This is a genomic window from Phytohabitans flavus (genome assembly GCF_011764545.1).
Classification (GTDB): Bacteria; Actinomycetota; Actinomycetes; order Mycobacteriales; family Micromonosporaceae; genus Phytohabitans; species Phytohabitans flavus.
The window spans coordinates 4,054,928-4,112,598 of sequence record NZ_AP022870.1; the positions used below are offsets into that span (position 1 = coordinate 4,054,928).

Annotated in this window: 45 protein-coding genes and 5 pseudogenes (2 of these 50 running past the window's edge); 21 read left to right on the top strand and 29 right to left on the bottom strand. The window is 71.5% G+C overall.

Annotation, left to right across the window (positions count from 1 at the left end):
* The 4 genes from Pflav_RS17650 to Pflav_RS17665 all read right to left on the bottom strand — a co-directional run.
* Positions 1 to 2,516 carry the 5' portion of a glycosyltransferase family protein gene (locus Pflav_RS17650; protein WP_173037141.1) on the bottom strand. Its footprint begins 370 nt before the window's first position, so the window shows 2,516 of its 2,886 coding nt (coding positions 1–2,516); the start codon lies at positions 2,514 to 2,516; the stop codon falls past the left edge of the window.
* A 7-nt stretch (positions 2,517 to 2,523) separates the two neighbouring features.
* On the bottom strand, positions 2,524 to 4,245 hold the full coding sequence (gene treZ, locus Pflav_RS17655; RefSeq protein ID WP_173037142.1) for a malto-oligosyltrehalose trehalohydrolase: 1,722 nt from the start codon (positions 4,243 to 4,245) through the stop codon (positions 2,524 to 2,526).
* Positions 4,246 to 4,324: 79 nt separating this feature from the next.
* On the bottom strand, positions 4,325 to 6,169 hold the full coding sequence (glgB, locus tag Pflav_RS17660; RefSeq protein ID WP_173037143.1) for a 1,4-alpha-glucan branching protein GlgB: 1,845 nt from the start codon (positions 6,167 to 6,169) through the stop codon (positions 4,325 to 4,327).
* The gene (locus tag Pflav_RS17665) at positions 6,169 to 7,431 is read right to left on the bottom strand and encodes a glycosyltransferase family 4 protein (protein ID WP_173042484.1); all 1,263 of its coding nucleotides are present in this window, start codon (positions 7,429 to 7,431) and stop codon (positions 6,169 to 6,171) included. The genes glgB and Pflav_RS17665 overlap by 1 nt, the downstream gene beginning before the upstream one ends.
* Positions 7,432 to 7,849: 418 nt before the next feature.
* On the opposite strand from Pflav_RS17665, the gene Pflav_RS17670 reads away from it, so the two are divergent.
* The 7 genes from Pflav_RS17670 (at position 7,850) to Pflav_RS17700 (ending at position 16,374) form a co-directional block, all read left to right on the top strand.
* A complete protein-coding gene (locus Pflav_RS17670; protein WP_173037144.1) occupies positions 7,850 to 8,746 on the top strand; it encodes a hypothetical protein in 897 nt (298 codons plus the stop codon).
* Positions 8,747 to 8,956: 210 nt separating this feature from the next.
* Entirely contained in the window at positions 8,957 to 9,571 is a 615-nt protein-coding gene (locus Pflav_RS17675) for a TetR/AcrR family transcriptional regulator (RefSeq protein ID WP_173037145.1), read from the top strand.
* A gap of 20 nt (positions 9,572 to 9,591) precedes the next feature.
* Complete coding sequence (locus Pflav_RS17680; protein WP_173037146.1) at positions 9,592 to 10,398, top strand: ferritin-like domain-containing protein; 807 nt, start codon at positions 9,592 to 9,594, stop codon at positions 10,396 to 10,398.
* A 2-nt stretch (positions 10,399 to 10,400) separates the two neighbouring features.
* On the top strand, positions 10,401 to 12,665 hold the full coding sequence (locus Pflav_RS17685; protein ID WP_197938608.1) for an HAD-IB family hydrolase: 2,265 nt from the start codon (positions 10,401 to 10,403) through the stop codon (positions 12,663 to 12,665).
* Positions 12,662 to 13,855, top strand: a complete 1,194-nt coding sequence (locus tag Pflav_RS17690) for a zinc-dependent alcohol dehydrogenase (protein ID WP_173037148.1) — start codon at positions 12,662 to 12,664, stop codon at positions 13,853 to 13,855. Before Pflav_RS17685 ends, Pflav_RS17690 begins: the two co-directional genes overlap by 4 nt.
* Before the next feature lie 13 nt (positions 13,856 to 13,868).
* Entirely contained in the window at positions 13,869 to 15,446 is a 1,578-nt protein-coding gene (gene larAH, locus Pflav_RS17695) for an NPN-dependent hydroxyacid isomerase, LarAH14/15/16 family (RefSeq protein WP_173037149.1), read from the top strand.
* Between the two features lie 22 nt (positions 15,447 to 15,468).
* Positions 15,469 to 16,374, top strand: coding sequence for a lysophospholipid acyltransferase family protein (locus tag Pflav_RS17700; protein ID WP_197938609.1), 906 nt, complete (start codon positions 15,469 to 15,471; stop codon positions 16,372 to 16,374).
* Positions 16,375 to 17,559: 1,185 nt separating this feature from the next.
* Here Pflav_RS17700 and Pflav_RS17705 read toward each other — a convergent pair.
* The 6 genes from Pflav_RS17705 to larE all read right to left on the bottom strand — a co-directional run bounded on the left by Pflav_RS17705 (position 17,560) and on the right by larE (position 26,175).
* Positions 17,560 to 17,973: a hypothetical protein gene (locus Pflav_RS17705; RefSeq protein WP_197938610.1), complete on the bottom strand. Its 414-nt coding sequence runs from the start codon at positions 17,971 to 17,973 to the stop codon at positions 17,560 to 17,562.
* Positions 17,974 to 18,209: 236 nt separating this feature from the next.
* A complete protein-coding gene (locus tag Pflav_RS17710; RefSeq protein WP_232071544.1) occupies positions 18,210 to 20,183 on the bottom strand; it encodes an ABC1 kinase family protein in 1,974 nt (657 codons plus the stop codon).
* A gap of 20 nt (positions 20,184 to 20,203) precedes the next feature.
* The gene (locus Pflav_RS17715; RefSeq protein WP_173037151.1) at positions 20,204 to 20,908 is read right to left on the bottom strand and encodes an RraA family protein; all 705 of its coding nucleotides are present in this window, start codon (positions 20,906 to 20,908) and stop codon (positions 20,204 to 20,206) included.
* The gene (locus tag Pflav_RS45745; protein WP_415624388.1) at positions 20,898 to 23,537 is read right to left on the bottom strand and encodes a YfhO family protein; all 2,640 of its coding nucleotides are present in this window, start codon (positions 23,535 to 23,537) and stop codon (positions 20,898 to 20,900) included. Before Pflav_RS45745 ends, Pflav_RS17715 begins: the two co-directional genes overlap by 11 nt.
* A gap of 50 nt (positions 23,538 to 23,587) precedes the next feature.
* Positions 23,588 to 25,264, bottom strand: coding sequence for a serine/threonine-protein kinase (locus Pflav_RS17720; RefSeq protein ID WP_173037152.1), 1,677 nt, complete (start codon positions 25,262 to 25,264; stop codon positions 23,588 to 23,590).
* A gap of 71 nt (positions 25,265 to 25,335) precedes the next feature.
* Positions 25,336 to 26,175, bottom strand: coding sequence for an ATP-dependent sacrificial sulfur transferase LarE (larE, locus tag Pflav_RS17725; RefSeq protein WP_173037153.1), 840 nt, complete (start codon positions 26,173 to 26,175; stop codon positions 25,336 to 25,338).
* Between larE and larB the strand changes: the two genes are divergently transcribed.
* On the top strand, positions 26,174 to 26,869 hold the full coding sequence (gene larB, locus Pflav_RS17730; RefSeq protein ID WP_173037154.1) for a nickel pincer cofactor biosynthesis protein LarB: 696 nt from the start codon (positions 26,174 to 26,176) through the stop codon (positions 26,867 to 26,869). The genes larE and larB overlap by 2 nt on opposite strands.
* A 14-nt stretch (positions 26,870 to 26,883) precedes the next feature.
* A complete protein-coding gene (larC, locus tag Pflav_RS17735) occupies positions 26,884 to 28,092 on the top strand; it encodes a nickel pincer cofactor biosynthesis protein LarC (protein WP_197938611.1) in 1,209 nt (402 codons plus the stop codon).
* 114 nt (positions 28,093 to 28,206) lie between these two features.
* Here the strand turns inward: larC and Pflav_RS17740 are convergent, their stop codons facing one another.
* A complete protein-coding gene (locus Pflav_RS17740) occupies positions 28,207 to 29,394 on the bottom strand; it encodes a cellulose-binding domain-containing protein (RefSeq protein ID WP_232071548.1) in 1,188 nt (395 codons plus the stop codon).
* 106 nt (positions 29,395 to 29,500) lie between these two features.
* Here Pflav_RS17740 and Pflav_RS17745 point away from each other — a divergent pair, with 106 nt between their 5' ends.
* The gene (locus Pflav_RS17745) at positions 29,501 to 30,997 is read left to right on the top strand and encodes a PQQ-dependent sugar dehydrogenase (protein WP_173037156.1); all 1,497 of its coding nucleotides are present in this window, start codon (positions 29,501 to 29,503) and stop codon (positions 30,995 to 30,997) included.
* Positions 30,998 to 31,051: 54 nt separating this feature from the next.
* Here the strand turns inward: Pflav_RS17745 and Pflav_RS17750 are convergent, their stop codons facing one another.
* The 8 genes from Pflav_RS17750 to Pflav_RS17780 all read right to left on the bottom strand — a co-directional run bounded on the left by Pflav_RS17750 (position 31,052) and on the right by Pflav_RS17780 (position 38,854).
* Positions 31,052 to 32,050: an aldo/keto reductase gene (locus Pflav_RS17750; protein ID WP_173037157.1), complete on the bottom strand. Its 999-nt coding sequence runs from the start codon at positions 32,048 to 32,050 to the stop codon at positions 31,052 to 31,054.
* Between the two features lie 1,633 nt (positions 32,051 to 33,683).
* Positions 33,684 to 34,355, bottom strand: a complete 672-nt coding sequence (locus tag Pflav_RS17755; RefSeq protein WP_173037158.1) for a FadR/GntR family transcriptional regulator — start codon at positions 34,353 to 34,355, stop codon at positions 33,684 to 33,686.
* Between the two features lie 225 nt (positions 34,356 to 34,580).
* Positions 34,581 to 35,381 carry an amidohydrolase family protein gene (locus Pflav_RS17760; protein WP_332107765.1) on the bottom strand — a complete coding sequence of 267 codons (801 nt, stop codon included), beginning with the start codon at positions 35,379 to 35,381 and terminating at the stop codon, positions 34,581 to 34,583.
* A 46-nt stretch (positions 35,382 to 35,427) separates the two neighbouring features.
* On the bottom strand, positions 35,428 to 36,096 hold the full coding sequence (locus Pflav_RS45750; RefSeq protein WP_269474516.1) for an aldo/keto reductase: 669 nt from the start codon (positions 36,094 to 36,096) through the stop codon (positions 35,428 to 35,430).
* Positions 36,012 to 36,404 (bottom strand): aldo/keto reductase, encoded by a 393-nt coding sequence (locus Pflav_RS47475; RefSeq protein WP_173032634.1) that lies wholly within the window; start codon positions 36,402 to 36,404, stop codon positions 36,012 to 36,014. Before Pflav_RS47475 ends, Pflav_RS45750 begins: the two co-directional genes overlap by 85 nt.
* Complete coding sequence (locus tag Pflav_RS17770; RefSeq protein WP_197938612.1) at positions 36,401 to 36,769, bottom strand: L-rhamnose mutarotase; 369 nt, start codon at positions 36,767 to 36,769, stop codon at positions 36,401 to 36,403. Before Pflav_RS17770 ends, Pflav_RS47475 begins: the two co-directional genes overlap by 4 nt.
* 25 nt (positions 36,770 to 36,794) lie before the next feature.
* Positions 36,795 to 37,544 carry an SDR family NAD(P)-dependent oxidoreductase gene (locus tag Pflav_RS17775; protein ID WP_173037160.1) on the bottom strand — a complete coding sequence of 250 codons (750 nt, stop codon included), beginning with the start codon at positions 37,542 to 37,544 and terminating at the stop codon, positions 36,795 to 36,797.
* Positions 37,541 to 38,854 (bottom strand): L-fuconate dehydratase, encoded by a 1,314-nt coding sequence (locus Pflav_RS17780; protein WP_173037161.1) that lies wholly within the window; start codon positions 38,852 to 38,854, stop codon positions 37,541 to 37,543. The genes Pflav_RS17775 and Pflav_RS17780 overlap by 4 nt, the downstream gene beginning before the upstream one ends.
* Positions 38,855 to 38,920: 66 nt before the next feature.
* Between Pflav_RS17780 and Pflav_RS17785 the strand changes: the two genes are divergently transcribed.
* Both Pflav_RS17785 and Pflav_RS17790 read left to right on the top strand, forming a co-directional pair.
* Positions 38,921 to 39,367, top strand: coding sequence for a GNAT family N-acetyltransferase (locus Pflav_RS17785; protein WP_173037162.1), 447 nt, complete (start codon positions 38,921 to 38,923; stop codon positions 39,365 to 39,367).
* A 737-nt stretch (positions 39,368 to 40,104) separates the two neighbouring features.
* Entirely contained in the window at positions 40,105 to 41,292 is a 1,188-nt protein-coding gene (locus Pflav_RS17790) for a low temperature requirement protein A (RefSeq protein WP_232071552.1), read from the top strand.
* 15 nt (positions 41,293 to 41,307) lie between these two features.
* Here the strand turns inward: Pflav_RS17790 and Pflav_RS17795 are convergent, their stop codons facing one another.
* Entirely contained in the window at positions 41,308 to 41,547 is a 240-nt protein-coding gene (locus Pflav_RS17795) for a hypothetical protein (protein WP_173037163.1), read from the bottom strand.
* 130 nt (positions 41,548 to 41,677) lie between these two features.
* Between Pflav_RS17795 and Pflav_RS17800 the strand changes: the two genes are divergently transcribed.
* The 3 genes from Pflav_RS17800 to Pflav_RS17810 all read left to right on the top strand — a co-directional run bounded on the left by Pflav_RS17800 (position 41,678) and on the right by Pflav_RS17810 (position 43,194).
* Positions 41,678 to 42,058: a hypothetical protein gene (locus Pflav_RS17800; RefSeq protein WP_173037164.1), complete on the top strand. Its 381-nt coding sequence runs from the start codon at positions 41,678 to 41,680 to the stop codon at positions 42,056 to 42,058.
* 231 nt (positions 42,059 to 42,289) lie between these two features.
* Positions 42,290 to 42,697, top strand: a complete 408-nt coding sequence (locus Pflav_RS17805; RefSeq protein ID WP_173037165.1) for a four-helix bundle copper-binding protein — start codon at positions 42,290 to 42,292, stop codon at positions 42,695 to 42,697.
* Positions 42,698 to 42,750: 53 nt separating this feature from the next.
* Positions 42,751 to 43,194, top strand: coding sequence for an Lrp/AsnC family transcriptional regulator (locus Pflav_RS17810; RefSeq protein WP_173037166.1), 444 nt, complete (start codon positions 42,751 to 42,753; stop codon positions 43,192 to 43,194).
* A 128-nt stretch (positions 43,195 to 43,322) separates the two neighbouring features.
* Here the strand turns inward: Pflav_RS17810 and Pflav_RS17815 are convergent.
* A pseudogene (locus Pflav_RS17815) lies at positions 43,323 to 44,344 on the bottom strand (aspartate-semialdehyde dehydrogenase).
* A gap of 145 nt (positions 44,345 to 44,489) precedes the next feature.
* Between Pflav_RS17815 and Pflav_RS17820 the strand changes: the two are divergent.
* Positions 44,490 to 45,439: pseudogene (locus Pflav_RS17820) on the top strand (ATP-binding cassette domain-containing protein).
* Positions 45,436 to 46,257: an ABC transporter permease gene (locus Pflav_RS17825; protein WP_232071554.1), complete on the top strand. Its 822-nt coding sequence runs from the start codon at positions 45,436 to 45,438 to the stop codon at positions 46,255 to 46,257. The pseudogene Pflav_RS17820 and the gene Pflav_RS17825 overlap by 4 nt, the downstream one beginning before the upstream one ends.
* 1,117 nt (positions 46,258 to 47,374) lie before the next feature.
* On the opposite strand, the pseudogene Pflav_RS45755 reads toward Pflav_RS17825, so the two are convergent.
* Both Pflav_RS45755 and Pflav_RS17835 read right to left on the bottom strand, forming a co-directional pair.
* A pseudogene (locus Pflav_RS45755) lies at positions 47,375 to 48,532 on the bottom strand (D-alanyl-D-alanine carboxypeptidase family protein); the annotation flags it as partial.
* Positions 48,533 to 48,749: 217 nt separating this feature from the next.
* Entirely contained in the window at positions 48,750 to 49,154 is a 405-nt protein-coding gene (locus Pflav_RS17835; RefSeq protein ID WP_173037167.1) for an SsgA family sporulation/cell division regulator, read from the bottom strand.
* Between the two features lie 581 nt (positions 49,155 to 49,735).
* Here Pflav_RS17835 and Pflav_RS45760 point away from each other — a divergent pair.
* From Pflav_RS45760 to Pflav_RS45765, 3 genes are all read left to right on the top strand, one after another.
* On the top strand, positions 49,736 to 50,578 hold the full coding sequence (locus tag Pflav_RS45760) for a hypothetical protein (RefSeq protein ID WP_232071556.1): 843 nt from the start codon (positions 49,736 to 49,738) through the stop codon (positions 50,576 to 50,578).
* A 43-nt stretch (positions 50,579 to 50,621) separates the two neighbouring features.
* A complete protein-coding gene (locus Pflav_RS17845; RefSeq protein WP_197938613.1) occupies positions 50,622 to 51,254 on the top strand; it encodes a ThuA domain-containing protein in 633 nt (210 codons plus the stop codon).
* Positions 51,255 to 51,914: 660 nt separating this feature from the next.
* Complete coding sequence (locus Pflav_RS45765) at positions 51,915 to 52,781, top strand: M28 family peptidase (protein WP_232071558.1); 867 nt, start codon at positions 51,915 to 51,917, stop codon at positions 52,779 to 52,781.
* A 49-nt stretch (positions 52,782 to 52,830) separates the two neighbouring features.
* Here Pflav_RS45765 and Pflav_RS49305 read toward each other — a convergent pair.
* From Pflav_RS49305 to Pflav_RS17870, 6 genes and pseudogenes are all read right to left on the bottom strand, one after another.
* Positions 52,831 to 53,217 (bottom strand): annotated as a pseudogene (locus Pflav_RS49305) (ABC transporter permease); the annotation flags it as partial.
* Positions 53,218 to 53,319: 102 nt separating this feature from the next.
* Positions 53,320 to 54,456: pseudogene (locus Pflav_RS17855) on the bottom strand (ABC transporter permease); the annotation flags it as partial.
* A complete protein-coding gene (locus tag Pflav_RS47985; RefSeq protein ID WP_332107766.1) occupies positions 54,453 to 54,566 on the bottom strand; it encodes an FtsX-like permease family protein in 114 nt (37 codons plus the stop codon). The gene Pflav_RS47985 and the pseudogene Pflav_RS17855, both read right to left, overlap by 4 nt.
* Positions 54,539 to 55,396 carry an ABC transporter permease gene (locus tag Pflav_RS17860; RefSeq protein WP_173037171.1) on the bottom strand — a complete coding sequence of 286 codons (858 nt, stop codon included), beginning with the start codon at positions 55,394 to 55,396 and terminating at the stop codon, positions 54,539 to 54,541. Before Pflav_RS17860 ends, Pflav_RS47985 begins: the two co-directional genes overlap by 28 nt.
* On the bottom strand, positions 55,396 to 56,196 hold the full coding sequence (locus Pflav_RS17865; protein ID WP_173037172.1) for an ABC transporter ATP-binding protein: 801 nt from the start codon (positions 56,194 to 56,196) through the stop codon (positions 55,396 to 55,398). Before Pflav_RS17865 ends, Pflav_RS17860 begins: the two co-directional genes overlap by 1 nt.
* Before the next feature lie 63 nt (positions 56,197 to 56,259).
* A complete protein-coding gene (locus Pflav_RS17870) occupies positions 56,260 to 57,156 on the bottom strand; it encodes an LLM class F420-dependent oxidoreductase (RefSeq protein ID WP_173037173.1) in 897 nt (298 codons plus the stop codon).
* 40 nt (positions 57,157 to 57,196) lie between these two features.
* Here Pflav_RS17870 and Pflav_RS17875 point away from each other — a divergent pair, with 40 nt between their 5' ends.
* Positions 57,197 to 57,671, top strand: the beginning of a protein-coding gene (locus Pflav_RS17875) for a sensor histidine kinase (protein ID WP_173037174.1). The gene runs 662 nt beyond the window's last position; only the first 475 of its 1,137 coding nucleotides appear in the window; it begins with the start codon at positions 57,197 to 57,199; its stop codon lies off the right edge, out of view.

Below are 57,671 nucleotides of genomic sequence, written 5' to 3' on the forward strand. Positions count from 1 at the left end.
GGCCCGGGCGTGTCGAGCACGACCTGGTCGGCGCGGAGCGTGCCGCTCGTTTCGAGGTCGACCCGGGACGGGCCGTCGGGCTGGACGATCGCGTCGCTCGCCCAGCGGATCCGCGGCGCCGCGTTCAGCCGCTCGTACACCACGGCGGGGCTGGACCGCACGAGCCGCAGCCCGTCGCCGGTCGAGGTGACCGTACCGACCGCGACCCGCCCGAAGGTGCCCTCGGCGCTGAGCGGCCCGCCGAACCCTGTGGTGTTGAAGTCGACGGTCAGCTCGGTACCCACCGGTATGTCCTCGCCCACCACGGGTACCTCGAACGCCTTACCCGCGCCCATCGCCCGGGCCAGCCGCTGGGACCGGGCCACCTCCCGGCCGTCGGGGTCCTTGAGCACCACCTCGACCGTCGCATCCGGGGTGCGCGGCGGCAGCGGGCCGACCGGCGTGATGACCACCGCCCGCAGCGGCTCTTCGACGATGAAGTGCGGCAGGGCCGGCGTACCCGGTACGACGGTGATCGGCGAGCCACCCGACTGGGGCGGCGTGCGGCGGCCGAACACCCGGTCGGACGGGCTGGTGACGAAGTAGCGGACGCCGAGCCGGTCGAGCACGGGGCTTGTCGCCACGTCGGCCCGCGCGGGATTGTCGAGCCAGGTGGGCGAGCCGAACTGCTCGGTCGGCAGCCCCTGGACAAGCTCGGCGAAGCGCTCGTGGACGAACTGGTGCCCGCTCAGCGCCCGCAGCTGGAGCTGGGAGTCGGCGCCGGCGTACATGGCCGTCCAGGTGCCGGCGAACCGCTCGTGGCCCAGGTGCTCCCTGAGGTACCGGTGGGTCTCGGTGATCGGGTAGAAGGTCTCCTTGCCGACCCGGGGCAGGTACGGGACGGTCAGCGTGAGCGCCTGCACGGCCGCGAGCACGGGCAGAATGGCGGCCGCGCCCACGCGCACCCCGCCCCACAGCCGCCCCGGCCGGCCGCCCGACCACCACGCCAGGGCGACGGCACCCGCTGCTACGGCGAGGAAGGCGAGGCCGATCAGTACCTCGCGGTCGAGCTGCCCCACCCGCTCGGCCCGCCGCGCGGGGTCACCGCCCGCGATCCGCCGCGCCTGCCAGAAGATCAGTACGCCGAAGAGGGCGATGGCGCCCGTGACGCTGGCGGCGTACCGGAAGCGGAGGCGGCGCACGTCCTCGGCGACGGGCGCCTCCGGCCGGCGGCGCAGGATGACCTCCAGGCCGATCGCCGCGAGCGCCGCGACGAGCAGCCACACGACGCTGCGCGCGCGCCCGACGAAGTTGGTGGAGAACACCGGCAGGTGGTGGATGACGCCGACGCCCGGCGCCGTATAGATGACGACCAGCCAGACGCCCAGTGCCGCGACGAGGAACGTCCAGATGCCCCTGGGCAGGAAGGCGCGGGCGGCCCACGGCATCGCCACGGCGAGCACGACGAGCACGAGCCCGGCCGCGCCGACGTAGGACATCGACTCGACGAGGTTTTCCGGCAGGTACCACTGCGGCGGTCTGGAGGGGGTGACCGTGCCGAGCGCCCACGGGGCAAGCGAGGTGAGCAGGCTGGAGGCGGCGAGGTGCTCGCTCGCCTCCTGCTCCCGCCCGGCGATCAACACCTGCGACATCTCCCGGATGAACGGCAGCAGCTGGAACGCGAGCAGCGCCACCCCGCCGGCCAGCCCCAGGGTGGCGCCGGCGACCACCCAGATCGGCCGGCGGATCTGCCCGGGGTACGCGGCGACGGCGCGGAGCACCAGGTAGGGCGCCGCCGTGAACAGCGTGAACGCGGTGACCGCCGGGAAGCCGCCGGCGAGCATGCCGCCGACCGCGAGGCTGATCAGGGCGGCGTCGCGCACCCGCCGCTCCTGTACGAACCGCTCCAACGTCCAGAAGACCGCCGGGATGAACGCCGCCGTGCGGGTGTGTGGCCAGTTGGTCCAGACGATCATGAAGGCGCTGCTCGCGAAGACGAGCCCGCCCAGTACCGCCGCGGGCCGGCCCAGCCGCAGCCGCCGCAGGAACAGGAACGTCACGACCCCGCAGAAGACGGTCTCCAGCAGCTTCACGTAGCCGGGCGCGAGCGTGTCGGGCAGCAGGTAGTACGGCAGGGTGAGCGGGTTGGCGAGGCCGAGCGTGGGGATCGCGCCGAGCGGGACGCCGCCGACGACGTACGGGTTCCACGCCGCGAGGTGTCCGCGCCTGAGCTGCTTGGAGAAGAGCAGCGTGTCCGGCATGACCGCGTCGAACGTGTCGTCCATGTAGTCGTTCTGTATCGGGATGCCGGCCAGCCCCGCGTCCTGGTACGGGCTGCGCACTTGCAGCTCGTCGGTGGCGGCGAGCACTGAGCCGCCCCACAGCGGCGAGCCGATAGTGCCGAGCGTGAAGAGGACGAAGGCCAGCACCCCGACCGTGGTGAGCACGTCGGGTCGCCACCACCGCCGGCGCGGGCCGGGCGGCCCGTCGTCCTCCGGCGCCGGCGCGGACGGCAGCGTGGTGTGCTGTATCGCCATCGCCTTCCTAGATCGCCACTATTGCCGCAGACTCCGCGGGGAGATCGGCCACCTCGCCGCGTACCTCCACACCGGGGTCGGTGACCAGCAGTGTCGAGCGGGCGAGGGCTGGCAGGGCGAGCCGCTGGGGGTGCGGCGCGAGGTTGGCGGCGACGGCCGTGGCGCCACGCCGGACCACCAGCGACAGGTCCCCCGGCCGGGCCTCCACCCGGTCCAGGCGAGGGTCGGTGAGGTCAGGGCGGTCGCGGCGCAGGGCGATCAGCGCGCGGTGGAAGTCGTACAGCTCGCGGTGGGCCGGCTTGTCCCGCTCGACCCAGTCGAGGTGGGAGCGGGCGAACGTCGCCGGGTCCTGCGGGTCGGGCACCTCGTCGCCGTCCCACCCGTGCGCGGCGAACTCCCGGCGCCGTCCGCCGGCCACGGCCGCGGCCAGCTCGGGCTCGGGGTGGCTGGTGAAGAACTGCCAGGGGGTACGCGCGCCCCACTCCTCGCCCATGAAGAGCATCGGCGTGAACGGGGCGGTGAAGAGCAGCACCGCGCCGACTTTCAGCAGGCCAGGGCTCAGCGCGTCGCTGATCCGGTCACCTGTCGCCCGGTTTCCGACCTGGTCGTGGTTTTGCAGGTACGCGACGAAGCGGTGCCCCGGCGTCCGTTCCCGGTCGACCGGGCGGCCGTGTACGCGCCGCCGGAAGCCGGACCAGGTGCCGGCGTGGAAGAAGGCGCCCGCGAGGACCGTGGCCAGGCAGTCCGTGGAGCCGAAGTCGCCGTAGTAGCCCTGCCGCTCCCCGGTCAGCAAGGCGTGCAGCGCGTGGTGGACGTCGTCGTCCCACTGCGCGTGCAGGCCGTACCCGCCGGCCTCCCGGGACGCGACGAGACGCGGGTCATTGAGGTCGGACTCCGCGATCAGCGTGAGTGGGCGGCCCAGGTGCGCGGCGAGGGCGTCCACCTCGGCGGCCAGCTCCTCCAGCAGGTGTACCGCCCGGTGGTCAACAAGCGCGTGCACCGCGTCCAGCCGCAGCCCGTCGGCGTGGTAGTCGCGCAGCCACATGAGTGCGCTGTCTATCACGTACCGGCGTACGCCGTCGGAGAGCGGGCCGTCGAGGTTGAGCGAGCGCCCCCAGGTGTTGGCGCCCTCGGCGAGGTAGGGCGCGAACAGGGGGGCGTACGCGCCGGAGGGGCCGAAGTGGTTGTACACCGCGTCGACGACGACGGCCAGCCCGCGCGCGTGGCAGGCGTCGACGAGGCGCTTGAGCCCGTCCGGCCCGCCGTACGGCTCGTGCGGTGCGTACCAGCAGACCCCGTCGTAGCCCCAGTTGTGGGTGCCGTTGAACGCGTTCACCGGGAGCAGCTCGACCGTGGTGACGCCGAGGTCGACGAGGTGGTCGAGGCGGGTGATGGCCGCGTCGAACGTGCCCTCCGGGGTGAACGTGCCGACGTGCAGCTCGTACAGCACGCTGCCGGGCAGGGCGCGGCCGGTCCAGCCGGCGTCGGTCCACCGGAACGCGGAGTGGTCGTAGATCCGGCTGGGCCCGTGCACCCCGTACGGCTGCCAGGGCGAGCGCGGGTCGGGCAGCGGCTCGTCCCCGTCGTCCAGCAGGAAGGCGTAATCGGTGGCGGGCGCCGTTGCCCGCCACCAACCGTCCTCACCCAGGGTGAGGTCCTGGTCCCGCCCGCCGTCCAGGCGCACACGTACCCGGGACCGCTCCGGCGCCCACACGGCGAACTCGGCCATGGCCCCTATCCTGCCCGTTGCGACAGCTTTTATCCGGGTTTACGGCCTCACGCTGTCCGGCGACGCAGCGTTTACGGCCTCACGCTGTCCGGCGACGCAGCCACACCGCGCTGAACGGGCCGACGTGCACCTTCGCCGACTGCGGGTGGCCGTCCGCCGGGGCGCCGTCCGCGTCGACGCCGCCGAGGTTGCCCACGCCGGATCCGCCGTACGCGTGCGCGTCGGTGTTGACGACCTCTTCCCAGCGACCGCCCTCGGGCAGCCCGACCTGGTACCCGGTCCGTGCCACCCCGGAGAAGTTGACCACGCAGGCGAGCGTCTCCCCCTCGGCGTACCGCAGGAACGACACGACGTTGGCTGCGCGGTCGTCGTGCCGGATCCAGCCGAACCCTTCTCCGAGGGTGTCCTTTGCCCACAGGGCGGGCGACTCCCGGTACACCCGGTTGAGGTCACGCAGCAGTGCGGGCGTGCCCTCGCCGGTCAGCGACCAGTCCAGCCCGCGGGCCTCGCTCCACTCCCGGTCGTCGGCCAGCTCGCAGCCCATGAAGAGCAGCTGCTTGCCGGGGAACGCCCACATGTACGCCAGGAACCCGCGCAGCCCGGCCAGCTTCTGCCAGCGGTCGCCAGGCATCTTACCGATGAGCGAGCCCTTGCCGTGCACCACCTCGTCGTGGCTGATCGGCAGCAGGAACTGCTCGTCGAACGCGTACACGCTCGGCCAGGTCACCTCGTCGTGGTGGAAGGTGCGGTGCACCGGGTCGCGGGCGATGTACGCGAGGGTGTCGTGCATCCAGCCCATGTTCCACTTCAGGCCGAAGCCGAGGCCGCCCCAGTCGACCGGCCGCGAGACGCCGGGCCACGCGGTCGACTCCTCCGCGATCATCACGACGCCGGGGTGCTTGCGGTACACCGTGGCGTTCAGCTCGCGGAGCATGTCGATGGCCTCGAGGTGCTCCCGCCCGCCGTACGCGTTCGGCTCCCACTGGCCGTAGCCGCGCGAGTAGTCGAGGTACAGCATCGAGGCGACCGCGTCCACCCGCAGCCCGTCGATGTGAAACTCCTCGAGCCAGTACAGCGCGTTGGCGACGAGGAAGTTGCGCACCTCCCACCGGCCGTAGTTGAACACCAGCGAGCCCCAGTCGGGGTGCTCGCCCCGCCGCGGGTCCGGGTGCTCGTACAGGCAGGTGCCGTCGAACCGGGCCAGCGCCCAGTCGTCCTTCGGGAAATGCGCCGGCACCCAGTCCAGCAGCACGCCGATGCCGGCCTGGTGCAGGCGGTCGACGAGGTAGCGGAACTCGTCCGGCGTCCCGAACCGGGCCGTCGGCGCGTAGTAGCCGGTCACCTGGTAGCCCCACGAGCCGCCGTACGGGTGCTCGGCCACGGGCAGCAGCTCGACGTGTGTGAAGCCGAGGTCGGTCACGTACCCCACGAGCTGGTCGGCCAGCTCCACGTAGGACAGACCGGGGCGCCACGAGCCGAGGTGCACCTCGTACACGGACATCGGCCGCGCGTGGTGGTCGGTGTGGCGGGCGTCCACCCAGGCCGCGTCGCCCCACTCGTACACCGAACGCTCGATCACCGACGCGGTCAGGGGTGGCACCTCGGTCGCCCGCGCGAGCGGGTCGGCCTTGTCCACCCAGCGGCCGTCGGCGCCGTGGATCCGGTACTTGTACCGGTGACCGGGCGCGGCGCCGTCGACGTGCCCGGACCACACACCGCTTTCGCCGAGCCGCTCGAGCGGCACGCCCGACCAGCCGGTGAAGTCGCCGATCACCTGGACCTCACGCGCGTTGGGTGCCCAGACCGCGAACCGCGTCCCGGCATCCTCGACGTGCGCGCCGAGTACTTCCCAAAGCCGCTCGTGCCGGCCCTGGCCGATGAGGAAAAGATCGAAGTCACTGATCCGGGAGAGAGTACTCAGCATCAGGCGACCGCCAACAGGTTGCCCTCGCGGATGTTCAGGGTCGGACGGCCCTGCGCCATCCGGGCCTCGGCCTGCGCCGCGTTGAACGCCGGCGCCTGCGCGATCGCCGCGGAGTAGACGGCCGACGTGTGGGCCGCGATCGAGGCCCAGCCGTACCGCTCGTGCACCATCGCACGGGCGCGGCCGGCCATCTCGCGAGCCTGATCGGCGTCGGACAGCAGCGTGCCGATCGCGTCGGCCAGCGCGTCCGGGTCCTTGGCCGGGAACGTCATGCCGTTGATACCCGGCGTGACGAACTCGGCCAGCCCGCCGGTCGAGGCGACCGCGAGCGGCGCGCCGGCCGCCGCGCCCTCGAGCGCGACCATGCCGAACGGCTCGTAGATGCTCGGCACCGCGAAGCAGTCCGAGGCGGCGATCACGGCGGGCAGGTCGGTGCCGCCGAGGAAGCCGGGGAACGTGACCGTCTGGCCCAGGCCGAGGCGGTGGATGTCCGCCTCGAGCTCCGGCCTGTACGGGCCGTCGCCAGCGATCACCAGGCGTAGGCCGGGGTGCCGGTCACGCAGCTTGGGCAGGCTGGCGATCAGGTCCTGCACGCCCTTCTCGTACACAAGGCGGCCGGCGAAGGTGAGCAGCGGGCCGTCACCGGCGAACCGCCGGCGGGCCGAGGCGACGGCGTCCGCCGGCACCTGCCAGCGGTCGGTCTCCACGCCGTTAGCCACCACGTCGAGGCGCTGGGTGGGCAGGTCGAACAGGCGGTTGACCTCCCACTTCATGTACTCGGAGCAGACGATGACGCGGGCCGCCTCCTGGCCGAGCCACCACTCGACGGAGTGGATGGCCTTGTTCATCTCGTCGGGCAGCCAGCCCTGGTGGCGGCCGGCCTCGGTGGCGTGGATGGTCGCCACGAGCGGCAGGTCCAGGTGCTCCTTGAGCGTGATCGCGGTGTGCGTGACAAGCCAGTCGTGGGCGTGGATCACGTCGTAGTCGCCGGACTCCGCGGCGCGCAGCGCGGCCCGGGTCAGCGTGTGGTTGAACGCCATCGTCCAGGCCAGCAGCGAGGGCGTGGCCAGCGGGAAGACCGGCGGGTCCTCGGGGGCGCGGACGATGCGCACACCCTCGGCGTACTCCTCCAGGGGAGCGCCGGGCGCGTGCCGGGTGACGACGGTGACCTCGTGGCCGGCGGCGGCCAGGGTGGTCGAGAGGTGGTGCACGTGCCGCCCGAGGCCACCCACCAGGACCGGCGGGTACTCCCAGGAGAGCATCAGGATGCGGCGGCGCCCGTCGGGCGCGCTGCCGTGGTGGCTCGGGGTCTGCGGGAACGTCGGGGCGGTCGGGGAGGGACGGAAGGCGCCGTCGGTGGGCTCGACCCGCAGGGTCACACTCTTCTCCTTCTTCGCGAAACAGGCATGGACGTACGCCAGCCGGCGCCTGTGGCGGCAGTGCGTGAAAATTTATGGCCGAGCGGCCACGTATAGGAAAAGCCATCCGTGTTTCGCCCGCATTCCGGGGGCGTGTAAAGGTGAGCGACGACACGCCGCACTCGCCCCGATTAGGCCCCAGTGCAGCCTGAGTGTGCTCCAGCGCACCTTCACAAGCCACTTGCGCCCCCACTAACACACCCACCCAGCGACCCTACGCGCGGGGCAGCGCGACACCGCCCCGACGGGCGAGCCTGAAGGGATGCCCCTACCTCCCCGGCGCCCCGCCGCGCTGGCCGGCAAGATCTTCCTGGCGCGCGACGCGCTGGCGCGGAAGTTGTTGACCCCCGCCGAACTGCGCAGCGCCGCCTGGCGACCGCTGTTTCGCGGGGTCTACGCGGACGCCTCGCTCACGATCAGCCACCGGCATCGGTGCCTCGCGGTGTGCCGGTACCTGCTGCCGTCCGGCGGCGCGGTCGCGGGCCGGTCAGCGGCCGCGCTGTACGGCGCCGGCACCGCCACGACCGACGAACCGGTACAGGTCGTGGTACCCCGCAAGATCCGCTTCGGCCCGTTCAGCGGCCTGGACGTGCACGGTGCCGACCTGATCGACGGCGACGTGCGGGATCTGGCGGGCGTGCGGGTGACCACCCCGGTCCGTACCTGCTGGGACCTCGCCCAGTGGCTCGACCTGGTCGAGGCCGTGGTCATCGTCGACATCCTCGTCCAACGCCGGCTCGTGACCGTGGCCGACCTCGAGGCGTACGCCACCACCCGCCGGGGAGCCCGCGGCTGGCGCCGACTGCTGCGCGCGGCCACCCTCGCCGACCCCGGCGCCGAGTCGCCACAGGAAAGCCGCCTACGGGTACGACTCGTACTGGCCGGCGTACCCGCCCCGGTCACCCAGTACGTCATCGAGCGCGACGGCCGCTTCCTGGCCCGCGTCGACCTCGCCTGGCCCGACCAGAAAGTAGCCGTGGAATACGACGGCCTCTGGCACGCCGCCCACGACCAGATCCACCGCGACCGCCAACGCCTCAACCGCCTCCTCGGCGCCGACTGGCTAGTCCTCCACGTCACCTCCAAGCGCCTGGCCGAAGACTTCGACACCTTCGCCGCAGAGCTCCGAGCCGCCCTCCGCCGCCGCACCCGCGCATGATCCAAACAATATCCCTGTTTTTGCTGCCTCCCGGTGCCGTTGAGGCAGCAAAAACAGGGATTTTGTTGCCGTGACCGGTTCGGTACGCGTGTGACGGGGGTCGCTCTTGATGTGGGCCAGGTGACATGACAGCATGAGCCGAAATCAAACTGAACAGTTTGGTTTGGCTAGCCGGTCCAGGCGAGCCGCACGGGGGCATTGGGGGGTGTCGTGGAGCTCGACTCGCGGCGGGCCCAGGCGAAGCGGGAGCAGATCCGCCAGGGCGCGCTCGCGGCGTTCCTCGAGTCCGGTGTCTCCGGCACGAGCATGGACCACGTGGCGGCCTGCGCAGGCGTGTCCAAGCAGACGCTGTATGTGTACTTCCGCAGCAAAGAAGATCTGCTCGTCGACGTGCTGGGCGGCATCGTCGCCTCGCTCGACGAGCGGGCGCCGCTGCTGGCCGACCGCACCGTGACCGACCGCGAGCACCTGCGGGAGGTGCTCTCCGAGGTGGCCTGGGTGATGGTCAGGCACCTCATGAGCGACGAATACCTGGCCCTGTTCCGCATCTTCATCGCGGAGATGGCCACCACGCCAGGGCTCCTGGCGATCTGGAGGGAGACCGTTCCGGCCCGTTTCCTCGCCCGCGTAGAGGCCGTGCTACAGCGGGCCCGGGAGGCGGGAGTGATCCGCGACGTCGACCTCGACCTCGCGACCCGGCTTTTCATCGGGCCGATGATGACCTTCGTGTTTCTCGATGGGCTGGCCCGTCCGGGCGAGGTCCTCGTTCCGAATCGCAAGCGGCTCGACCAGATCGTCGAGCTCTACCTGCGCGCCGTAACTTGAGCCCCCGGAGGTCGGCCGACATGTCCTTCGATCTTGATCACTACAAACAGACCGCCAAGGCCGTCGACGTCGACGACATCGACTTCGATGACTTCCGTGACCAGCCCCTCTCCGACGACGCCATCCGCTGCCTGCACTACATGACCGACGTCGAGACGCACACCGTCTGCTACCTGCGCGACCTGCTGGTCACCCCCTCCCACCAGAACCCCCGGATCACCGCGTTCCTTACTATGTGGAACTTCGAGGAGTACTGGCACGGCGACGTCATCGACCGGATCCTGGCGGTGCACCACGAGGTCAACGGGCTGCCCCGGCACCGCTCGGTGCGCCTGTCACAGGGCTTCAAGGGAAACGTGGTCACGCCCATCACGCAATGCCTCGCCGCGGCCGTCGTCGGCGAGGATTTCATCGCCACGCACATGACATTCGGCGCGGTCAACGAGTGGTCGGCGCACGCCGCGTACGGCAGGTTGATCGAGCTTGAACGGCATGCGACGCTGACGAAGATTCTGCAGCGAATTCAGCAACAGGAGAGCCGACACTTGGCGTTTTACATGTCCGAGGCCCGGGAGCGGCTGGAGAAAAGCCGCAAGGCCCAGCGGGTGACCCGCTTCGCACTGAGGCGGCTGTGGGCCCCGGTCGGCTCTAGCATCTCGCCGAAGCCGGAGACCCGGTTCGTCCTCAACCACCTGCTCGGTGGCGAAGGTGGAGGCAAGATCGTGAAGATGCTCGACTCCAAGGTCGACAAGCTGCCCGGCCAGGAAGGGCTGAGCGTTGTCGCCAAGGCCATGAAGGCGTTCGGCGTCCGGGTCGCGGCAGCGTGAGCGTGAGCGATCATCTGCGCGGGCAGCACATCCTCCTGACCGGGGGCACCGGGTTCCTCGGTCAGGCGCTGCTGGAGAAGCTGCTGTCGACGTACCCGGAGACGCGGGTGACGCTGCTGGTCCGGCGGCGCGGCAGCTCGTCCGGTACCGACCGGCTGGCCACGCTGCTCAAGCGGCCGGTCTTCGCCAAGTGGCGGGAGGCGGTCGGGCCGGAGGCGGCCGCGGCCATCGTCGCCGAGCGGGTCAGTGTCATCGACGCCGAGCTGGGCAACACGGACGTGCGCCTGCCCAGCGACATCGACGCGGTGATCCACGCGGCCTCGACCGTCTCCTTCGACCCGCCGATCGACGACGCCTTCCGCACCAACGTGCAGGGCGTGGTCGACCTCTACGAGGCGGTGAAGGCGAGCGGCGCCACCCCGCACGTCGTGCACGTGTCCACGGCGTATGTGGCGGGGGCGCGCAAGGGTGTCGTACCCGAGCGATCGCTGGACCACGACGCGGACTGGCGGATCGAGCTGGCCGCCGCCCGCGCGGCCCGGGAGAGCGTGGAGTGGGACTCGCGCCGGCCCGCGGTGCTCAAGCGGGCCATCGCGGAGGCCCGCAAGGTCCACGGCAAGTCCGGGCCGCAGAGCACCGCGACCGCCGCCGAGGAGCGGCGGGTCGAGTGGGTGGAGAAGCAGCTCGTCGAGTACGGGCGGCTGCGCGCGCAGAGCGTCGGGTGGCCGGACGTGTACACGTTCACCAAGGCGCTCGGCGAGCGGGTGGCCGAGGAGACGCTGACCGGCGCGATGCCGCTGTCCGTGGTGCGGCCGGCGATCGTGGAGAGCGCGCTGCGGTACCCGTTCCCCGGCTGGATCGACGGCTTCAAGATGGCCGACCCGCTGGTCCTGGCGTTCGGCCGGGGCATCCTGCCGGAGTTCCCCGGCCTGCCCGACGGCGTGCTCGACGTGATCCCGGTGGACATCGTGGTCAACGCGACCCTCGCCGTGGCCGCCGCTCCCCCGCCCCCGGAGACGCCGGCGTACTACCACGTCGGCTCCGGCGCCCGTAATCCGCTGACGTTCCGGGCGATGTACGACAGCGTGAAGGAGTACTTCACCGACCACCCGATGCCCGACGGCGGCCGTGGCCAGATCAAGGTGCCGGACTGGACGTTCCCGGGCGCGCGGCGGGTCGAGCGGCAGCTGCGCACCGGCGAGCGGGTGATGTCGGTGGCGCAGAAGGCGCTGCTGTCCGCCCCGGCCAACAAGCGCACCCGCCGCTGGCAGGACGACCTCACCCGGCAGCAGGACCAGCTCGACTTCCTGCGCAAGTACGCCGACCTGTACGGCGTCTACACCGAGGCCGAGGTCATCTACACCGACACGAAGCTGCTCGCGCTGCACCGCTCGCTGCCCGGCGACCGGGTCGAGGCGCACGGCTTCGACGCGGCGACCATCGACTGGTACCACTACCTCCAGGAAGTGCACTACCCGGCGATCACCGCCACGATGCGCAAGGCGACCGCCGGGCGGCGCACCAGCAGCAACGCGCTGCCGCCGCTGCGCCAGTCGCCCAACGGCGGCGACGTGGTGGCGGTGTTCGACCTGGAGGGCACGCTCGTCGCGTCCAACGTGATCGAGACGTACCTGCTGGCCCGCCTCTGCGACCTGCCCCGCTCCGGCTGGCCGGGCGAGATCGCCGACCTGGTCCGCAAGCTGCCCCGCTACATGGCGGCCGAGCGGCGCGACCGGGGCGAGTTCCTGCGCACGTTCATGCGTCGGTACGCCGGCGCCGACGAGGCCGGCCTGGCCCGCATCGTCGCCGAGCGGCTCGGCGACGCGCTGCTGCGCCGCTCCCACCCGGAGGCGATCCGCCAGGTACGCAAGCACCGCGCGGCCGGGCACCGCACGATCCTCATCACCGGTACGGTCGACGTGCTCGTCCAGCCGATCGCCGGGCTCTTCGACGAGGTGGTGGCGAGCCGGCTGCACATGCGCGACGGCCGCTACTCCGGCTTCCTGGAGGCGCCGCCGCTGGTCGGCGAGGCCCGGGCGGCCTGGCTGCGGCGGTACGCGGAGAATGCCGGCGCCGACCTGCCGGCCAGCTACGCGTATGGCGACAGCTACTCGGACCGGCCGCTGCTGGAGGCCGTCGGCAACCCGGTGGCGGTCAACCCCGACCCGCACCTGTACCGGCACGCCAAGTCCCGCCGCTGGGCGGTGGCGCAGTGGAAGGCGTACACCCTGCCGGCCGGTGACGTCTTCCTGGAGACAGTTCCGTGAACCTGAATCTCGAGTACCACCGTTCGCCGATCCGCTACATCACCTCGCGGACCGCGACCGGCACCATCGCGACCGGCCGCGCCGCCGGCTGGTGGGCGGCGAACATGTCGCCGGTCCGGCTGGTCAACCGCCCCGACCCGCGCCTGCCCGGTCCCGGGTGGACGCGGGTCAAGCCGCTGCTGTCCGGCATCTGCGGCTCCGACCTGGGGCTGCTGACCGGCCGCAACTCGCCGTACCTCAGCGCCTTGATCTCCTTGCCCTTCACCCCGGGGCACGAGGTGGTCGGCGAGACCCTAGACGCGCTGCCCGACCTGCCGAAGGGCAGCCGCGTCGTGCTCGACCCGGTGCTCGGCTGCGTCCCCCGGGCCGTCAAGCTCTGCCCAGCGTGCGAGGCGGACCAGCACAGCCGCTGCGACCACATCACCTCCGGCATGGTCTCGGCCGCGCTGCAAACCGGCTTCTGCGCGGACACCGGCGGCGGCTGGAGCCGGATGTTCGTGGCGCACGGCAGCCAGCTGCACAAGGTGCCGGACGAGATCGACGACGAGCGGGCCGTACTCGTCGAGCCGCTCGCCTGCGCGATCCACTCGGTGCGCCGCATCCCGATCCCGGACGGCGCGAGCGTGCTCGTCGTCGGCGCCGGTACGGTTGGGCTCTTCACCACGCTGGCGCTGCGCGAGTACACGAAGGCCGGCCCGATCTACGTGATCGCCCGGTACGGCCACCAGCGCGAGCGGGCCCGCGAGATGGGCGCCACCGAGGTGCTCTCCTCCGACCGGGCGGCGCGCGCGTTGCGCCGCGCGACCGGGGGCTTCCTGGCCCGGCCCGAGCAGGGCGCCGAGTTCCTGCTGGGCGGCACCGACATCGCGTTCGACTGCACGTCCGGCTCCGGTCTGGACACCGCGCTGCGGGTGGTACGCGCCGGCGGTACCGTGCTGTTGTCGGGAATGCCCAACGCCAGCGTCGACCTGACGCCGGCCTGGTTCCGGGAGCTCAACCTCGTCGGGGCGTATGCCTCTGGCGGTGGCGACTTTCCAGACGCGATGGCGCTCGCGAAGTCCGCGCCGCTGACCGGCTACGTCGATGCCACATACCCGCTCTCGCGCTGGCGGGACGCGATCGGCCACGCCAGCTCCTCGGGGCGGCTGGGGTCGATCAAGGTGGCGTTCGACCCGACCAAGGATCAATAGGGAGACACCCGAGATGAGTAGGCCAGGATTCGTCCTCGAAGTGGACGAACGCACTCCAGCGCTGCTGATGCACGAAGGCGAGGGTTTCCGCCTGGAGAAGCTGCCGCTCGGCAGCCGGGTGATCTACCCGCCGGAGTCGCTGCCCGGCATGCGCGACGTCGACGGCGAGATCCGCCGCGCGCTGGACAACCCGCTGGGCCGCGAGCCGCTGCGCGAGCTGCTCTACCCGGGCATGCGGCTGACGATCGTCTTCGACGACCTGTCGATCCCGCTGCCGCCGATGCGCACGCCGGACATCCGCCAGCGGGTGATCGAGCAGGTGCTGGAGCTGGCCGCGGCCAAGGGTGTCGACGACGTCGAGCTGATCGCCGGTAACGCGCTGCACCGCCGGATGACGCCGGCCGAGCTCAAGCGCACGGTCGGCGAGCGGGTGTACCGCTCGTTCTTCCCCCGCCACCTGCGCAACCACGACGCCGAGGACAAGGCCAACCTCACCGAGATCGGCCACACGAAGCACGGCGAGGTCGTCGAGATCAACCGGCGTGCCGCCGAGAGCGACCTCATCGTGTACGTCAACATCTCGCTCACCGCGATGAGTGGCGGACCCAAGTCGGTGTCGGTGGGGCTCGCCTCGTACCGCAGCCTCAAGCACCACCACAACGTGCACACGCTGCGGCACTCGCGCTCGTTCAACGACCCGGCGAACTCGGCGATGCACCACTCGTACGACCGCATGGCCGGCCTGCTCGGCGACAGCCTCAAGATCTTCCAGATCGAGACGACGGTCAACAACGACACGTTCCCCACGCAGCTCGGCTTCCTGAACAAGCGCGAGTGGGAGTGGTCGCTGAAGGACCAGGCCGCGTACCTGGCGGTGAAGCGGGCCAACGACCTCGCCCCGCCGAAGCGGCGCCGGCAGATCTGGCACAAGACCGCCTCGCCGTACGGCATCACCTCGGTCACCGCGGGCGACCCGATCCAGGTGCACGAGGTCACGATGCGCCACGTGCTGCGGCAGCAGCTGACCGAAGTGGACGGTCCGGCGGACATCGGCATCTGGGGCCTGCCGTACATCTGCCCGTACAACGTCAACTCGATCATGAACCCGATCCTGGTGATGTCGCTCGGGCTCGGCTACTTCTTCAACCTGTACCGCAACCAGCCGATCGTCCGCCCCGGCGGCGTGGCGATCTACTACCACCCGGTGCGCAACGAGTTTCACCCGGTGCACCACCCCAGCTACATCGACTTCTTCGAAGAGGTGCTCGCCGAGACCACCGACCCGGTGGCGATCGAGACGAAGTACGAGGAGCAGTTCGCCACCGACCCGTGGTACACCCACCTGTACCGCAACAGCTACGCCTACCACGGCGTGCACCCGCTCTACATGTGGTACTGGGGCGCGCACGCGCTGGAGCACCTCGGCGAGGTCATCTTCGTCGGCGGCGACCGCAAGACCACGGCCCGCATGGGCTTCCGCTCGGCGTCCACATTGAACGACGCGCTGGAGATGGCGCGGGAGCGGGTGGGCGGCTCGCCGACCATCAACTACCAGCACGCGCCGCCGCTGACGATGGCGGACGTACGGTGAGGGGTTCCTTTCCATGGGCTTGATGAAGGACATCCGGATCCTCACCGGTGGCCGTGACTGGCGCGGGCGTTCGCGTACGCCCCGCTCGGCGGCCGCGCACGAGCCGCCGGAGCCGCCCCGCGAGTTCCCGACCGGCTGGGCCCGCACGCCGATGGCGCAGAACGCGCGGCGGATGATCCAGCGCGGCGTGCTGACCCCGTTGACGTGGAGCCAGACCCGCCCGGAGATCCAGGGGCGGGACGGTCTCGCCGGCCTCAAAGGCCCGGTCGTGTTCGTGGCCAACCACAGCAGCCACCTGGACACGCCGCTGATCCTCGGCTCGCTCCCCCGCCACCTGGGCGAGCGCGTCGCGGTCGGCGCGGCGGCGGACTACTTCTTCGACGCCCGCGTGCGCGCGGTCGTGACGGCGCTGGTGTTCAACGCGTTCCCGGTCGAGCGGCACCGCTCCCGCCGGCTGCGCAGCCTGGCGCCGTTCCTGCTGGCCCGAGGGTGGAGCCTGCTGCTCTTCCCGGAGGGTACCCGCAGCGAGGACGGCTGGATGTCCCCGCTCCGGCTCGGCGCGGCCCACCTGTGCGTGACGCAGGGCGTGCCGATGGTGCCGATCGGGCTGCGCGGGACCTACGCCGCCATGCCGCGCGGCCGCAACTGGCCGGTGCCCGGCCGCGCCCGCGTGGTCGTCCGGTTCGGCCACCCGCTGCACCCGCAGGCCGGCGAGGGCGCCCGCGCCTTCAACGCCCGGATGGCCGACTCGCTCGCACAGCTGTGGGCCGAGGAGGAGCTGGGCTGGTACGGCTCACTGCGCGCCCAGGCCAAGGGCGAACTCGCCCTCCCAAGCGGCCAGCAGTTCCCAACCGGCTCGTGGCGCCGCACCTGGGAGTCAACCCGCCCGCTCGGCGCCAGCGCCCCCCGCCCCACCTGGGACGACTAGCGCCTCTGTCCACAATGGGTGGCCGCCGGGACCGGTCCAGGACAAAGAGATTTGAGCTACCGCGACGTCCGCGGTGGTCCAGACCGCTGCTCCCGCGGCCTCACCCTCCGCGGTCCACAATCCACCCCCGGCCGGCACAGCCCGGGGGCGGCGGCGCTATCCGCCCCAGCAAGACGCACAGAGCGGGGCCGCCCGAACGTCGAACGCCGCCCGGCCCAAGGGGCCGCCACCGGCCGCGCCATGTGTCGCGGTTCGCAGATGGTGGCGCCCCTTCCGCTTGGGGTTGGGGTTGGGGTCGGGGCTTGTCCACAGTGGCGCTTGAGCGGGACTACTTCGCCGATTTGTCCGCATTGCCCAGCCCCACAACCAGGTGATACCGGCCCACGACAACCACGCAGACCTGGTTCCCTTGATCAGCGCGTTGCGGCCGGAGCGAGCCAGCGATCGTGGTACTCAGCTGTCGTTATGGGGACAGCGAAATACCACGATCTGCTCGGTGGCGCCGACTGTAGCGCCGATCAAGGAAAACGAGCGACCGAGAGTCCGTTGTTGCCGCCAGCGCAACGGGCAATGCACCCAAACGGGCGCTGAGCGCTCAAGACTCGGCGCAGGCCACACACACCCCCTCTCGGTGCCGTCCCGTCGGCCCTCGACCCGCTAGTTCTTGGAGCAGGCCAACGCCCGGAGCGCCACCACATGCAAACCAGAACAAACAGCACAAACGCTGGCGCCCCGGGCGTTGGCCTGCTCTGCTCATAACGGGTCGAGGACCGACGGGACGGCACTACCCCCATCCCGGAGGCCGGAGATCCCCGCCGGAGGCAAAAAACGGGGTAACCACAACCCCGAACGACACAGAACGACCGCACCAACCCTGACACCGAAGTGGCTCAGGGCTTTCAGGGCCGAAGCCCCAGACCCGCACCGACGAGACCGAACCTCCACGCAAAGACGCCGATCATGGCCGATGGCCGCGGACTTCCCTCGATCGACGCACCAGCGTCGTATCGCGCAGCGACCGTGGCGAGATCGCGCGCGCCTGGTGGGCTGCGGCCTTGCCGCCGGCCTTGCCGGCCGGGGTTGTTTGTGGACCGCGGAGGGTGAGGCCGCGGGAGCAGCGGTCCGGACCACTGCGGACATCGCGGTAGCCCAAGTCTGTCTCTTGGAACAGATCGTGGACCAGAGCTAGCGGGACAGCAGCTGGACGATCCGCTCGGCCTGGGGTGTGCGGAGCCGCACGTCCACGTGGCCGGACGCGGCGGTGTTGGTCGCGCCGGCGTCGTATGTGAAGCGCACCCGGCCGGGGCGCTCGGCCCGGACCTCAATGGTGGCCCAGATCGGGTGGGCGAGCGGCACATCGATGTGCCGCATGTGGTTGGCCCACACCACCAGGCGGTTTGGTGCGAGGGCGATCGCGCCGGCCGCGGGCTCGCGGCTCCAGGATGTGTACTCGCGCGCCGATCGGTATCGGCGGTAGGTAACTGTCCCGAGCAGCTCTTCCTCGAGCACCAGGAGGTCGGTCGCGGCCAGCTCGGCGCGGAGCTGGTCGGGCAGGCGCCCTGAGCGGCCACCGGCTAACGCGCGCAGGAACCAGTCCACCCGCCGGACGCTAGCGGAGCCCTACAAGCTCTCAGGCCAGCGTCAGCGTGAGGGTCGCCGCGTACGAGCCCGGGGCGGTGGTGTCCGGGATGCTCAGCGTCAGGCCGGCAGCGCAGGTGAACGTACCCGCGCTGCCGCCGGCCGAGGCGGAGCAGAGGGTGACGCCGTCGGCGAGGCCACCCGGCGCCGTGCCCGGGGCGAACGGTGAGCGAGAAGGCGCCCGGCTTCGCGCCGCCTCAGTCCCTGCGGAAGATGACCACGAGCACGCGGAGTACGAGCACGACGGCGACCACCAGCAGGCAGTAGCCGAGCAGCGGGAAGAGGCCGAGTCCGTCGGTGACCCGCGGGCCGTCACCCATGCCCAGCAGGAGTACCGCCATCAGACCGGCCGCCGCACCGATCACGGTCAGCAGCGCGCGGTGCAGCAGCCCGGTCACGAGTTGCCGGTCCTGGTCGTCGGCGAACAGCCGTACGTTCACCCGCAGCCGCCCCTGTTCGAGCGCCTCGCCGATCCGGTCCACCCGGCGCGGCAGTCGGCGCAGTACAGGCAGCAGCGCGGCCAGCTCCTCCTGAAGCGTGCCGGGGAGCCGGTCGGGCCCGAGCGCCTCGGCGAGCCGCCGGCCACCGGCCGAACGTGCGTACCCGATGAGGTCGAAGCCGGGCTTGAGCAGGGCGAGCGTCCCCTCCAGCGTGGCGAACGCCCGGAACACCGCCGCGACCGCCGGCGGCACGCCAAGCCCGTACGAGGTGAATGTGCGCAGCAGGCCCGCGACGGCGGTGGCGCCGGCGGTGCTCCCGGGCGCGGCGTACCGGACGATCAGCGCGCCCAGCGCCCGTTGCAGCTCGCGCTCGTCGATGGTCTCCGGCCGGTCGACGAGCTGGAGCAGCGCATCGCTCACCGCGACCGAGTCGCCCCGCCCGAGCGCGCCGAGCAGCTGGCCGACCGCCAGCCTGGACGCGGTGTCGAGGCGGCCCACCGAGCCGAGGTCGAGCATGCCGAGCGAGCCGCCGTCGGCGACGAGCAGGTTGCCCGGGTGCAGGTCCACATGGAACAGCCCGTGTACGAGTACCTGGTCGAGCATCGTGTCGAGCAGCCCGGCGGCGAGCGCGGCCCGACGCTCGTCGCCGAGCCGTTCGAGCAGGGGCTTGGCCGAGCCCAGCGGGGTACCCGGCAGGCGCTCCATCACCAGGACCCGCTCGGAGCTGAGCGCCGGGTACGGTGCCGGCACCCGCACGCCCCGGTCCGGCGACGCGGCGAGCGCGGCGGCCATGGCCTGGAGGTTGTCCCGCTCGACCGTGAAGTCCAGCTCCTCCCGCAGCGCCTCGGCGAAGCCCGCGACGAGCCGCCGCGCCCCGAACGCCCGGCTCCACGCGGTTCGCGCTTCGAGCGTCCGCGCGAGCCGCTCCAGGATGTCGAGGTCGCGCTCCACGACGGTGGCGACCCCCGGGCGGCGTACCTTGACCACGACCTCGCTGCCGTCCGGCAGCCGCGCCGCGTGGACCTGCGCGACCGATGCGGCGGCCAGTGGCTCGTGGTCGATCCACGCGAACGCCTCTTCGACCGGCCGCCCCAGCTCCGCCGCGAGTACCCCGGCCACCTCCACCCACGGCACCGGCGCCGCCCGGTCCTGGAGCGTGGTCAACTCGTCGACGAACTCGGCCGGCAGCATGTCCCGCCGCGTGGACAGCTGCTGGCCGAGCTTGACGAACGTCATGCCGCCCTCGTCGAGCGCCATCCGCAGCGAACGCCCCAGCCGCCGCCGCGAGGCCGCCGACGTCGGCCCCTGGTCGCCCCGCCCGCGCAGGAACCGCCCCAGCCCGTGCCGCAGCACGATCCGCGTGATGGTGAGGTAGCGGCGGATGCGGGCCAGCCGCCGTACGGCGCCGCGCCAGAGCTCCACCGGCCCGGGCAGGGATCCGGTCGGGAGCAGCACTTCGAGGATGACGAGCGCCACCATGGCCAGCAGGGCGGCGATGACGACGCCCACGAGCCCCAGCAGCAACGCCTCCCCGGAGCTGAGAGTTGCCGGGTCGTCGGGCGCGAGCGCCTGGAGGATCGGCGGGGTGGCGAAAAGGACGAGGACGGCGGCGAGGATCGTGCGGACCGGCCCGAGCCGCACCCCGAGCAGCCGCCGGATGACGGCCGCGAAGAACCACACCGTCACGACCATGGTGGGTACGAACAGAATCACCGAGATCGTCGTCTCCACGATCACCGACGATATCGGGGCTAGACCTCTATTGCGCCGCCGACCTCACGCAGGTGATCGCGCAGCGTCCAGCCGGGCTGCTCCTGCCGCCGCGCCAGGAACTCTGTGAACCGCAGCTGGTCGCGCAGGGTCTCGCCGGCTCGGATGCGGTCGGCCTGGCGGCGCTCGGTGTCGCGGATCGCCTCGGCGGCGTCTAGCACCTCGGATACGCGCGACGACGGTACGAACAGCACGCCGTCCTCGTCGCCGAAGACCACGTCGTCGCGGGTGACCGTCCACTCGCCCACCTGGGCCGACGCCAAGGCGCCGTCGGGGCGGGCGTCCAGCCGCAGCGGGCCGGTCGGCAGCGAGCCCAGGCTGAAGAGCGGCAGGCCGATCTCGCGTACGTCCGCCGTGTCGCGGTGCAGGCCCCAGATGACCACGCCGCTCAGCCCGGCCGCCCGCGCCTCGAGTACGGCCAGGTCGCCGACGCAGCTTTCGTCGACGCGACCGCCGTTGTCCACCACAAGCACGTCGCCGGGCTCGGCCAGCTCGTACGCCTCCAGGAACACGTCCACGCTGCCCACGTGCCGGGCCGGCGCCACCCGCCCGGCCAGGCGGTCACCCTGGACGACCGCGCGCAGGCCGGCGGGACCGCAGCGGACCGGTACGCCGGCGCGGATGCAGCCGTCCGCGACGTGGGCGGTGGTCAGCGCGGCGAAGCGGGCGAGCGACTCAGCTGACATTGGCGGCGACGGGAGGTGACGTCGGGATGGCCTGCCGGCGCCGGCGGCGCAGCCACCACCACTCCCCCAGGACGGCCAGCAGCAGGATGGCACCGGTCGAGATGGTCAGCCACTTGCCCAGGTCGTGCCCGCTCGGCGCGTAGCTGAACCGCACCGTGTGCTTCCCCTGCGGCACCGCGACCGCGGCCAGGGCGTGGTCGGCGCGGACCAGGTCGGCCCGCTTGCCGTCGACGGTGACCTGCCACGTCGGCTGGATGGCGTCGGCGAGCACAAGGTATCCAGCACCCTGCGCGTCGACCGTCACCTCCATCTCGTCGAAGCCGTCCTCCACCCACTGGATCTCGGCCGGGGCACCGCTCGCCTCCGCGCCGGGCACGTCGAGCAGGATCTCGTCGGGGGCGAGGGTGCCGGCGGCGAGGCGCTCCATGCGGCGTTTGCCATCGGGCTCGACACTCGTCCGCGACGCCCACCGCACGCGGGGCTGGGCCTTGGTGCGCTCGTAGATGACCGCCGCGTCGTCGAAGACGACGCGCAGGCCGTCGTCGGCGGTACCGACGACCGAAAGCGCCGGCTTGCCGGCCCGGCCGGCCACCCAAAGCGCGGGGCCATCGCGGACGGTGATCTCCGCGGTGAGCGGGCCGCGCGCGTCCTCCGCCGCGAGGGCGACGAAGAACGGACTGCCCTGGGCGATGGTGCGGTCGTAGCGCTCGGCCTTCGCGACGACGGCGCCGCTGGGGTCCTTCAGGGCGATTTCGATCCGGGTACGGTTTGACGGCTTGATGCCCGGCGAGTCCGGCAGGATCGCGATGGCGCGGAGTGGACCGCCAGCCGGGACGGGCACGCTGACCGCCTGGTTGGGCTGGATCAGGAACCTGCTGCCGTCGCCCCGGTCGACCCGCTGCGGGCCCCACGGCACGCGCTCCGGCGGCGTCACGTAGTGGGTGACGCTCATCAGGTCCAGGATCGGGCTGGTGGGCGGGGATCCGTCAAGCGGCTCGGTGCGCAGGTACGTGGCCGGCTTGGGCGGCGGCCTGAACTGCTGGCCCGGCATCTCCTCCAGCAGCTCGGCGAAGCGCGTGTCCACAAAGGAGTGACCGTGCAGCGCGCGCAGCTTGTACTGCATGTGGATGCCGCCGAACACCGCGTTGTCGCTGCCGAACCACCGCTCGTGGTCCAGGTGCGTGGCCAGGTACGTGTGCACGTCCGTGACCGGGTAGAAGTTCTCCTTCTCGGTGCGCGGGTAGTACGGCCGTACCCAGATCAGCGCCTGGACCGCGATGAGCAGCGGGATGAGCCCGGCGATCGCCACCCGGAACATCGGCTTCCGCGGGCCCCACCACAGCAGCGCGGCACACGCCGCCGCGACCGCGACGAACGCCAGCCCCTGAAGCACCTCGATATTCAGCTGGACGCCGGCGGGGCGCATCACGCGGAGGCTGGTGCGGTTGGCCCATGCGGTCTGCGCGACGTCGCGTCCGATCACGTACGCGACCACGCCGCCCGCCCCGACGGCCGCCCACACCGCCACGGCGTAGAGCTTGCGGGCGCGGGAGGTGGCCTCGCTGCGGCGGCGCAGCAGCAGCTCGAACCCGGTCGCGGCGAGCACCGCCACGAGGAAGCCGAGGACGCTGCGGGCCCGCTCGACGGAGTTGTCGGAGAAGAGGTACGGCAGCTTCTGGAGGAGCGCGAGCGGCGGCCCGCCGCCGAAGACCACGATGCCCCAGGCGAGCGTCGCGCCGACGAAGAACGCCCACGTGGCGCGCGGCAGCACCGCGCGGCCGGACCGGGCCAGCGCGACCGCGGCGATGGCGAGCACGAGCACCGCCGCGCCGACGTACGACACTTCCTCCAGGAAGATCCGGATGTGGAAGTAGTTGGGCGGGTTGGCCGGGTCGGTGGTGCCGAACGCGTACGGCGCGATGGAGGTCAGCAGCAGCTCGAACGGGACGTGCTGGTCCGGCGTCTGCTCCCGCCCGCGCACGAGCACGGTGGACATGATGCTCACCCACGGCAGAAGCTGCGCCGCCACGAGCATGACGCCGGCGACCACGCCACCCGCGCCCAGGGCGAGCGTCGCGGCGACCCGGCGCAGCGCGCCCGGATTTTCCGCGAACGCGCGCACGGCCAGGTAGAAGGCGCCGGTGACCAACGCGTATCCGGTGACGGACGGGAAGCCGCCGAGCAGTAGCGCCGCCACCGCCAGCGCCAGCAGGGCCAGCTCGCGCACGCGTCTATATCGCACGATCCGCTCAAGGGCCCAGAAGAGCGCCGGGATGAACGCGGCCACGCGCGACTGCGGCCAGTTTGTCCAGACCACCATGAACGCGCTCGTGGCATACGCGAGGCCGCCGAGCAACGCCGCGGCCCGGCCGAGCCGTAAAAGCCGCAAGAATAAGAAGGTCCCGCCGACCGCCGCGATTATCTCGAGCAGCTTCATGATCGCGGGCGCGAGCCACGCGGGCAGGAACCAGAACGGCAGCGCCACCGGCGAGGTGACCGCCGTGTTCGGCGTACCACCCAGCGGGGTCCCACCCAGCACGTACGGGTTCCAGGAGGCGAACTCGCCGTCCTTGATCGCGTCGCCGAAGAGCCACGCGCTGGGAATCGCGCTGTCGACGGTGTCGCCCATGTTCGAGGTCTGCTGCCCGATGTTCCGCAGCTGGCCGTCGGAATACGGACTCACATGGTTGAGCAACCCTGTCTCGACGAGCGTCGTGCGCCCCCACAGGGGGGAGCCGATGCCGAGCACGGCGAACGCGGCGATGGCAACCACAACCGCGCAGACGATGGGATCGGGCAGGCGTCGCCACCAGCGCGCCGGCCGAGCCGGCGGCGGAGCGGCGGAGGCGTCGGTGCGCTCGACAGCGCCGATGGTCTGGGTGGCCATGACGCCCGGGACGCTATCACGCCGGCATGTGTGGCCGGGTCCCGCCGGGCCGCTACGTCAGCCCGCCGCCCCGGGTGTGCCCTCCGCGTCGGGCGGCGGTGTGCCGTCCGCGGCGGGCTGCGAGGGCTCGCCACCTTCGCTAACGCTGGGCTCCGGCTCGTCCGGCGCGGTCGGCTCGCCGGCCGGCGGGGTCGCCGCCTCCTCGCTCTGCTCCGGCTCGCCGGTCGCACCCTCGGTAGTAGGAGCATTACTCGGCGTCGCGACACCGGTGTCGCGCGGGCGATCCGGCTGCTCCTGCGGCGCCGGGCCGTTCGTGGCCCCGGCGGTGGCGGACGGCGCGGTCGAGTTGACGCCGCCCGCCGGTGGCGAGTTGCCGCTCTCCGGCAGGAAGACCAGGAGCGCGACAAGCGCCAGCGCCGCGACGCCGACGAGCACTCCCGCGATGGCCGCGTTCCGGCGCCGGTTGCCACCGCCGCCGGGGTGTACGGGCGGCAGCGCACCGGTCTCCCGGAGTGCGGCGGGGGCGCGACCGGGACGCCGGCCCGGCCCACGCCGTTGATCCGCCCGTTGCCGGCGAACCCGACCGGCGCGGTCGCATCCGGGTCGTCCGGCAGCTCGGCCGTCGAGTCCAACGGGGCGGCACCGACCGCGGAGAGCGCCGCCGAGGCAAGGGCGGCGCCAGTCGCGTACCGGTCGGCCGGCTCCTTCTCCAGCGCCCGCAGCACCACGGCGCGCACCGCCGGCGGTACGTCCGCGGGCAGCTCGGGCGGCGGCGTGTCGAGGTGCATCATCGCGACCGCGACCGGGTTGTCCCCCATGAAGGGCGGGTGGCCGGCGATCGCGTGGTAGGCGACGGCGCCGAGCGCGTACACGTCGGTGGCCGGCGTCACGGGCTGGCGGCGGGCCTGCTCGGGGGCCATGTAGAGGGCGGTGCCGAGCACGCCCGCATTGGTGCCGGTGACGCTGGTGACGGCGGCCGAGCGAGCCACGCCGAAGTCGAGCAGCACCACGCGCCCGTCCGGGCGGAGCATCAGGTTGCTGGGCTTGACGTCGCGGTGGACGATGCCGCCCTCGTGTACCGCGTCGAGGGCCTGGGCCGCCTCGGCCACGATCCGCATCGCGACGGCCGGGGGCAGCCGCTCCTCGCGGGATATGCGCGCGGAGAGCGGCTCGCCGTCGACGAACTCCATCACCAGGTACGTGGCGCGCCCGCCCTCGGGGAGCTCGCACTCGCCTCGGTCGTACACCTGGACGACGCCGGGGTGGCGTACGGCGGCGAGCATCCGCGACTCGGCCAGGAAGCGCGCTCCGAACCCCGGGTCGGCCGACAGGCTGGGCAGCAGCACCTTGACCGCGACCGTGCGGCCGAGGGTCAGGTCGGTCGCCCGCCACACGTCGCCCATCCCACCGGTGGCGACGCGTTCGTCTAGGCGGTATCGGTCGTCGAGGGACACTCCGGAACGCAGCACGGTCCCATCCGTACCCCAATCCACCCGGGTCCATCCATCCAGAGTGACCCTCGACTCGGCCTTGACAGGCGCTAGGCCCGGCGCCACCGCTCCGGGTCGGCGAGCATCTCGTTCATCGAGCCGGAGCGGAACGGCTCCACCGCCACCTGCGCCCCGTCGAAGCCGGCCGCCCGGATCGCCGCGTGCAGGGCGGCGTCGTCGCGGGCGGCGTCCACCAGGTGGGCGTCCACTTCGAGGCGGGCGGTGGCGCCGAGGTCCCGTACCCGGACATTATGGACATGATGGGCGGCGAGCAGGCGGCGCGCGGCGACCTCCGCGCGCTCCACCCGGGCCAGGCGGGCGGGTGTGATCGCCACGCCGTACGCGATGCGGCTGGACAGGCACGCCGCCGCGGGCTTCTCCGCGGTCCGCAGGTCCCAGGCCCGCGCGAGCGCGCGGACCGCCGCCTTGTCCAGCCCAAGATCAGCCAATGGGGTACGCGCGCCGCGCTCGGCCGCCGCGCGGATGCCGGGCCGGAAGCCGGCCGCGACGTCGGACGCGTTGGTACCGGTGGCAACCGCGTCGAACCCGTGCTCGGCGGCCACCCGCCGGGCGGTGTCGAGCAGCGTGCTCTTGCAGAAGTAGCAGCGGCGCGGCCCGTTCTCCCGGTAGCCGGCCACGTCCATCTCGCGCGTCTCCACGGCGTGGTGCGTCACGCCCAGCCGGGCGCAGAACTCGGCCGCCTCGGCCACCTCCGCCGCCGGCACCGCGGCGGACACCGCCGTGACGGCCGCCACCCCGGCGGGGCCCAGCGCCCGGGCCGCGGCGGCCAGGACCACGCTGGAGTCGACGCCGCCGGAGAACGCGACCAGCGTCCGGCCGTATCCTGCGATTTCGGTGACCAGGCGGTCGGCCGTGTAGGGGGGCAGCATGAGTGAACGGTACCCATACGGGGGCGGGGCAGAGATCGCGGATCTCGGTTTCGCCCGCCTCGACCTGCAGCGCGCCGCTCGCACCGGCGACCCGGAGGTGGTTTTCGGGCGGGGCAAGACTCCGCTACAGGTGGTGGCCGCGCTCCGCGCGCTGCACGAGGCACACCCCGAGGGCGCCGTGCTCGCCACTCGCCTGGACGACGACGCCGTCGCCCGGGTCCGCGCCGACCTGCCCGAGGCCGACCTTGACGAGGTGGCCCGCACGGCGGTGCTTGGCAAGCCGCGCACACCCCACGGGCGGGTCGCCGTGGTCGGTGCCGGCACGGCCGACATGCCGGTCGTGCGGGAGTGCGTCACGACGGTACAGGTCTTCGGCGCCGAACCCGACATGATCCTCGATGTGGGCGTCGCCGGGCTGCACCGCCTGCTCGCCCAGCGTGACCGCATCGACACGGCCGACGTGATCGTCGCGGTGGCCGGCATGGAGGCGGCGCTACCGTCGGTCATCGGCGGCCTCACCGGCGCCCCGCTGATCGCGGTGCCGACGAGCGTCGGGTACGGCTGGCACATGGACGGCCTCACCGCCTGGCTGGCCACGCTCAACAGCTGCGCGCCGGGCGTCTTGACCGTGAACGTCGACAACGGCTTCGGCGCCGGCGTCGCGGCCGCCCGGATCGCGCGGCGGGCGCGGTGAGGCGCTCGCTCTGGGTGGACGCTTCGAACGGCGCCGCCGGCGACATGCTCCTGGCCGCGCTGCTGGACGCCGGTGCCTCGCTCGACGTGGTCCGCGCCGGGCTGGCCACCCTGGACCTGCCGATCTCCGTCGAGGTCTCCCCCGTCCGGCGACACGGCTTCCGCGCCTCGCACGTACGGGTTGGTGCGCCGGCCACGGATGTCCACCGTGGACTGTCCGATGTGCTCGCCGTCCTGTCGCGCCTGTCGGGACCGCCGCGCGAGTTCGCCGTCGCGGTCTTCACCCGGCTCGGCGAGGCGGAGGCGCGGGTACACGGGTCCACGGTGGACGAGGTGCACTTCCACGAGGTCGGCGCGCTGGACGCGATCGCCGACGTGGCCGGCTGCGCGCTCGCCCTGCACGACCTGGGCCTGCTGGACGACGCGGTTCGCGTGGTGTCGCCGGTCGCGGTCGGCTCGGGCACGGTCCGCACGGCGCACGGCCCGCTGCCGGTACCCGGTCCCGCCGTGGCCGAGCTGCTGACCGTGGCCGGCGCACCGATCGCCGCCCACACCGCGACGATGGAGCTGTGCACCCCGACGGGCGCCGCGCTGCTGACGACGCTCGTCACGGCATGGGGTCCACCGCCGGCGATGACCCCGTCGTCGGTCGGCGTGGGTGCGGGGACCGCCGACCCACCCGGTCACGCGAATGTGCTCCGCGTGCTGGTCGGCACCGCGGCCTCCACTTCGGACGGTGCGGCGGACTGGATCGAGGCCGAGCTCTTCCAGGTCGAGGCCACAGTGGACGACCTCGACCCGCGCGTGTGGCCCGACCTCCTGGAGGAGCTGAGGTCCATCGGCGCGGCGGACGCCTGGTGCGTACCCGCCCTGATGCGCAAGGGCCGGCCGGGCCAGGTATTGACCGTGCTCGCCGACGCGCCCCGGGTCGACCTGGTCTGCCGCGTCGTCTTCACCTGGACCACCACGCTGGGCGTACGCGTCCACCCGGTCAGCCGCCGCGCACTACGCCGCGACACGCTGACGGTCCCGGTGGCGGGCGGCGAGGTCCGCGTGAAGCGCGCCTTCCTCGGCGACGAGGTCGTAACGGCCCAGCCCGAGTACGACGACGCGCTATCCGCCGCCCGCACCACCGGCATACCGGTAACGACCGTCCTAGACGCCGCCCGCGCCGCCGCAACGGACGCCGACCGCCCGGCACCGGAGGCAGCCCCACGCCACTAAGGCGCGGCGCTGCCTCCGGCCGAACCAACGCGGAGGGTGAGGCCGCGGGAGCAGCGGTCCGGACCACCGCGGACATCGCGGTAGCTCAAATCTCCATCTTGGATAGTTCTGTTTCTAGTAGCCGTAGCGGGACTTAAGGTGGCGCCACCAGTCGCGGAACATCCAGCGGTCGAACTCGGTGATGGTCCCGGAGCTGCCGGCCTTCATGATGAAGCAGCACTGGCCGGTCGGGGTCCAGTCGTAGAAGTCGTCCAGCCCGTACGTGTGCCCCAGCTCGTGCAGGAAGATGGTGATGCTGTCCGCGTTGCGGGCGTTGACGAAGTACTCGCGGCCCATCCGCTGGCCCCAGTCACCACCGGCGCCGCCGCCGAAGCCGTCGGTCAGCCAGAGCGAGTGGTCGTAGTGCCGGGCCGCGCCGCCGGGGCAGTTGGGGTACGTGCCGCTCTGGTTGAAGAAGCGACCGCAGGGCTCCGAGCACTGTGGAGCGTTCTCGCGGATGTTGTTGACGTAGATGTCGACCGAGCTGTCCGTCCACTGTAGCTGCGCGCGGTCCCGCACCGCCCAGCCGACCACCCGCACGGGCACGTTCGTGTACGGCCAGTTGTTGTGGCCGACCATCACGTCCATCCACTTCTTGTACTGCCGTGCCAGGGCCGCGTGGATCTCGTCCCGCAGCTGGGCCGTCACGGTCGCGGTCGAGTCCCACCGCACGCAGTAGTTGATGTACCCGCGGTTGGCCAGGAGCTGGTCCCAGCCGTAGTTGCGGAACCCGTACAGGTTGCCGTTGTTGTACGTCTGCTCCTGGTGTGCCCACACCTCGTTCAGCGGTGTGACCAGGTTGGACGGTGGGTTCCAGCCGGCCACGGGAGCAGATGTGGGCGGGGAAGCGGTAGGGGTTCCGGCAGACCCGGTACACACCACCCCGTTGAGGGAGAACGCCGACGGGTTCGTGTTCGTCGTGCTGAACTGGCCGTTGAAGCCGAACGACGCCGTGCCGTTCGTGGCGAGCGAACCGTTCCAGCTGGCGTTTGTCGCGGTGACCGCGGCTCCGCTCTGGGTGACCGTCGCGTTCCACGCCTGCGCCACCGACTGCCCGGACGGGAACGACCAGGTGAGCCGCCACCCGTTGACCGGGTCGCCGAGGTTGGTGATGCCGACGTTCGCGCTGAAACCGCCGCTCCACTGCGAGCCGACCGAGTAGGTCACCCGGCAGGCCACCGCCGCTTCGGCGGACGTGGCGACCAGGAGGCCACCGGCCAGCGACGCCACGACGGCGGCGGACGTCAGGACTGCACGTCTCATCATGCTCCTTCGCATGCTCGCGCGACCTCGCCCGGCGACCGCTAGATAGTTTGATGTCCATACATAATTATCGAGTGCTATCGTGCGGTCAACGATCGGAGTGAATATGTTTAGATCTCGATGGCTTGCGGGCCTGGCGGCGGTGGCCGCCATCGTCCCGCTTGCCGCCGCGGCCCCCGCTCAGGCCGCACTTCCTCTCGACCAGATCACCGTCACCAGCACCCAGGTCGCGTTCGGGCTCCAGCGCCCCACCGCGGTCGTCGGTATCGACAGTGGTCGACTGCTCATCACCGAGAAGGTCGGCACCGTGCGGCTGTACGACCCCACCACCGGCCTGGCCGCGGCCCCCGTACTCGACATCGGCTCGAAGATCGATATATCTGGCAACGAGCGCGGCCTCCTCGGCATCGCGCCGGCACCCAACTTCGCCACCACCCAGACGGTGTACGTGGCGTACACCGCGCTCCCCGACGGCACGCTCACCCTCTCCCGGGTGCGCCTCGGCGACCCGGCCAGCGAGCAGGTGATCCTGACCCAGGCGCACAGCGAGTTCTCCAACCACAACGGCGGCCAGGTCGCGTTTGGCGGCGACGGCTACCTGTACTGGAGCCTCGGCGACGGCGGCGCGGCGGACGACGTGCTCGCCAGCGGGCAGAACCTCGGCACGCTGCTCGGCAAGATCGTGCGGCTGGACGTGAGCCGGACCTGTGGCACCCAGGCGTACTGCGTGCCGGCGAACAACCCCTTCGTCGGCCGCGCCGGCGCCCGCCCGGAGATCTGGACGTGGGGCCTGCGCAACCCGTGGCGCTTCTCCTTCGACACCCGCAGCGGCGGCGACAACTCGCTGTGGATCGCGGACGTCGGGCAGGGCACCTGGGAAGAGGTCAACCACCTCGGCGCGACCCAGGGCGGCGCCAACCTCGGCTGGTCCTGCCGCGAGGGCCGGGTGGTCTTCAACGCGGCACGGTGCATCGCCGGTGAGACGTACGTCGAGCCGGCCCACGTGCACCAGACCTCTGTGGACGGTTGCGCGGTGATCGGCGGCTTCGTGTACCGCGGCACCCAGTTCGCGGACATCGCCGGCGGCACCTACTTCGCCACCGACTACTGCTCCGCCTCGGTGTGGGCGATCCGCAAGCAGGCCGACGGCAGTCACCAGAGCCTGAAGGTGGCCACGCTCGACACCGTCCAGCCGACCAGCCTCGGCGTCGACTCGAACGGCGAGTTCTACATGGTCAACGACCTGCCCGGCCAGCTGCACAAGCTGTCCTTCGGCCGGGTCACGCCGCCGGCCGCCTGCCGCATCACGTACGAGACGCAGGTCTGGGGCACCGGCTTCCGGGCCACCCTGAAGCTCACCAACACCGGCACCGCGCCGGTGAACGGCTGGACGGTCGGCTGGACGTTCCCCGGCTCGCAGCGGGTCGGCAGCGCCTGGAACGCGAGCATCACACAGAGCGGCTCCGCCGCCTCGGCCCGGAACGCGGGCTGGAACGGCACGATCGCGCCGGGCGCGACGGTGGAGTTCGGCTTCCTGGGTACACCGGGCGGCGCGCAGCCGGCGCCGACCGCGTTCACCCTCAACGGCAACCCTTGCGGGTAACCGAATCCGGCGGCCGGGCCCAGGTCCCGAGCCCGGCCGCCGGACCCACCCCCGTTACGCGCCGGCCGCGTCCAGCCGAGCCAGCTGGGTCTCGTCGAGCTTGATGTCGAGCGCCGGCAGCCCCGCCTCGAACTGCGGCACCGTGCGCGGCCCGAAGAGCGCCACCATCGCCGGGTCCGTCTGGTGCAGCAGCCAGGCGAGGACGAGTTGGTTCGGAGTGACGCCCAACTCCCCCGCCAGCTCGGTGAGCACCGCCAGCCGCGCCTCGGCGTCCGGCCCCTCGTACGCGGCCATCATGTCGTGCCCGCGCCGCTTCTCCGGGTCGTCGTAGATGCCTTTGAGGATCGGCGAGTACGCGACGAGCGTGACCTCCGGGTTGGCACGCAGGAAGTCCAGCTGCTCGTCGTCCACGATGGACCCGTGCGAGAGCCCGGCCCGCCGCCGCAGGTAGCTGTGCTGCTGCTGGAGGGCGACCGGCGCCGCCCAGCCGTTCCGCTCGGCGATCTGCCGCACCCGCTCCAGCCGCCACGTGCGCACGTTGGACCAGCCGATGTACCGCAGCTTGCCGGCCGTGACCATCTCGTCGAGCGCCTGGAGCGTCTCTTCGATCGGCGTGTTCCGGTCGTCGACGTGCACGTAGTACAGGTCAATGTGGTCGGTGCCGAGGCGGCGCAGGCTGTCGTCGACCGCCCGGCGGAGCGTGTCCCCGCCGGCGCCCTCGTACTCCTTCTCCACAACATCCCACCGCGCGCCGCGCACCTCTTCGGCGCGCTCGACCCACGCGCTCCCCTTGGTGGCGAGGAATACGTCGTCACGCCGGCCGCGCTTCGCGAACCAGCGGCCGAGCAGCGCCTCGCTCTCCCCACCCCGGTTACCGGGGCCGGGCCACCACGCATAGCAGTTGGCGGTATCGATAAAGCTGCCGCCCGCCGCGAGGTACCCGTCGAGGATCTCGAAGGAGTCGGCTTCGCTGGTGCGGGTGCCCATCAGCATGGCACCCAGGGCAAACTGGCTTACCTGCTCACCCGTGTTTCCCAGTGCAACGGTATCCATGACGATGACGGTAAAAGTTCGAGCGCACGCGAAGTCAAAGCCAATCAAGCAGATATTCCCCCGTCCGCGTCACCTGCGGACCGCATGCTCCCGCGGGCACCGCTCCGGCCGGCGGCTCGCTAGCGCTCCCCGAAACCCCGGCCTCCACTGCCAGCCCCGCGCACCAAGCCCCACCGCCCCCGCGGCCACCGCGCATCAGTGCGTTGACGGAGCGTGGTGCTCGGCTGTCCCCTACGGCGACTGTTGGGCACGGCGACTCGCCACGATCGGCTGGATGGCATCCGGCTGTAGCGCCGATCAAGGGCGCAAGTGCGACGGAACCCGCTGAGCGCTCAAGATCCGCCGCAGGCCACACCTCTCGGTGCCCTCCCGTCGCCCGGACCACTTTCGCCGAACGCAAAAAAGAAGCGCAACCGCAACCCCAAGCCAAATAGGGGCCGCACCACCTCGACGCCAATCATGATCCAAACAAAATCCCTGATTTTGCTGCCTCCCACGACGGTTGAGGCAGGCAAAACAGGGATTTTGCTGCCTCCCGGGCCATGGGAGGGGTGTGCCCACGCGTCGGCTCCGACCGATGCGTCGCGCGTGGGCCGCGTCCTGGAGGGGAACGGAGCAAGTGCTCGCGAGCCAAGCCCCGCGCTGCTGCCGGGGCAGGCATAAGTCCTCACAAAGCCACCCCTCGCGACACAGCGACAGACGGACATTGCGGTGGCTCAAGATTCGGCGCGGGCCACACATCCCCTTCAGTGCCGTCCCGTCGGCCCTCGACCCGCTAGTTCTTGGAGCAGGCCAACGCCCGGGGCGCCATACCCACAAACCAGCACAAACAGCACAAATGCTGGCGCCCCGGGCGTTGGCCCGCTCTGCTCATAACGGGTCGAGGACCGACGGGACGGCACTACCCCATCCCGGAGGCCGGAGATCCCCGCCGGAGGCAAGAAATGGGGTAACCACAACCCCGAACGACACAGAACGACCGCACCAACCCTGACACCGAAGGCCCTAGGGCGGTCTGGGGCTAGGGGACTTCCTTGATCGATGCAAGCAGCGCCCTACCGCGCCGCGTCCGTGGCGAGAAATTGCCCCTCCAGAGCCTGTTGCAAAATTGCCCGACTACAGCGTGTGCGTAGAAAAACACGGCTGTGTCCGCCGCTGGCCGCCGAACGGCGGCCAGTGAGGGTCAACGCGACCCTCACTTCATGCGAATCTGGCGATTTTGCGACAGCCTCTCCAGGGGCAACGAATCGCCACGGACGACCAGAGCACCCACCGATCAAGGCCGCGCCCCCCATTCGACTGCGCCGGCCGTCCACGACCATCGCCCTGATCGGCGCGACGGGATCGAAGCGCGCGCCGATCGCGGGAGACAAGCGGTCAACATTCGCCAGCTCTGCGCATTCGCGTGCGCCAGTGCGCTGCGGCCTCACCGCCGGCCACGCCGGCCCGGGTTGGTCGTAGACCACGCGCGGAGCAGCGGCCTGGACCGCTCCACGGGCAGGCGGCGGATGGGCTTGTTGCGCGGAGCTGGCAGCGGAGGGCGGGGAATTCGGCGAGCGCTAGCGAGCCGCCGGCCGGAGCGGTGCCCGCGGGAGCATACGGTCCGCAACTGACGCGGACCGGGGAAATATGTCTAAAGCGCCCTGCGGAGCCAATCCTCGACGCCGGCCACGTGCACGGTCGCCCAGGAGCGGGCCAGCTCGGGCTGGCGGGTGGCGATGGCCTCCAGGATCGCGGCGTGCTGCTCGCGGGTCTTGGCGACCGCGCCCTCCTGGGTGAGGCCGCGCCAGATCCGGGCGCGGGTGGTGGGGCCGGAGAGGCTGTCGATCAGCGAGCAGAGCACGTTGTTGCCGGAGCCGGCCGCGATCCGCCGGTGGAAGTCCAGGTCGTTGGCGACCAGCGCGTCGATGGTCGGGTCCTCGCCGAGCTCGGCCAGCACCGTGCGCAGCCCGTCGATGTCGTCGTCGGTCATCCGCTGGGCGGCGAGGGCGGTGGCCGACGGCTCGAGGATCCGCCGCACCTCGAGGAACTCCAGCACCGTGTCGTCGCGGTGGAAGTCGACCACGAAGCTCAGCGCGTCGAGCAGGAGGCCGGGCGCGAGGCTCGTCACGTACGTGCCGTCGCCCTGGCGCACGTCGAGCACCCGGATCAGGGAGAGCGCCTTGACCGCCTCGCGCAGTGAGTTGCGGGACAGGCCCAGCCGCTCGGCCAGGTCCGCCTCGCGTGGCAGCCGGTCACCGGGGCGCATCTCCCCCGACACGATCATGCCTTTGATCTTCTCGATCGCCTCGTCGGTGACCGCCATCTGTCGCCTCCTTCGAGGGCCGCCGGTCGTCCTCGGCCCCCGCAGCCCCGCCAGGTTGACCCTAGGGTCTGTATCAAATTCTTTGCCGGGCTGCGCCGGGCCCAGACGGCGCCCGGCGGCGTCGACCGTAAGGCCACATACAACACCGGTATGCGACCTTGCGCCCGCCACCACCGGACACCGTCTGGACTCCGGCTCGCACCGACAAACTCTTTGATACAGACCCTAGGGACGTAGATCGTACGTCCGTACCGCTGTCCCGCCGAACACCGCGGCCCGCTCGGCCGCGCTCAGCGGCGGCAGAGCGTCGGCCAGGGCCTCCTTCACCCGACCGTAGGAGGCGGCCAGCAGGCACACCGGCCAGTCCGAGCCCCACATCACCCGGTCGGCACCGAACGCGTCGACCGCCACCGCCACGAACGGGGCGAGGTCACCCACCGTCCACCGGTCCCAGTCGGCCTCGGTCACCAGGCCGGAGAGCTTCGCGGTCACGTTGGGGTGGGCGGCGAGCGCCGCGAGAGGGCCGCGCCACCGGCCGAAGCCGGCGGCGGCGTCGCCGATCGAGGGCTTGCCGAGGTGGTCGAGCACGAAGCGGACCTCCGGCAGGTCGCCGGCGAGGCGGGCCGCCGCGGTGAGCTGGTCCGCGCGCAACACCAGGTCGAACGGGAGTCCAGCAGCCGCGATGGTACGGAGGCCGCGGCGCACGTCAGCCCGGTCGAGATAGCCGGGATCCCGCTCCGCCTGCACCTGTGACCGGATGCCGACGAGCCGGTCGCCGCCGGGCAGGGCCCGATAGCCGGCGAGGACGTCGGCGAGCGCCGGATCGGCCGGGTCGGCCCAGGCGACCACACCGGCGATCAGCATGGACTCCTTCGCGTACGCGAGCAGCAGCTCCGCCTCGCCCGTATCGCAGCGGCCGCCCTCCACGAGGACGGTACGGATGACGTCGCTCCCCCGACCGCCGCGTCCAGGTCGGCGGGGCCGAACGTGCGCCGGATCGGGGCCAGCTCGGGTGCGTCCAGCCACGTGTACCCCTGGTCGGCGCCCCAAAGGTGGTGATGCGCGTCGATGATCACTTGACGGCTCCGGGCACCGGGGCGTCGGGGCGGAGCAACCCCTCGGCGACGAGGTCGGCCCACAGCTCCTTGGGTGGCGGGTCGGCGTCGGCGAGGGCGGCGTTGCGGCGTACCTGGTCGGCGTCCTGTGCCCCGACCACCACGGACGCCACCGCCGGATGCGCGGCCGCGAACGCGATCGCCGCGCCGGGCAGCGACGTGCCGTGCCGGGCGCAGGCGGCGGCGAGCGCGCGGGCCCGGTCGAGCACGGTGGACGGCGCGGCCCCGTACTCGTACGGCAGCCCCTCGTGCGGCCGGTCCTCGGCGAGCAGCCCGCTGTTGAAGACGCCCGCGAGGATGGCCCGCACGCCACGGCGCTCGCACTCCGGCAGCAGCGTGTCGAGGGCGGGCTGTTCGAGCAGCGTGTACCGGCCGGCGATCATGACGAAGTCGACGTCGGTGTCGCGGGCGAACCGGTGCAGCGCCTCCCCGCTCTTGCTGCCCACTCCGATCGCGCGCACGACGCCCTGGGAGCGCAGGTCGGCGAGGGCCGGGTACGCCTCGTCCACCGCCGCCGCCAGGTGATCCTCGGGGTCGTGGATCAGCACCAGGTCGACCCAGTCGAGGCCGAGGCGGGCGAGGCTCTCGTCGAGCGAGCGGCGTACCCCTCGGCGGTGAAGTCCCACACCCGGCGGTGGTCGGCGGGCACCGCGAAGCCCTCGCTGTCGCGGCGGCCGGCGCCTTCCGGGTCGGGCACGAGCCGGCGGCCGACCTTGGTGCTGAGCACGTACTGCGCGCGGGGGAAGGCGCGGACCGCGGCGCCGAGCCGGCGCTCGGAGAGGCCGAGCCCGTAGTGCGGTGCGGTGTCGAAGTAGCGGACACCGGCGTCCCAGGCGGCGGCCACCGTCTCGGCGGCGGTGGCGTCGTCCACCTCGCGGTACAGGTTGCCGAGCTGGGCGCAACCAAGGCCCAGCCGCCCCAGCGACAGCGTCACGGCAGCTCCCACACCGGCTTGATCCCGGAGTCGGTGCCGGAGTAGTCGTCCTCGACCTCCAGCAGCTCGGCCATCCGGGCCTGCCACGGCAGGTTGGCCGGGTGCTCGCGGAGCGTGTCACGCATCTTCTTGTAGTCCTCGACCTCGACCACGTGGAAGAGGTCGCGGCCGTCGCGCCAGATCCGCCAGCTGTGCACGCCGGCCGCCCGCAGCGCGGCGTCGAGCTCCGCCGGGATCGTCGCGTGGACCTCGTCGTACTCGCTCTCCTTGCCCGGCTTCAGCCGGGTGTGCAGCGCGATCCGCTCGAACGGCCGTCCGGTGGTGCGGCCAGCGCCGTTTGCCGACGCTGACGCAAGCTCGCTCACGCAGAACCTCCGATGTTTTTTCGCGTCAGGGCTGGCGCAGGCGCAGGCCCTGCATGCCACCGTCGACGGCGAGGACGGTGCCGGTGGTGGAGCCGGCGGCCGGGCTGGCGAGGTACGCGATAGCGGCGGCCACCTCCTCGGCGCTGACCAGGCGGCCGGTGGGCTGCCGGGCGCGGAGCGCGGCGATCTCGGCCTCGGGGTCGGCCGCGGTGTCGAGCAGGCGGCGCACCCACGGCGTGTCGACGGTGCCGGGGTTCACGCAGTTGACCCGGATGCCCTCGCGCACGTGGTCGGCGGCCATCGCCAGGGTCAGCGACTGCACGGCGCCCTTGCTCGCGCTGTAGAGCGCCCGCGCGGGCAGGCCGGCGGTGGCCGCGATCGAGCAGGTGTTGACGATCGCGGCGTGCTCCGACGCGCGCAGGTACGGCAGCGCGGCCCGGGAGACCCGCACGATGCCGACGACGTTCACGTCGAGCACGCGCAGCCAGTCGTCGTCGGGGTTGGTCTCGATGGTGCCCTGCGCGCCGATCCCGGCGTTGTTGACGAGCACGTCGAGGCCGCCGAGCGCATCCGCCGCCGCGGCGACCCCGGCGCGCACCGACGCGTCGTCGCGCACGTCGGCGCCGAAGCCCAGCAAGGGCTCGGGTAGCCCTTCGGGCTTCAGGTCGAGGCACGCCACGCGAGCCCCCCGGGCGGCGAGCAGCTGTGCCGTGGCCAGCCCGATGCCGGACGCGCCGCCGGTGACGGCAGCGTGCAGCCCCTTGAAGTCGTTCATCGTCCCTCCACCTCAGGGAGCTTCCATATTGGACCGTCAGGATAGGCGTAGGCGGCCAGCGTCTCGGGCCGCATGGTAGCGCTGAATCCGGGTGTGGTCGGCGTGACGTACCGGCCGTCGCGCACCACGACCGGGTCGACGAAGTGCTCGTGCAGGTGGTCCACGTACTCGATGACCCGGTCGTCCATGCTCGCCGACACGGCCACGAAGTCGAACATGGACAGATGCTGGACCAGCTCGCACAGGCCGACACCGCCGGCGTGCGGGCAGACCGGGACCCCGTACTTGGCGGCCAGCAACAGGATCGCCACGTTTTCGTTGACGCCGGCGACCCGGGCCGCGTCGATCTGCACGTACGACACGGCGTCGAGCTGGAGCAGCTGCTTGAAGACGATGCGGTTCTGCACGTGCTCGCCGGTGGCCACCCCGATCGGCGAGATCTGGCGGGCGATCGTGGCGTGGCCGAGCACGTCGTCGGGGCTGGTCGGCTCCTCCACCCACCACGGCTCGAACTCGGCCAGCGCGCGCACCCACTCGACCGCCGGGCCCACGTCCCAGCGCTGGTTGGCGTCGATGGCGATGCGCACGTCCGGGCCGCACACCTCGCGGGCGATCCGCATCCGCCGTATGTCGTCCGCGAGGTCGTCGCCCACCTTCAGCTTGACCTGCTTGAAGCCTTGCTCGATGGCCTCCTTGCAGAGGCGGCGGAGCTTGTCGTCGTCGTACCCCAGCCAGCCGGGCGACGTGGTGTAGGCGGGGAAGCCGGAGGTCAGCAGCGCCTCCTCCCGCTCGGCGCGGCCGGGCACCGCGCGGCGCAGGATGTCGAGGGCCTCGTCCGGGGTGAGCGCGTCGCTCAGGTACCGGAAGTCGACGAGGTCGACCAGCTCCTCGGGCGACATGCGGGCGAGCAGCTGCCACAGCGGCAGGCCGGCCCGCTTCGCCTTGAGGTCCCAGAGCGCGTTGACCACGGCGGCGACCGCCATGTGCATCACGCCCTTCTCCGGGCCCAGCCAGCGCAGCTGCGAGTCGTGCACCAGCTCCCGCCACACGCCGCCCAGGTTGTCGAGCGTGTCCTCCAGGGGGCGGTCGACCAGGTACGGTGCGAGTGCCGCGATCGCCGCGGACTGCACGTCGTTGCCTCGGCCGATGGTGAACGCGAAGCCGTGTCCCTCGTGACCGTCCGGCGCGTCGGTGCGGAGCACCACGTACGACGCCGAGTAGTCGGGATCGGGATTCATCGCGTCAGAGCCGTCCAGCTCCCTGGATGTCGGAAACCGGATGTCGTAAGTGTCCAGCGCGACGATCCTCATACATCCGATGTTTACCAGTCCCCGAGGCCGGCACAAGGGCGAGCGGCTGTGGGATAGTGGTCCGCGATGATCACGGTCGGCCCGCTGGGGCCCGCGGACCGCGCCGCCTGGGAGGTGCTGGCCCGCGGCTACAAGGCGTTCTACGAGACACCGGTGCCCGACGAGGGGTACGCACGGACGTGGCGCCGCCTGCTCGGCCCGGAGGACGTGCACGACGCGGGCGCTCGGCTCGACGGCCGCCTGGTGGGCATCGCGCACTACCTCTTCCACGCCACGATCTGGCAGCCGGACTATTGCTACCTCCAGGACCTCTTCGTCGACGAGACGGTCCGCGGCCGCGGCACCGCCCGCGCACTCATCGAGCACGTCGCGGCGAAGGCCCGCGCGAGAGGCGCCGCCCGCCTTTACTGGACCACAAAGACGGACAACACCACCGCCCGCACCCTTTACGACAAGGTCGCGCGATTCAACGGCTTCATCCGCTACGACTACAGCGGCCCCCTCTCCCACTAAGGGGCGGCATCGAAGGTCGCCATCGCGATACAGATTAATTCAAGAACGAAGATATGAGCTACCGCGACGTCCGCGGTGGTCCGGACCGCTGCTCCCGCAGCCTCACCCCCGCGCTTCACACCCACCGCCGGCCTAGCGGCCAGCGGCGCGATGAACTCCCGATCTAGTCGACTTCTTGCCGCCAGGGCGACAGAAAGTCGCCTAGATCTGGGACTTTCCTTGATAGACGCAAGCAGCGTCGTGTCGCGCTGCGTCCGTGGCGAAAAGTTGCCCCTCCAGGGGCCAAGAATCGCCACGGACGACCAGAGCAGCCACCGATCAAGGCCGTACTCCCTCCAGCAGTGCCGGTCATCCACGACCATTGCCTTGATCGGCGCGATGGGATCGGAGCGCGCAGCGATCGTGGTACGCAACTGCCCCAGAGGGGCCGTTTAATACCATGATCTGCCGGATTGCGTCCGGTCGCAGAGCCAGATCAAGGGAAACAGGCGTTCGCGATTCGCGGCGCTCGCGCGTCGCGGGACAGGCCGCGGTGGCCGGGTTGGGTTGTGAAGCGCGGAGGGTGAGGCCGCGGGAGCAGCGGTCTGGACCACGGCGGACAGAGATAGCTCAATGTCTGTCTTGACGGCGGATCGGCGTCTTGATCGCCTGTGAGAGGTCGCCGCGTCTACCTCGACGCGCTGGTCAGGGTGGCGGCGGAGCGACCTGGGGGCGTCGCCGCGGCTTAGAGTGTCGCCGTGACGCACACGCCTGCCAAGCGGCCCTGGTACCGGCCGATGGTGGCCCGCCAACCCGACGAGCCGCACCGCGCGTCGACGCCGCTCGAGCTTTTCTTCGATCTGTGTTTCGTGGTCGCGGTCGCCCAGGCCGCCGCCCAGCTGCACCACGACGTCGCCGAGGACCACCTCCTGCACGCGGTGCCGAGCTACCTGATGGTGTTCTTCGCGATCTGGTGGGCCTGGATGAACTTCACCTGGTTCGCCTCCGCCTACGACACAGACGACGACGTGTACCGCATCACCACGCTCGTGCAGATCACCGGTGCGCTGGTGCTGGCCGCCGGGGTGCCGCGCGCGTTCGCGGACGCGGACTTCACGGTGATCACGATCGGCTACGTGATCATGCGGCTGGCGCTGGTCGCGCAGTGGCTGCGGGTGGCCCGCACCGACCTGCATCCGGGGCGGCGGGCATGCGGCCGGCGGTACGCGATCGCCATCACGATCATCCAGGTCGGCTGGGTGCTGCGCCTCGCGCTCCCGGACAGCCTGCTCGTCCCCGGCCTGCTGGTGCTGGTGTTGGCCGAGATAGCGGTGCCGATCTGGGCCGAGCGGGTGGCGGAGACCACGTGGCACCCGGAGCACATCGCCGAGCGGTACGGGCTCTTCACGATCATCGTGCTCGGCGAGTCGATCCTGGCCGCGAGCGTCGCCCTACAGAGCGCGGTCGACGAGCACGAGGAGCTCGGCGGGCTGCTGTGGATCGGGGGCGCGGGCGTGGTGATCGTGTTCGCGATGTGGTGGCTGTACTTCGACCGCCCGGCCAGCGGACTGCTCACGTCCATGCGGGTCTCGCTCTTCTGGGGGTACGGCCACTACCTGATCTTCTCCTCGGCCGCCGCCGTGGGCGCCGGGCTCGCTGTGGCCGTCGACCACGAGACCCACAAGGCTCACCTGGGCGGCGTCGGCGTGGGCTACGCGGTGGCGGTGCCGGTCGCGGTGTACCTGCTCAGCGTGTGGGTCCTGCACATACGCCCGCACCAGCAGGGGCTGATCGTCGTGGCGTACCCGGTGGCGGCCGCGCTGACGCTGCTCGCGCCGCTGACGCCCGCCCCGGTACCGGCGGTGGCGGTCGCGGTGGCCGCGCTGGTGGCGGTGACGGTGGTGGCCGCGCACCTGGAGTCGCGTCCGTCGGCGGGCACCCGCTGACACTCGCGGCCGGGCTCAGCCGGAGTGGCGGGCGGGGGCGTCCCACAGGCGGGCGGCGGCGACCGGGTCCACCGTGACCTCGCGGGCGCGGCGCAGCAGCAGGTGGTCCGCGATCCGCCAGAGGGTGTCCTCGACGGCCGCGAGGTCGGCGGCGTCCAGGTCGGGCCGCCGCCGCGCGAGCCGCTCCCGCTCGTCCCGCACGATCAGCCCGACCCGGTCGGCGAGGTCGTCGGGCCAGCATCCATCGATCGACACACGAACACTGTAATACTACCAGCCGTAGTAGTCATCGCCCCCAAGGGAAGATCGAGCGCACCACCAAAGGTGGCGGCCGACCATGACATGCTTATCGGTACTCCGAAAATGGACAGGATGGAGCCCCGCAGTGCCCTACCAGCCGATGACACTCGCCGAGCTGGCCGGTCACCTTTCGGCGGCCGCGGACGACGAGTACCGGTGGCGGATGATCGCGGAGTTCCTGGAGGAGTACCGGCACGAGCCACCGGACGTCCGCGCGAGTTTGCTCGTCACCGAGCCGGACTCCACCGGCGACGAACGGTGGGACGTATTTCTGGCCGCCCTGGCCGAGCACCTGGCCGCCCGTGACCACCACGCCGGTCCGAGCTGGGCCGACGGTCGCCGCCTCGCCCGGTTCTGGTTCCCCTTCAACACTCCGGCGGCGCGAGTGGACGCGATCGTCCACGCACCCGCGGCCTTTCGTGGGAGGGGCGTCTTTGTCGCCCCACAGGAACTGGAGGTGGCATGACCCCGGAACAGAGCCGGCTCCTGGCTCGGGGCGACATCGAGACCATCTTCCGGCGACTCGGTGACCGAGGAGATCTTCGACCCACCACCCGGCTCGTGGTGATTGCCTACCAGACCGGGCTGGTGTGGTCTGGGGGTCGTTCCGCTCGTTGAGGTTGCGCCGGCCAGTTACCCGCTGCGACCGCCGGGTACCCCGTCGGAGAAGAACTCCCACGAGCGGAAGGAGAGTGCGATGGGTCACGCGGGCGTAATGCTGGAAACCCATCCGGATGGCCTGGCCGGCATCGACCAGCAGCTGGTGACGCGCTGTATCGAGGCGTGCTTCGACTGTGCCCAGGCCTGTACCTCGTGCGCGGACGCCTGCCTCGCCGACAACATCGTCGCCGACCTCGTCCGGTGCGCCGCCCTGAACCTCAACTGCGCCGACATCTGCGAGACCACCGGGCGGATGCTGTCCCGGCCCACCGGTTTCGACGCCGTTGTCGCGCTGCGGACCGTACAGGCGTGCGCCGCCGTCTGCGCCACCTGTGCCCTCGAGTGCGAACGGCACGCCAAGGTGCACGAGCACTGCCGCATCTGCGCCGAGGCCTGCCGCCGCTGCGAGGAAGCCTGCCAGGAGCTGCTGAAGGCGATCGCCTGACCGCCGGCTTGGCTGACCGGGCGGTCGGAGCGCGGTCGCCTAGTCTGGTTCCGGTGGACGAGATGGACTGGGCCCTCCTGCGCGAGCTACAGCGGGACGCCCGGCTGTCGTACAGCGAGCTGTCCCGCCGTGTGCACCTCTCCCCGCCCGCGGTGGCCGAGCGGGTGCGGCGGCTGGAGCGCATCGGTGTGGTGACCGGCTACCACGCGCACGTCGACCTCGCGAAGGCCGGCCGCCACGTGGTCGCGGTGATCCGGATGTCCTGCTATGGCGCACGGTGCGTGCTCCGCGACCCGGATGTGGCCGCCTGGCCGGAGGTGCTGGAGATCCACCGGGTCACCGGCGACGCCTGCTGCATCCTCAAGGTGGCGACCGGCGCGATGGAGGAGTTCGAGGCGATCATCGACCGGCTCGCGCCCTACGGGCAGCCGTCCAGCACGATGGTCCTCTCCACCCCGCTGTCCTGGCGCCCGGTCGACCCGGGACAGAAGACATGAGCTACCGCGTCCCCGCGGTGTTCCCGACCGCTGTTGTTGGGATCGTGAGTCGCGGAGGGTGAGGCCGCGGGAGCAGCGGTCCGGACCACCGCGGACATCGCGGTAGCTCAAATCTTGAAAATGATCCGCTAGAGCGTCTTGCCGACCAGCTCGGCGATCTGGACGGCGTTCAACGCGGCGCCCTTGCGGAGGTTGTCGCTGGAGCAGAAGAACGACAGCCCGTGCTCCACCGTCTCGTCGGCGCGGATCCGGCCGACGTACGTCGGGTCCTTGCCGGCCGCCTGGATCGGGGTGGGCACGTCGGAGAGCTCGACGCCGGGGCGGTGGCGAGCAGCTCGCGGGCCCGCGCCGGCGTGAGCGGCGCCGCGAAGCGGGCGTTGACCTGGAGCGAGTGTCCCGTGAATACCGGCACCCGCACGCACGTACCGGCCACCTTCAGCTCCGGGATGCCGAGGATCTTGCGGCTCTCGTTGCGGAGCTTCTGCTCCTCGTCGGTCTCGTCGGAGCCGTCGTCGACGATCGAGCCGGCCAGCGGGAGCACGTTGAACGCGATCGACCGCGCATACACCCTCGGGGCCGGGACCTGCACCGCCTCGCCGTCGAAGGCAAGCTCCGACGCGCGGTCGGCGACCTTGCGCACCTGCTCGTCCAGCTCGGCCACGCCGGCGAGGCCGCTGCCGGACACCGCCTGGTAGGTGGCGACGACCATGCTGACCAGCCCGGACTCCGCGTGCAGCGGGCGCAGGACCGGCATGGCGGCCATCGTCGTGCAGTTCGGGTTGGCGATGATGCCCTTGGGGCGGTCGGCGGCGGCCTCGGGGTTGACCTCCGAGACGACCAGGGGTACCTCCGGGTCCATCCGCCAGGCCGAGGAGTTGTCGATCACGACCGCGCCGGCCTCGGCCACGCGGGGCGCCAGCTCCTTGGACGTGCTCTTCCCGGCCGAGAAGAGCACGATGTCGAGCCCCTGGTAGTCGGCCGTGGCCGCGTCCTCCACCGTGACCTCCGTGTCGCCCCACGGCAGCGGGCGGCCGGCGGAGCGGGCTGAGGCGAAGAGGCGGAGGCGGTCGACGGGGAAGGCACGCTCGGCCAGCACCCGCCGCATGACGCCACCGACCTGGCCGGTGGCACCGACGATCCCGATCTGCATGGCCGACACCGTACCCGCAACCGTTACCCGCGCGAGCGACGAATTCTCAGGGTGTGGGCGGTCTTACCCGGATGGCGCGGAAGAAATTGACCCGCGAACTGTCAGAGGGGTACGGCACGATGGGGCCGTTCCGGAAGGGGTGATGATGGAAATCGCGATCGAGGCAGAGGGCCTCGTCAAGAAATATGGCTCTGTGGTGGCGCTCGACGGCCTGGATCTTTCGGTGCCGCAGGGCACGGTGATGGGCCTGCTGGGGCCCAACGGGGCCGGCAAGACCACCGCGGTGCGGGTGTTCACCACGCTGCTGACGCCGGACGCGGGCCGGGCCCGGGTGGCCGGCCTCGACGTGGTCGCCGACGCCGCCCGCCTGCGCGGCCTGATCGGCCTCTCCGGGCAGTATGCGGCGGTCGACGAGTACCTCACCGGCTTCGAAAACCTCGACATGGTGGGACGCCTCTACGGCTACAGGGCGAAGGCGAGCCGGGAGCGGGCGCGGGAGCTGCTCGCGCGGTTCGACCTGGAGGACGCCGCCGACCGCCCGGTAAAGGGGTATTCGGGGGCATGCGGCGCCGGCTCGACCTGGCCGGTGCGCTCGTCGCCCAGCCGCCGGTGCTGTTCCTCGACGAGCCGACCACCGGCCTCGACCCGCGCAGCCGCATCGGCATGTGGGACGTGATCGCCGAGCTTGTCGCGTCCGGCAGCACGCTGCTGCTGACCACGCAGTACCTCGAGGAGGCCGACCAGCTGGCCAACAAGATCGCGGTGATCGACCACGGCAAGGTGATCGCGCTCGGCACGGCCGACGACCTGAAGAGCCAGGTAGGCGGGGAGCGGCTGGAGCTGACGGTGAGCACGCCGGCTGACATCGAGACCGCCCGCACGGTGCTCGCCCCGGTGGCAAACGGCGAGATCACCGTCGACGTGCCGGCCCGCCGCGTCACCGTCCCGGTGACCGGTGGCGCGTCCGCGCTGATGGAGAGCCTGCGGCGGCTCGACGCCGAGGCGGTGAAGGTGCTGGACGTGGGGCTGCGGCGCCCGAGCCTCGACGACGTGTTCCTGACGCTGACCGGCCACGCCGTAGAGGAGGCATCGTGACCACGGAGACCATGGTCAGTCCGGCCATCAAGCCGTTCCGTGACGGCCTCACCGTCGCCCGGCGCAACCTCATCAAGATCAGGCGGGTGCCGGACCTGCTGGTCTTCACCACCCTGTCGCCCATCATGTTCGTGCTGCTCTTCGCATACGTGTTCGGCAGCGCGATCAACGTGCCCGGCGTCTCCTACCGGGAGTACCTGATGGCCGGCATCTTCACCCAGACGATGCTCTTCGGCTCGACGCTCACCGGCTACGGCCTCGCCGAGGACATCCAGAAGGGCATCGTCGACAGGTTCCGCTCCCTGCCGATGTCCCGCTCCGCCCTGCTGGTCGGCCGCACCACCAGCGACCTGGCCAGCAACGTCATCGTCATCGTCGTGATGTCGGTGACCGGCCTGATCGTGGGCTGGCGCATCCACTCCTCCCCGCTGGAGGCGCTGGGCGGCTTCGCGTTGCTGCTGCTGTTCGCGTATGCGTTCTCGTGGGTCTTCGCCGTGGTCGGGCTCTCGGTGCGCAGCCCCGAGGTGGTCAACAACGCAAGCTTCATCTTCATCTTCCCGCTGACCTTCATCGCCAACACGTTCGTCGGCGTCACCGACCTGCCCGGCCCGCTGAAGGCGTTCGCCGAGTGGAACCCGGTGTCCGCGGTGACCCAGGCGGCCCGCGAGCTCTTCGGCAACACCAACCCGGCCGTGCCCGCGCCAGAGGCGTGGCCGCTGCAACACCCGGTGCTCATGAGCCTGGCGTGGGCGGCGGTGCTGCTTGTGGTGTTCGTGCCGCTGGCGGTCAACCGGTACAAGAAGGCCGCGTCCCGCTGACCCCGGCGTGGTGCGCCCGGCCGGCCGCCGGCCGGGCGCACCACACACACCGCAGAGCGAGTCGGCCGGGCGCTCAGCGTCAGCCGTCGTCGCGACGGGGGCCGTAGGAGTCCGGGGCGGCCGGCCCGCGGGTGCGTCCGTCGCCGCTCGGGCGGGGGCGGCGGTCGCTCGGTCCGTAGGTGCCGTCGCCGGGCGGTCCGTTGCGGCCGTCCACGGGCTGGCCGGCGGCCGGGCGGCGCTGGGCAGGCGGCCGGCGCTCCGGTTGCGGGTAGCCGCCCGTTGGCCGCTGGCGGGGCGTGGGGACGCGTCCGCCGGGAAGGTCGGAGCCGCCGTCCCACTGGCCGGGCGCCCCACGGTCACCCCGCCCGCCAGCGTCGGGTCGGGCCGGGCGCTCGAAGTCGGGCGGCGGGTAGTAGTCGTCCGGGGCGCCACGCCCGCTTGCCGGTCGCGGACCCGACGGCGGGCGCGGCCCGCGCCGCGCACCGTCTCCGGACGGCCGAGGATCCGCCGGCCGGTAGATCCCACCGGACACTTCGCCCTGTCCCGGCACGCGACGTCCGTCCGCCACGTCACCAGGCCGCCGGCCGTCGGCCAGGTCACCCCGCCCAGCCCCACGACTCGGGCCCGGCGCCTCACCACGGCGCTCGTCCGGCACGTCACCGGGCCGCCTGCGGCCTGGGTCGGAAGCGTCGCGGCGACCGCCCGCACCACGACGGCCATCCGGCACATCACCCCGCCCCGACGCCCGGCGTGGGTCCAGCGGCTTGTCGCTGCCCGCCGCGCCGCGGGAGCCCGGTGCGGGACGGCGGGCCGGGCCGCGCTGCGGCCGACCGCTGTCGCGGCTCGCCACCCCGCGTCCGGGCGGTGGGGGTCGCTCGCCCGCCCCGCGCCGCGGGTCGTCGGCCGGTCCGCCCTCCTCCGGTGCCCACAGGCGCTCGTCCGATGGGGCGCGCGGGCTCGGCTGAGCGCCGCCGGCGGGGCGCACCTCGTGCAACCAGTCCTCACTGTCATCCCGGCCAGCGGCACCGCCACCACCACGCGAGCGCTTCGGGGCGGCCCCGGGAGCGGCCCTGGGGCGCTCCGGGGCGGCGCGGCGTTCGGCGAGTGCGGCCTGGCGGGCCCGGACCACCGCGCGCCGGCGGGTCGCGGCCACCAGCATCACGAGCACCACGGCCGCGACCGCCACCGTCAGGCCGATCACCGCGGCGAAGGACGAGCCGGGCGGGCCGTCCGACGGTCGTGCCGCGGCTCCCTCGGCGGCGTCCGCGCCCGGGCCGTCCGCGGTCGGGGTGGGCTTGGGGTCGGTCTCGCCCGGCTCCACCAAGCGGCCGACCGAGGCGTCCGGCCCCAGGGCGAAGCCCCAGTCGAGCAGCTTGCCGGTCTGCTCGGAGGCCCGGATCGGCCGGGCCTCGGCGCCGAGCACAGCGGCCACCAGCGTACGGTCGCCGCGCTTGGCCGCCCCGACGAACGAGTGCCGGGCCAGCGTCGTGAAGCCGCTCTTGCCGCCCAGCGCACCCGGGTACTTCTCCAGCAGGCCGTTGTCGTTTTGGATCTGGAAGCCGCGCGGGTCCTTCGGGGGCTGGGGCGGGATCTTCGCGGTCCTCGCCGCCACGTACTTGCGGAAGTCCGGCAGGGCGAACGCGGCACGGGCGATCAGCACCAGGTCGTACGCGCTGGTGAACTGCCCCGGCCCGTCCAGCCCCGATGGCGTGACCGCGTGGGTCTGTAGCGCGCCGAGGTGGCGGGCCTCGGCGTTCATCATGGCGACGCCACCGGCCCGGCCCTTGTCGCCGCCGCCGAGCCGGGCCAGCACGTTGGCCGCGTCGTTGCCGGAGTCGAAGAGGAGGCCGTACCAGAGGGTCTCGATCGAGTACTTGCCGCCCTCGATCAAGCCCACCGCCGAGCTGCCCGGCTCGATGTCGAGATCCTCGCGGATCACCTTGACGACCTGCTTGGGGTCGAGCTTCGGGATCATCGTGGCGGAGAGCAGCACCTTCTGGACGCTCGCCGGCGTCTCGTACCCATGTGCGTGGCAGGCGCCGAGCACCTTCCCCGTGTCGAGGTCGGCGACCAGCCAGGTGCTTGCCGTGAGCTTCGGCGGGGCGGCGGCACCCTCGGGAATGGCCAGCCCGTCGGTCGCGAGGGCCTCGCCACCAACGGCGGCGTGCGAAGGGTCGAGCGCGGGCGCCTTCGGCTTCGGTGGCCGCTGCGGAGGCGGCGAGAGCTTCTCCGTGGGACAAGGCACCGCAGGCGCCGCCCCAGCCCGAACAGGCACGGCCGCCGCGGCAGGGGCACGGCCGCCGCCAAAGCGGCCCCAGCCCTCACGGGGGCGGCCCCAGCCGGAACGGGCGCCGACACCGCCACCAGCATCGAGCCCACCAATGCCGCGACCAGACCCCGTCCGTTCATCGCGAACAGGCTAGCCAAACAGCCGAGCCCTCGCATCCCCCGGTGCCACTGAGTCGCCAATCAGCCGGTCGCGGGTGGCACGCTCAGGCGAGCAGCGAACGCAGCTCCGCGTCCAGGTCGACGTATCCGCCCTCGCGCCCCCGGGGCACGATCGCGAGCATGTCCGCGGCGAACCGGCACAGCGGCAGCCGCGGCAGGTCGATGCCGAGCACGTCCCGCCCGTTGCGCAGCACCACGCTCACCACCGTGCCGCCGGGCTGGAGGCCGACCAGCACGTCACCCTGCCCGGCCGTACCGGTGAGACCCGCGATCAACAGGTCGCGCGCGAACACCCAACACGACGCGGCTGTGGCGTCGGCACTGACGATCAGGTGGACAGCGTACGGGTCATCGGCGGCAAAGCCCAGCCCGACGCTGACTCTGCCATCCACCGTCGCCGAGTAAGCGTGGCCCTCCAGGAGCTGCCACGCCGAGCGCTTCGTCGCCAACCCATCCTCCTCGTCGAAGACCTTATATGTACGTGAGCAACGGCGCTTCGGTTGAATCCGAATCTCCACACAGGTAAAGCACAGCGTGACCGGCGGCACACGCGGGGCGGATGCTCGGGCGGATGGGCGGGGCGAGGTGGCAGTCTTGGGGCCATGCGCACGCGCACCGATCTTGTCGAAGATCTCATGGGCCGCTTCCCGCACATCCCTCGGGAGGCGGTGCTCAAGGAAGACCTGCTCCGCGGTGGCATGGCGTTCGACGAGTCGGTGCTCACCGACGGCGACGACGGCGAGGTCAAGCCGAAGTCGTACTTCATCTTCTCCTTCGACCACCGCACCCTCCCCGAGCTGGGCGCGGCCGCGCTGCGCCGCCCGCCGGAGGAGGTGGTGCTCACCGGCGGGCCGTACGAGCTGCGCCGTACCGTCGTGTCCGTGCGGGTCAATCCCGACTCCCCGTACCGCGTGATGGCGGGTGAGGACGGCGTGGCGCGCCTGCACCTCGACGGCCGGCCGATCGCGGACGTCGGGCTCCCCCGATGCCCGATTACTACCGCCACACCCTTGCCAACGGCAAGTCGGTCATGGAGGTCGCGCCCACCATCCAGTGGGGATATCTCATCTACCTCACGGTCTTCCGGGTCTGCCAGTACTTCGGCGCCAAGGAGGAGTGCCAGTACTGCGACATCAACCACAACTGGCGGCAGCACAAGGCGGCGGGCCGGCCGTACACGGGTGTGAAGCCGGTCGACGAGGTGCTTGAGGCGCTCGCCATCATCGACCGTTACGACACGGCCGGCACCTCCCACGCGTACACGCTCACGGGTGGCAGCGTGACGTCCAAGGTGGACGGTCTCGAGGAGGCCGACTTCTACGGGCGCTACGCCAAGGCGATCGAGGAGCGCTTCCCCGGCCGGTGGATCGGCAAGGTGGTGGCCCAGGCCCTGCCCCGCGCCGACGTGCAGCGCTTCCGTGACTACGGGGTGCAGATCTACCACCCGAACTACGAGGTGTGGGACAAGCGCCTCTTCGAGCTCTACTGCCCGGGCAAGGAGCGGTACGTGGGGCGCGAGGAGTGGCACCGCCGCATCCTGGAGTCGGCGGAGGTCTTCGGCCCGCGCAACGTGATCCCCAACTTCGTGGCCGGGATCGAGATGGCCGAGCCGTTCGGCTTCACCACTGTGGACGAGGCGATCGAGTCGACCACCGAGGGCCTCCAGTACTTCATGTCCCGCGGCATCCTCCCCGCTTCACCACCTGGTGTCCGGAACCGACCACCCCGCTCGGCCGCACCAACCCGCAGGGCGCGCCGCTGGAGTACCACATCCGGCTGCTGGAGGCGTACCGCGCGACGATGGAGGCCAACGGCCTTTCCACCCCGCCCGGGTACGGCCCGCCCGGCGCCGGCAACGCGGTCTTCTCGGTGAGCTCGTTCATGGACACGCTCCCGGCCGACGCCCCCGTCAGCGCGTGAGCGTCCTCGTCTACTCCCGGACGACGGGCTTCCGGCACGACTCGATCCCGGCAGGAATTGAGGCGTTCCACCAGCTCAGCGACGATGTCGAGGCCACCGAGGACCCGGCCGCCCTGGAAGACCTGACCGGCGTGGCGGCCGTCGTCTTCCTCAACACGAACGGCGAGGTCCTCACCGACGCCGGCCGGACAGCCCTTGAGTCGTACGTGCGGGGCGGCGGCGGCTTCCTCGGCGTGCACTCGGCGGCCGCGACCGAGTACGGCTGGCCGTTCTACCGCGACCTCGTCGGCGCGTGGTTCGACAAGCACCCGGCGGTACAGCCCGCGACGATCACGGTGTCCGATCCCGATCACCCAGCGACGGCCCACCTGCCCTCGCCGTGGCACCGGACCGACGAGTGGTACGACTTCCGCTCCCACCCCGACGCCCGCGTGCTGCTGCGGGTCGACGAGTCGACATACGACGGTGGCGGCATGGGCGCCGACCACCCGCTCGCCTGGTGCCACGAACGCCTCGGCGGCCGCGCCTTCTACACCGCCCTAGGCCACACAATCGAGTCCTACGCCGACCCCGCCTTCCTAAAACACCTCTCGAACGCCCTGCGCTGGGTCAGGTCCCTGCGGGGTTGATCAGGGACTTGGTCGGGCGTGTCGTCGGCGCGCCGCTCCACCAACTCCCTGATCAACCCCAGGACCATTCTGGCGCCCAGCGGGCCTAACATATCTACGTATGGGCATAGATGAGAGAACCTCTCGACGGGCCTTCATGGCGTCCGCGTCGGCGGCTGCCGCTGTGCCGCTGATCGGCGGCGGTGCGGCTCCGGCGTCGGCCTCCGGTCACGGCACACCAGCCGGGCCGGGCCGCCCCATCCAACCCCAACGGCCGGGTCGCGCGCTGCGGGCGTTGCTCGACGAGATCGACCGCCGGCGCATCGAGGCGATCGTGCGCCGCCTCGTCGCGTTCGGCACCCGGCACACACTTTCCACCCAGGACGACCCCGTCCGTGGCATCGGCGCGGCGCGTGACTGGATCTTCGATGAGCTGAGCGGTTACGCGGCGGCGTCCGGCGGTCGCATGACCGTGGAGAAGCAGTCGTACACGCAGGAAGCGGGACCGCGCATCCCGGTGCCCACCGTCATCACCAACGTGATGGCCACCCTGCGCGGCACCACCTCGCCCGACCGGGTGTACGTGATCTCGGGTCACTACGACTCGCGGGTCACCGACGTGCTCGACGGGACATCCGACTCCCCGGCGCCAACGACGACGCGTCCGGCGTGGCGGTGGTCATGGAGCTCGCGCGGCTCTTCGCCACCCGGCCGACGGCGGCGACGCTCGTGTTCACCGCGGTGGCCGGTGAGGAGCAGGGCCTGTTCGGGTCGGCGTTCCAGGCGCGGGAGTACAAGACGGCCGGCGCCGACATCCAGGGCATGTTCAGCAACGACATCGTCGGCAGCAGCCTCGCCGACGACGGCACCCGCGACCCGCGCACGATCCGGCTCTTCGCCGAGGGCGTGCCGACCGCGGAGACGCCGGCCCAGGCATCGGTGCGCCAATCGGTGGGTGGCGAAAATGATTCGCCGTCGCGGCAACTGGCGCGCTTCGTGCAGGACGTCGCAGAAAACGACGCGACTGGAATGGACGTTCGCGTCATCTATCGACGCGACCGCTATTTGCGCGGGAGCGACCACATCTCGTACCTCCAGCAGGGCTACCCGGCGGGCCGCTTCACCGAGCCGAACGAGGATTTCCGCCATCAGCACCAGGACGTGCGCGTCGAGGGTGGCGTGCAGTTCGGTGACCTGCCGGAGTTCTGCGACTTCGGGTTCATCACGCGGGTCGCCAAGGTCAACGGGGCCGCGCTGTGGTCGCTGGCCAACGGTCCGGGCACTCCCAAGGGCGTCAACATCCTCACCGCCGCGCTCACCAACGACACCACTTTGCGCTGGCAGCGTGGCACCGACCCGGATCTCGCCGGGTACGAGGTGGTGTGGCGGGAGACCACCGCACCGGAGTGGACGCACGTGATCCCGGTCGGCGACGTCACCACCACCACGATCGACCTGTCGAAGGACAACGTGTTCTTCGGCGTACGGGCGGTGGACCGCGACGGGCTGCGCAGCCCGGTCGCATTCCCCACGCCCGCGTCCAGCTGACGTTGAAGGCCCCGGGCGGATGCCCCGGGCCTTCTTCCACAACGCGTGCCTACTCGTAGGCGATCGCCTGAAGGACGTTCAGGCGGGCGGCACGCCAGGCCGGCCAGAGCGCGGCCAGGACGCCGGCGAACACCGCGATCACCACGAAGACGATCAGGCTGACCCATGGGATGGCGACCACCGTGAGGAAGTCGCGCTCGATCAGGGCCGCCGACAGCGCCGCGCCCAGGCCCACACCGACGATGATGCCGAGCAGGCAGCCGAAGACGGCCATGACGACCGACTCGGTACCGACCATGCGCATCACGCCGCCGCGGTTGAGCCCGACCGCCCGGAGCAGGCCCAGCTCGCGGGTCCGCTCGAAGATGCTCAGCAGCAGCGTGTTCAGGATGCCGAGCAGCGCGATGAGGATGGCCACGCCCAGCAGCACGTAGATGATGCCGAGCGCGATGTCGATGAAGCTGTTGAACTGGTCCAGCAGCGCCGACCGGTCACCCACCGTCACCAGCGGGTAGTCGGCCATGACCCGCTCGATGTCGGCGACCACGGTGTCCGTGCTGGCCCCGTCGTCGAGACTGACGTACGCCTGCAACGCCAGCGGACCGGCGAAGTTGGCCACCGCCTGCTTCGGCAGCATCAGCGTGTCGGTCCAGATCGGCGTCGACTCGTAGACGCCGATCAGCCGGTACTGCTGCTCGCCGCCCTTGTCGAGCTGGATCGGGATGCTCTGGCCGACCTGCCAGCCGCGCGCCTCGAAGGTGTTCTGGTCGGTGACGAACTCGCCGGGCTGGAGCGTGCGCAGATCGCCCTCGACCGTCTTCATCGCGAACATGTCCCGCGCCACGGACAGGTCGTCCATCGCGAACGTGCCGCCGAACGGCGGAGTCCCGCCGTCCACCCGCGCGTCGAGGGAGATGTACAGCGGCACGACCTGGTCGACGCCGGACAGCTCCCGTACCTGGTCGGTGGCCCGGTCCGGGAAGCCGACCTCGCCGGGCGGACCGGCCGTCGTGTTGGTCTGGACGATGACCTCGGCGCCGACCGTCGCGTTGATGGTCTCGTTGATCGTGCGGGTGAACGACTCGCCCAGCACGCTCGCCCCGCTCACCAGCGTCACACCGATCATCAGGGCGGCGGCCGTGACGGCGGTGCGGCGGGGGTTGCGGAGTGCGTTGCGTACGCCGAGGCGCCCGCTCATGCCCCAGCCGACCGCCCGGCCGATCAGTCCGGCCAGCGGCTTGGTCAGCAGCGGCGAGATGATCACCACGCCCAGGAACGTCAGCAGCGCGCCGAACAGCAGCGGCGTCAGCGAGGAGCCGACCAGGCCGAGGACCAGCAGCCCGATACCGGGTAGCGCGAAGACGAGGCCCACGATCGTCAGGACGCGCAGCGGCTTGTCCGGGCGGCTGACCTCACGCATCGCCGCGAGCGGCGGCACCGACGAGGCGCGGATGGCCGGTACGAACGCCGACACGACCGTGACCAGGATGCCCACCACGTACGCGAGGATCACCGGCGTGGCGCTCACCGTGATGCCCGCGCCGGGTAGCTGGGCGCCGATGAGGCTGGTCAGCGCGGCGCTGCCGGCTAGCCCGAGGCCGATACCGGCGAGCAGGCCGAGCGTGGAGCCGACTATGCCGACGAGTACCGCCTCGATCAGCACCGAGCTGGTCACCTGCCCCAGCTCGCGCCCATCGCCCTGAAGAGCGCGAGCTCCGAGGCGCGCTGGGCGACCAGGATGTTGAACGTGTTGAAGATCAGGAAGACGCCGACGAGCAGTGCCACGATCGCGAACGGGCCGAAGAAGTACGTCGTGATCGCGGAGAGGCCCTCCTGCACATCGTTGGCCGCGTCCTGGTTCGCCTGCTCGCCGGTCTTCGCCTCGAACCCGGTCGGCACGATCGGCGCCACCTGCTCGCGCAGCTGCTCCTGGGTGACGCCGTCGCGCGCGGCCAGCAAGGCCCGGAGAAGAGCCCTTCCTGCCCGTAGAACGTGCGCTGGGCGAAGCCCTCCTCGAAGAGGATCAGCGTCTCGCCGGCGAGCGAGTCACGGTCACCGTCGTAGACCGCGATGCCGGTGATGGTGAACTCGCGTGCCTCGTTCACCTCGGGCAGGAAGATCTTGAGGCGGTCGCCGTTGGCGGCGTGGGTCTGGTCCGCCGTGTACCGCGTGATCACGACCTGGTCGTCCGCGGTCGGCCAGCTGCCCTCCGCGAGCTGGACCAGCGCGAACGGGTCATCGCCCTTGACCCCGCCGCCGATCTGCGGCGCCCCGGACGTGGTCGCCGGCTTGCCGTCCTCGACGTCGAACGGGATCACGCCGATCGCGCTCACGTCCCCGGAGACCGACCGGGCGCCGGGCAGCGCGGCCATCGCGTCGATCTGCGCCTGGGTGAGCTTGGGCTGCGGGTCCTCGTCCTGGCCGTCGTCGTTGAGCGCCACCTGGACGTCGACGTTCTGGTTGATGCTCGTGAACAGCCGCTCGAAGCGGGCGCCCAGCGAGTCGGTCAGCACGAACGCGCCGGACAGGAACGACACGCCCAGCACGATCGCCACGATCGCGAGCGTGAGGCGCAGCTTGCGGGAGAAGAGGCTCTTCAGGCTGGCCCGCAGCATCAGGCGCCACCCGCCGGTACGCCATCCGCCGCGACCGCGCCGGTGGTGACCTCACCCGACGCGACATCGAGGTTCTTGAGCTTGTCGAGCACGCCCTCGGCGGTCGGCTCCCGCATCTCGTCGACGACCGCGCCGTCGGCGAGGAAGATGACCCGGTCCGCGTACGAGGCGGCGTTGGGGTCGTGGGTGACCATCACGATCGTCTGGCCGAAGTCGCGCACCGAGTTGCGCAGGAAGCCGAGCACCTCGGCACCGGCGCGGGAGTCGAGGTTACCGGTCGGCTCGTCCGCGAAGATGACCTCGGGCCGGGAGACGAGCGCCCGCGCGCACGCCACCCGCTGCTGCTGGCCGCCGGAGAGCTGGCTGGGCCGGTGGCCGAGCCGGTCGCCGAGGCCGACCGTGGTGATCACGGTCTTGTACCAGTCGGGGTCGGGCTTGCGGCCGGCGATGGAGAGCGGCAGCAGGATGTTCTCCTCGGCGGTCAGGGTGGGCAGCAGGTTGAACTGCTGGAAGATGAAGCCCACCCGGTCCCGCCGCAGCTTTGTCAGCCCGCTGTCGTTGAGCCCGGTGATCTGCGTGTCACCGATGAACGCCTGTCCCCGGGTGAGCGCGTCGAGCCCGGCGAGGCAGTGCATCAGCGTCGACTTGCCCGAGCCAGACGGTCCCATGATCGCGGTGAAGCGGCCCCGCTCGAGCTCGACGTTCACCCCGCGAAGCGCGATAACCTGCGCCTCGCCGCTGCCGTATACCTTCCACGCGTCGACCGCCCGAGCGGCGATGTCCGTGGTCGTTGTCGTCATGCACACACCGTAAGGGCATGTACCAGCCGATCCGTCCTACCTGAGGAGGGTCGCGTCCTCGATCTAAGGGAGGTGGGCAGTCACCCCCGCGCAACGACGCCCGTCGCTAGGCGACCTTGGCGGCCAGGTCGGCGAGCAGCGACACGGCGTTGGGCAGGTACGGCTGGTGTACGGAGAAGATGACCTGGTCGACGCCCTGCTCGCCGAGGCGTCCGGCGACCTCCTCCAGCTTCCCCGGGTCGTGTCGTCGGCCAGGACCGAGAGGGCGGTCTTCTCGATGTCCGCGTACGGCCGGCCCTCCCGCACGCAGTGCTCGCGCAGCACGTCCAGCTTGTGTGGCAGATGGGGCGTGTCGAAGAGGTTGGTGGCGTCCGCGTACCTGGCGACAAGGCGGAGCGTCTTCTTCTCCCCGCCACCGCCGACGAGGATGCGCGGGTGCGGCCGGCTGATCGGCTGCGGCGAGTTGAGCGGCCGCTCGAGCGTGTAGTGCTCGCCTTCGAACGGGCTCTCGTCGCCGGCCCACATCCGCTTGGCGATCCGCAGCGTCTCCTCCAGCTGCTCGAAGCGCGCGGCCACCGGAGGGAACGGGACGCCCAGGCCGGCCGACTCCTCCGCGTTCCACGCCGCGCCGACGCCGAACCAGGCCCGGCCGCCGGACAGCACGTCGAGCGTGGTCACGGTCTTGACGAGAATGCCGGGGTGCCGGTAGACGACGCCGGTGACCATCGTGCCGAGCATGATCCGCTCGGTGATCGCGGCCGCGTACGACAGCGCCGAGTAGCCCTCCAGCATCGGCTCCTCGACCGGGCCGACGCCCGGGATCTGGAAGAAGTGGTCCATCACCCAGAGGCTGGCGATACCGCTCTGGTCGGCCTCGCGGGCGATTCGGGCGAAGGTGGGGGCGATCTGCTCGGGACCGCCCGGGTACGCGAAACTGGGAATCTGCATTCCGATACGCACGCGCCAAACCTACCGGGGTCCTCCTCGGGGATGATCCGCGATGACGGAAGACTGCCCGTACCGTGGGATGGTGCACCGGCTCAACCTGTGGCTGCGTGGCCATCCGTGGGTGGGCGACGCGGTGTTCGTCGTGCTCCTGGGCGGGATTCGCGCCTTCCAGACCGGGCACGGGTGGGGTCCGGCGTGGGAGCAGGCGCTCGTGCTCGGCGGCCTCGTGCTGCCGCTGATGTGGCGCCGCCACCACCCGCTGCCCGCCTCGGCGGTGGTGCTGGCGTCCGCCGCGGCGCTCTACGTCCTCGAGCCGTGGGCGCACCAGCTGCCGGTCGCGGTGTTCGCGCTCGACATCATGGTGTACACGCTTGTCGTCCAGGGCCGCCGCCGCCCGGCCGCCGTGGTGGGCCTGCTGACCATGGCGTTCTTCGTCACCTGCACGATCTCGTGGTTCAGGCCGGTGGACTGGGTGCCCTCCAACGCCGGCTATCTGCTGATGGTCGCGCTGGCGTGGGCGGTCGCCG

Coding starts and splice junctions, on each gene's coding strand:
- treZ (WP_173037142.1), bottom strand. CDS start 4,245: ATGGCCGAGTTCGCCGTGTGGGCGCCGGAGCGGTCCCGGGTACGTGTG.
- glgB (WP_173037143.1), bottom strand. CDS start 6,169: ATGCTGAGTACTCTCTCCCGGATCAGTGACTTCGATCTTTTCCTCATC.
- Pflav_RS17665 (WP_173042484.1), bottom strand. CDS start 7,431: ATGCTCTCCTGGGAGTACCCGCCGGTCCTGGTGGGTGGCCTCGGGCGG.
- Pflav_RS17670 (WP_173037144.1), top strand. CDS start 7,850: ATGCCCCTACCTCCCCGGCGCCCCGCCGCGCTGGCCGGCAAGATCTTC.
- Pflav_RS17680 (WP_173037146.1), top strand. CDS start 9,592: ATGTCCTTCGATCTTGATCACTACAAACAGACCGCCAAGGCCGTCGAC.
- larAH (WP_173037149.1), top strand. CDS start 13,869: ATGAGTAGGCCAGGATTCGTCCTCGAAGTGGACGAACGCACTCCAGCG.
- Pflav_RS17700 (WP_197938609.1), top strand. CDS start 15,469: ATGAAGGACATCCGGATCCTCACCGGTGGCCGTGACTGGCGCGGGCGT.
- Pflav_RS17715 (WP_173037151.1), bottom strand. CDS start 20,908: ATGTCAGCTGAGTCGCTCGCCCGCTTCGCCGCGCTGACCACCGCCCAC.
- Pflav_RS45745 (WP_415624388.1), bottom strand. CDS start 23,537: ATGGGCGACACCGTCGACAGCGCGATTCCCAGCGCGTGGCTCTTCGGC.
- larB (WP_173037154.1), top strand. CDS start 26,174: ATGAGTGAACGGTACCCATACGGGGGCGGGGCAGAGATCGCGGATCTC.
- larE (WP_173037153.1), bottom strand. CDS start 26,175: ATGCTGCCCCCCTACACGGCCGACCGCCTGGTCACCGAAATCGCAGGA.
- Pflav_RS17740 (WP_232071548.1), bottom strand. CDS start 29,394: ATGAGACGTGCAGTCCTGACGTCCGCCGCCGTCGTGGCGTCGCTGGCC.
- Pflav_RS17745 (WP_173037156.1), top strand. CDS start 29,501: ATGTTTAGATCTCGATGGCTTGCGGGCCTGGCGGCGGTGGCCGCCATC.
- Pflav_RS17750 (WP_173037157.1), bottom strand. CDS start 32,050: ATGGATACCGTTGCACTGGGAAACACGGGTGAGCAGGTAAGCCAGTTT.
- Pflav_RS17755 (WP_173037158.1), bottom strand. CDS start 34,355: ATGGCGGTCACCGACGAGGCGATCGAGAAGATCAAAGGCATGATCGTG.
- Pflav_RS17775 (WP_173037160.1), bottom strand. CDS start 37,544: ATGAACGACTTCAAGGGGCTGCACGCTGCCGTCACCGGCGGCGCGTCC.
- Pflav_RS17780 (WP_173037161.1), bottom strand. CDS start 38,854: ATGAGGATCGTCGCGCTGGACACTTACGACATCCGGTTTCCGACATCC.
- Pflav_RS17785 (WP_173037162.1), top strand. CDS start 38,921: ATGATCACGGTCGGCCCGCTGGGGCCCGCGGACCGCGCCGCCTGGGAG.
- Pflav_RS17805 (WP_173037165.1), top strand. CDS start 42,290: ATGGGTCACGCGGGCGTAATGCTGGAAACCCATCCGGATGGCCTGGCC.
- Pflav_RS45760 (WP_232071556.1), top strand. CDS start 49,736: ATGGAGGTCGCGCCCACCATCCAGTGGGGATATCTCATCTACCTCACG.
- Pflav_RS45765 (WP_232071558.1), top strand. CDS start 51,915: ATGGAGCTCGCGCGGCTCTTCGCCACCCGGCCGACGGCGGCGACGCTC.
- Pflav_RS17860 (WP_173037171.1), bottom strand. CDS start 55,396: ATGCTGCGGGCCAGCCTGAAGAGCCTCTTCTCCCGCAAGCTGCGCCTC.
- Pflav_RS17865 (WP_173037172.1), bottom strand. CDS start 56,196: ATGACGACAACGACCACGGACATCGCCGCTCGGGCGGTCGACGCGTGG.